62 protein-coding genes, 2 tRNA genes and 7 pseudogenes (2 of these 71 running past the window's edge) are annotated in these 54,047 nt (G+C 61.8%); 43 read left to right on the forward strand and 28 right to left on the reverse strand.

Annotated elements, in window-relative coordinates; translation table 11 throughout:
- The 3 genes from HK436_RS12805 to HK436_RS12815 all read right to left on the reverse strand — a co-directional run.
- Window positions 1-625: the 5' portion of a ZIP family metal transporter gene (locus tag HK436_RS12805; protein ID WP_029660571.1), read on the reverse strand. It extends 137 nt beyond the left edge of the window; the window shows 625 of its 762 coding nt (coding positions 1-625); it begins with the start codon at window positions 623-625; the stop codon falls past the left edge of the window.
- A gap of 76 nt (window positions 626-701) precedes the next feature.
- Window positions 702-1,238 (reverse strand): peptide-methionine (S)-S-oxide reductase MsrA, encoded by a 537-nt coding sequence (gene msrA, locus HK436_RS12810; RefSeq protein WP_029660570.1) that lies wholly within the window; start codon window positions 1,236-1,238, stop codon window positions 702-704.
- Between the two features lie 28 nt (window positions 1,239-1,266).
- Window positions 1,267-2,493, reverse strand: coding sequence for a bifunctional alpha/beta hydrolase/OsmC family protein (locus tag HK436_RS12815; RefSeq protein ID WP_024350806.1), 1,227 nt, complete (start codon window positions 2,491-2,493; stop codon window positions 1,267-1,269).
- A 225-nt stretch (window positions 2,494-2,718) separates the two neighbouring features.
- Here HK436_RS12815 and HK436_RS12820 point away from each other — a divergent pair, with 225 nt between their 5' ends.
- The 7 genes from HK436_RS12820 to HK436_RS12850 all read left to right on the forward strand — a co-directional run bounded on the left by HK436_RS12820 (window position 2,719) and on the right by HK436_RS12850 (window position 7,725).
- Window positions 2,719-3,594, forward strand: a complete 876-nt coding sequence (locus tag HK436_RS12820; protein WP_024588018.1) for a LysR family transcriptional regulator — start codon at window positions 2,719-2,721, stop codon at window positions 3,592-3,594.
- Between the two features lie 148 nt (window positions 3,595-3,742).
- The gene (msrB, locus tag HK436_RS12825; protein WP_024350804.1) at window positions 3,743-4,186 is read left to right on the forward strand and encodes a peptide-methionine (R)-S-oxide reductase MsrB; all 444 of its coding nucleotides are present in this window, start codon (window positions 3,743-3,745) and stop codon (window positions 4,184-4,186) included.
- 1 nt (window position 4,187) lies between these two features.
- Window positions 4,188-4,727, forward strand: a complete 540-nt coding sequence (gene msrA / locus HK436_RS12830) for a peptide-methionine (S)-S-oxide reductase MsrA (RefSeq protein ID WP_024350803.1) — start codon at window positions 4,188-4,190, stop codon at window positions 4,725-4,727.
- Window positions 4,728-4,861: 134 nt separating this feature from the next.
- Window positions 4,862-5,566, forward strand: coding sequence for a glutathione S-transferase N-terminal domain-containing protein (locus HK436_RS12835; RefSeq protein WP_024350802.1), 705 nt, complete (start codon window positions 4,862-4,864; stop codon window positions 5,564-5,566).
- The gene (locus HK436_RS12840) at window positions 5,563-6,531 is read left to right on the forward strand and encodes a magnesium and cobalt transport protein CorA (protein WP_024350801.1); all 969 of its coding nucleotides are present in this window, start codon (window positions 5,563-5,565) and stop codon (window positions 6,529-6,531) included. Before HK436_RS12835 ends, HK436_RS12840 begins: the two co-directional genes overlap by 4 nt.
- Window positions 6,532-6,700: 169 nt before the next feature.
- Window positions 6,701-7,198, forward strand: a complete 498-nt coding sequence (locus HK436_RS12845) for a hypothetical protein (RefSeq protein WP_231729029.1) — start codon at window positions 6,701-6,703, stop codon at window positions 7,196-7,198.
- On the forward strand, window positions 7,195-7,725 hold the full coding sequence (locus tag HK436_RS12850; protein ID WP_244648934.1) for a hypothetical protein: 531 nt from the start codon (window positions 7,195-7,197) through the stop codon (window positions 7,723-7,725). The genes HK436_RS12845 and HK436_RS12850 overlap by 4 nt, the downstream gene beginning before the upstream one ends.
- Before the next feature lie 105 nt (window positions 7,726-7,830).
- Here the strand turns inward: HK436_RS12850 and HK436_RS12855 are convergent, their stop codons facing one another.
- The 7 genes from HK436_RS12855 to nadE form a co-directional block, all read right to left on the reverse strand.
- Complete coding sequence (locus HK436_RS12855) at window positions 7,831-8,127, reverse strand: AzlD domain-containing protein (protein ID WP_024350798.1); 297 nt, start codon at window positions 8,125-8,127, stop codon at window positions 7,831-7,833.
- A gap of 34 nt (window positions 8,128-8,161) precedes the next feature.
- Complete coding sequence (locus tag HK436_RS12860; protein WP_312860592.1) at window positions 8,162-8,773, reverse strand: AzlC family ABC transporter permease; 612 nt, start codon at window positions 8,771-8,773, stop codon at window positions 8,162-8,164.
- A gap of 150 nt (window positions 8,774-8,923) precedes the next feature.
- Window positions 8,924-9,562, reverse strand: a complete 639-nt coding sequence (locus HK436_RS31385) for an MFS transporter (RefSeq protein ID WP_312860673.1) — start codon at window positions 9,560-9,562, stop codon at window positions 8,924-8,926.
- Complete coding sequence (locus tag HK436_RS31390; RefSeq protein ID WP_244649338.1) at window positions 9,529-10,182, reverse strand: MFS transporter; 654 nt, start codon at window positions 10,180-10,182, stop codon at window positions 9,529-9,531. The genes HK436_RS31385 and HK436_RS31390 overlap by 34 nt, the downstream gene beginning before the upstream one ends.
- Window positions 10,183-10,190: 8 nt before the next feature.
- Window positions 10,191-10,682 (reverse strand): DM13 domain-containing protein, encoded by a 492-nt coding sequence (locus HK436_RS12870; protein WP_024350795.1) that lies wholly within the window; start codon window positions 10,680-10,682, stop codon window positions 10,191-10,193.
- 3 nt (window positions 10,683-10,685) lie between these two features.
- Entirely contained in the window at window positions 10,686-11,159 is a 474-nt protein-coding gene (locus tag HK436_RS31395; protein ID WP_024350794.1) for a peroxiredoxin family protein, read from the reverse strand.
- 234 nt (window positions 11,160-11,393) lie between these two features.
- Window positions 11,394-12,275 (reverse strand): NAD(+) synthase, encoded by an 882-nt coding sequence (nadE, locus tag HK436_RS12880; RefSeq protein ID WP_051141593.1) that lies wholly within the window; start codon window positions 12,273-12,275, stop codon window positions 11,394-11,396.
- Between the two features lie 302 nt (window positions 12,276-12,577).
- On the opposite strand from nadE, the gene HK436_RS12885 reads away from it, so the two are divergent.
- The 18 genes and pseudogenes from HK436_RS12885 (at window position 12,578) to HK436_RS12965 (ending at window position 24,500) form a co-directional block, all read left to right on the forward strand.
- Window positions 12,578-13,183, forward strand: a complete 606-nt coding sequence (locus tag HK436_RS12885; protein ID WP_024350792.1) for a sulfite oxidase-like oxidoreductase — start codon at window positions 12,578-12,580, stop codon at window positions 13,181-13,183.
- Entirely contained in the window at window positions 13,176-13,922 is a 747-nt protein-coding gene (locus HK436_RS12890) for a ferredoxin reductase (protein WP_024350791.1), read from the forward strand. The genes HK436_RS12885 and HK436_RS12890 overlap by 8 nt, the downstream gene beginning before the upstream one ends.
- A 72-nt stretch (window positions 13,923-13,994) precedes the next feature.
- On the forward strand, window positions 13,995-15,008 hold the full coding sequence (locus HK436_RS12895) for an NADP-dependent oxidoreductase (RefSeq protein ID WP_024350790.1): 1,014 nt from the start codon (window positions 13,995-13,997) through the stop codon (window positions 15,006-15,008).
- Window positions 15,009-15,083: 75 nt separating this feature from the next.
- Complete coding sequence (locus HK436_RS12900; RefSeq protein WP_024350789.1) at window positions 15,084-16,349, forward strand: thiolase family protein; 1,266 nt, start codon at window positions 15,084-15,086, stop codon at window positions 16,347-16,349.
- Window positions 16,350-16,364: 15 nt separating this feature from the next.
- Window positions 16,365-17,435, forward strand: coding sequence for an NADP-dependent oxidoreductase (locus tag HK436_RS12905; RefSeq protein WP_024350788.1), 1,071 nt, complete (start codon window positions 16,365-16,367; stop codon window positions 17,433-17,435).
- A gap of 132 nt (window positions 17,436-17,567) precedes the next feature.
- A pseudogene (locus tag HK436_RS33565) lies at window positions 17,568-17,918 on the forward strand (GAF domain-containing protein); the annotation flags it as partial.
- Between the two features lie 30 nt (window positions 17,919-17,948).
- A complete protein-coding gene (locus HK436_RS12910) occupies window positions 17,949-19,106 on the forward strand; it encodes a sensor histidine kinase (protein ID WP_244648937.1) in 1,158 nt (385 codons plus the stop codon).
- 16 nt (window positions 19,107-19,122) lie between these two features.
- A complete protein-coding gene (locus HK436_RS12915; protein WP_035449975.1) occupies window positions 19,123-19,482 on the forward strand; it encodes a response regulator in 360 nt (119 codons plus the stop codon).
- On the forward strand, window positions 19,415-19,594 hold the full coding sequence (locus tag HK436_RS33570) for a hypothetical protein (protein WP_081651911.1): 180 nt from the start codon (window positions 19,415-19,417) through the stop codon (window positions 19,592-19,594). Before HK436_RS12915 ends, HK436_RS33570 begins: the two co-directional genes overlap by 68 nt.
- A gap of 50 nt (window positions 19,595-19,644) precedes the next feature.
- Window positions 19,645-19,917 (forward strand): glutaredoxin 3, encoded by a 273-nt coding sequence (grxC, locus tag HK436_RS12925; RefSeq protein ID WP_024350786.1) that lies wholly within the window; start codon window positions 19,645-19,647, stop codon window positions 19,915-19,917.
- A 64-nt stretch (window positions 19,918-19,981) separates the two neighbouring features.
- Complete coding sequence (locus HK436_RS12930; RefSeq protein WP_024350785.1) at window positions 19,982-20,263, forward strand: DUF427 domain-containing protein; 282 nt, start codon at window positions 19,982-19,984, stop codon at window positions 20,261-20,263.
- Window positions 20,264-20,301: 38 nt separating this feature from the next.
- Complete coding sequence (locus tag HK436_RS12935) at window positions 20,302-21,057, forward strand: SDR family NAD(P)-dependent oxidoreductase (protein ID WP_024350784.1); 756 nt, start codon at window positions 20,302-20,304, stop codon at window positions 21,055-21,057.
- A gap of 158 nt (window positions 21,058-21,215) precedes the next feature.
- A complete protein-coding gene (locus HK436_RS12940) occupies window positions 21,216-21,662 on the forward strand; it encodes a nuclear transport factor 2 family protein (RefSeq protein ID WP_201767728.1) in 447 nt (148 codons plus the stop codon).
- A gap of 62 nt (window positions 21,663-21,724) precedes the next feature.
- Complete coding sequence (locus HK436_RS12945) at window positions 21,725-21,991, forward strand: hypothetical protein (RefSeq protein ID WP_024588016.1); 267 nt, start codon at window positions 21,725-21,727, stop codon at window positions 21,989-21,991.
- Between the two features lie 192 nt (window positions 21,992-22,183).
- The gene (locus HK436_RS12950; protein ID WP_024350782.1) at window positions 22,184-22,678 is read left to right on the forward strand and encodes a Dps family protein; all 495 of its coding nucleotides are present in this window, start codon (window positions 22,184-22,186) and stop codon (window positions 22,676-22,678) included.
- A gap of 29 nt (window positions 22,679-22,707) precedes the next feature.
- A complete protein-coding gene (locus HK436_RS12955) occupies window positions 22,708-23,562 on the forward strand; it encodes an alpha/beta fold hydrolase (RefSeq protein WP_024350781.1) in 855 nt (284 codons plus the stop codon).
- A 2-nt stretch (window positions 23,563-23,564) separates the two neighbouring features.
- A complete protein-coding gene (locus tag HK436_RS12960; protein WP_024350780.1) occupies window positions 23,565-24,050 on the forward strand; it encodes a peptide-methionine (S)-S-oxide reductase in 486 nt (161 codons plus the stop codon).
- Window positions 24,051-24,362: 312 nt separating this feature from the next.
- On the forward strand, window positions 24,363-24,500 hold the full coding sequence (locus tag HK436_RS12965) for a hypothetical protein (protein ID WP_173190380.1): 138 nt from the start codon (window positions 24,363-24,365) through the stop codon (window positions 24,498-24,500).
- Window positions 24,501-24,553: 53 nt separating this feature from the next.
- Here HK436_RS12965 and HK436_RS12970 read toward each other — a convergent pair whose 3' ends face one another.
- The 3 genes from HK436_RS12970 to HK436_RS12980 all read right to left on the reverse strand — a co-directional run bounded on the left by HK436_RS12970 (window position 24,554) and on the right by HK436_RS12980 (window position 25,705).
- Entirely contained in the window at window positions 24,554-24,823 is a 270-nt protein-coding gene (locus HK436_RS12970) for a DUF3601 domain-containing protein (protein ID WP_173190381.1), read from the reverse strand.
- A gap of 169 nt (window positions 24,824-24,992) precedes the next feature.
- Window positions 24,993-25,069: transfer RNA gene (locus tag HK436_RS12975), tRNA-Arg, on the reverse strand.
- A 545-nt stretch (window positions 25,070-25,614) separates the two neighbouring features.
- Window positions 25,615-25,705 (reverse strand) — tRNA-Ser (locus HK436_RS12980).
- A 571-nt stretch (window positions 25,706-26,276) separates the two neighbouring features.
- Here HK436_RS12980 and HK436_RS12985 point away from each other — a divergent pair.
- Window positions 26,277-27,227, forward strand: coding sequence for a porin (locus HK436_RS12985; RefSeq protein WP_173190383.1), 951 nt, complete (start codon window positions 26,277-26,279; stop codon window positions 27,225-27,227).
- Between the two features lie 229 nt (window positions 27,228-27,456).
- Here HK436_RS12985 and HK436_RS12990 read toward each other — a convergent pair whose 3' ends face one another.
- Window positions 27,457-28,293, reverse strand: coding sequence for an alpha/beta fold hydrolase (locus HK436_RS12990; protein ID WP_173190385.1), 837 nt, complete (start codon window positions 28,291-28,293; stop codon window positions 27,457-27,459).
- Window positions 28,294-28,340: 47 nt separating this feature from the next.
- Window positions 28,341-30,432: pseudogene (locus HK436_RS12995) on the reverse strand (lytic transglycosylase domain-containing protein).
- Between the two features lie 239 nt (window positions 30,433-30,671).
- Between HK436_RS12995 and dapA the strand changes: the two are divergent.
- Window positions 30,672-31,553, forward strand: coding sequence for a 4-hydroxy-tetrahydrodipicolinate synthase (gene dapA, locus HK436_RS13000; protein WP_173190387.1), 882 nt, complete (start codon window positions 30,672-30,674; stop codon window positions 31,551-31,553).
- A gap of 25 nt (window positions 31,554-31,578) precedes the next feature.
- Window positions 31,579-32,055 carry an SsrA-binding protein SmpB gene (smpB, locus tag HK436_RS13005; protein WP_173190389.1) on the forward strand — a complete coding sequence of 159 codons (477 nt, stop codon included), beginning with the start codon at window positions 31,579-31,581 and terminating at the stop codon, window positions 32,053-32,055.
- Window positions 32,056-32,070: 15 nt separating this feature from the next.
- On the opposite strand, the gene HK436_RS13010 is transcribed toward smpB, so the two are convergent.
- A complete protein-coding gene (locus HK436_RS13010) occupies window positions 32,071-32,736 on the reverse strand; it encodes a uracil-DNA glycosylase (RefSeq protein ID WP_173193427.1) in 666 nt (221 codons plus the stop codon).
- The gene (locus tag HK436_RS13015; RefSeq protein WP_173190391.1) at window positions 32,736-33,320 is read right to left on the reverse strand and encodes a LabA-like NYN domain-containing protein; all 585 of its coding nucleotides are present in this window, start codon (window positions 33,318-33,320) and stop codon (window positions 32,736-32,738) included. The genes HK436_RS13010 and HK436_RS13015 overlap by 1 nt, the downstream gene beginning before the upstream one ends.
- A gap of 263 nt (window positions 33,321-33,583) precedes the next feature.
- Between HK436_RS13015 and HK436_RS13020 the strand changes: the two genes are divergently transcribed.
- The 7 genes and pseudogenes from HK436_RS13020 to era all read left to right on the forward strand — a co-directional run bounded on the left by HK436_RS13020 (window position 33,584) and on the right by era (window position 39,718).
- Window positions 33,584-33,952: a DUF305 domain-containing protein gene (locus HK436_RS13020; protein WP_173190393.1), complete on the forward strand. Its 369-nt coding sequence runs from the start codon at window positions 33,584-33,586 to the stop codon at window positions 33,950-33,952.
- A gap of 125 nt (window positions 33,953-34,077) precedes the next feature.
- Window positions 34,078-34,476 carry a DNA-directed RNA polymerase subunit omega gene (rpoZ, locus tag HK436_RS13025; protein WP_173190395.1) on the forward strand — a complete coding sequence of 133 codons (399 nt, stop codon included), beginning with the start codon at window positions 34,078-34,080 and terminating at the stop codon, window positions 34,474-34,476.
- A gap of 112 nt (window positions 34,477-34,588) precedes the next feature.
- Window positions 34,589-36,825: pseudogene (locus HK436_RS13030) on the forward strand (RelA/SpoT family protein).
- An 11-nt stretch (window positions 36,826-36,836) separates the two neighbouring features.
- Window positions 36,837-37,238: a holo-ACP synthase gene (gene acpS / locus HK436_RS13035; protein ID WP_173190397.1), complete on the forward strand. Its 402-nt coding sequence runs from the start codon at window positions 36,837-36,839 to the stop codon at window positions 37,236-37,238.
- Window positions 37,239-37,305: 67 nt separating this feature from the next.
- Window positions 37,306-38,054 (forward strand): annotated as a pseudogene (lepB, locus tag HK436_RS13040) (signal peptidase I).
- 15 nt (window positions 38,055-38,069) lie between these two features.
- On the forward strand, window positions 38,070-38,798 hold the full coding sequence (gene rnc, locus HK436_RS13045; protein ID WP_173190399.1) for a ribonuclease III: 729 nt from the start codon (window positions 38,070-38,072) through the stop codon (window positions 38,796-38,798).
- Complete coding sequence (gene era, locus HK436_RS13050; RefSeq protein ID WP_173190401.1) at window positions 38,798-39,718, forward strand: GTPase Era; 921 nt, start codon at window positions 38,798-38,800, stop codon at window positions 39,716-39,718. The genes rnc and era overlap by 1 nt, the downstream gene beginning before the upstream one ends.
- Here era and HK436_RS13055 read toward each other — a convergent pair whose 3' ends face one another.
- On the reverse strand, window positions 39,719-40,630 hold the full coding sequence (locus HK436_RS13055; RefSeq protein WP_173190403.1) for a bifunctional helix-turn-helix transcriptional regulator/GNAT family N-acetyltransferase: 912 nt from the start codon (window positions 40,628-40,630) through the stop codon (window positions 39,719-39,721). It lies immediately after the preceding gene.
- 88 nt (window positions 40,631-40,718) lie between these two features.
- Between HK436_RS13055 and recO the strand changes: the two genes are divergently transcribed.
- Together recO and HK436_RS13065 are read left to right on the forward strand one after the other, a co-directional pair.
- A complete protein-coding gene (gene recO / locus HK436_RS13060) occupies window positions 40,719-41,474 on the forward strand; it encodes a DNA repair protein RecO (protein WP_173190405.1) in 756 nt (251 codons plus the stop codon).
- Window positions 41,471-41,989: a PaaI family thioesterase gene (locus HK436_RS13065; protein ID WP_173190407.1), complete on the forward strand. Its 519-nt coding sequence runs from the start codon at window positions 41,471-41,473 to the stop codon at window positions 41,987-41,989. Before recO ends, HK436_RS13065 begins: the two co-directional genes overlap by 4 nt.
- Before the next feature lie 12 nt (window positions 41,990-42,001).
- Here the strand turns inward: HK436_RS13065 and HK436_RS13070 are convergent, their stop codons facing one another.
- The 9 genes and pseudogenes from HK436_RS13070 to HK436_RS13110 form a co-directional block, all read right to left on the reverse strand.
- Window positions 42,002-43,240, reverse strand: coding sequence for an MFS transporter (locus HK436_RS13070; RefSeq protein WP_173190409.1), 1,239 nt, complete (start codon window positions 43,238-43,240; stop codon window positions 42,002-42,004).
- 118 nt (window positions 43,241-43,358) lie between these two features.
- Window positions 43,359-43,793 carry a LysM peptidoglycan-binding domain-containing protein gene (locus HK436_RS13075; protein ID WP_173190410.1) on the reverse strand — a complete coding sequence of 145 codons (435 nt, stop codon included), beginning with the start codon at window positions 43,791-43,793 and terminating at the stop codon, window positions 43,359-43,361.
- Window positions 43,794-43,860: 67 nt separating this feature from the next.
- Window positions 43,861-44,705, reverse strand: a pseudogene (locus tag HK436_RS13080) (mechanosensitive ion channel family protein).
- A gap of 160 nt (window positions 44,706-44,865) precedes the next feature.
- A pseudogene (locus tag HK436_RS13085) lies at window positions 44,866-45,476 on the reverse strand (HD domain-containing protein).
- Window positions 45,476-46,357, reverse strand: a complete 882-nt coding sequence (gene ygfZ / locus HK436_RS13090; protein WP_173190412.1) for a CAF17-like 4Fe-4S cluster assembly/insertion protein YgfZ — start codon at window positions 46,355-46,357, stop codon at window positions 45,476-45,478. The pseudogene HK436_RS13085 and the gene ygfZ overlap by 1 nt, the downstream one beginning before the upstream one ends.
- A gap of 74 nt (window positions 46,358-46,431) precedes the next feature.
- Window positions 46,432-47,173, reverse strand: a pseudogene (locus tag HK436_RS33575) (hypothetical protein).
- Window positions 47,174-47,354: 181 nt separating this feature from the next.
- Entirely contained in the window at window positions 47,355-47,612 is a 258-nt protein-coding gene (locus HK436_RS13100; RefSeq protein ID WP_173190414.1) for a hypothetical protein, read from the reverse strand.
- 141 nt (window positions 47,613-47,753) lie between these two features.
- Window positions 47,754-48,134, reverse strand: coding sequence for a TIGR02301 family protein (locus tag HK436_RS13105; RefSeq protein WP_173190416.1), 381 nt, complete (start codon window positions 48,132-48,134; stop codon window positions 47,754-47,756).
- Between the two features lie 23 nt (window positions 48,135-48,157).
- Complete coding sequence (locus tag HK436_RS13110; protein ID WP_173190418.1) at window positions 48,158-48,655, reverse strand: NUDIX hydrolase; 498 nt, start codon at window positions 48,653-48,655, stop codon at window positions 48,158-48,160.
- A 54-nt stretch (window positions 48,656-48,709) separates the two neighbouring features.
- On the opposite strand from HK436_RS13110, the gene HK436_RS13115 reads away from it, so the two are divergent.
- The 3 genes from HK436_RS13115 (at window position 48,710) to HK436_RS13125 (ending at window position 50,943) form a co-directional block, all read left to right on the forward strand.
- Window positions 48,710-49,252 carry a DUF2799 domain-containing protein gene (locus HK436_RS13115; RefSeq protein WP_244648939.1) on the forward strand — a complete coding sequence of 181 codons (543 nt, stop codon included), beginning with the start codon at window positions 48,710-48,712 and terminating at the stop codon, window positions 49,250-49,252.
- Between the two features lie 57 nt (window positions 49,253-49,309).
- The gene (locus tag HK436_RS13120; protein ID WP_173190420.1) at window positions 49,310-50,065 is read left to right on the forward strand and encodes an SOS response-associated peptidase; all 756 of its coding nucleotides are present in this window, start codon (window positions 49,310-49,312) and stop codon (window positions 50,063-50,065) included.
- A 260-nt stretch (window positions 50,066-50,325) separates the two neighbouring features.
- On the forward strand, window positions 50,326-50,943 hold the full coding sequence (locus HK436_RS13125; RefSeq protein ID WP_173190422.1) for a LysE/ArgO family amino acid transporter: 618 nt from the start codon (window positions 50,326-50,328) through the stop codon (window positions 50,941-50,943).
- Here HK436_RS13125 and HK436_RS13130 read toward each other — a convergent pair.
- Window positions 50,929-51,102 (reverse strand): transcriptional regulator, encoded by a 174-nt coding sequence (locus HK436_RS13130; protein WP_173190424.1) that lies wholly within the window; start codon window positions 51,100-51,102, stop codon window positions 50,929-50,931. The genes HK436_RS13125 and HK436_RS13130 overlap by 15 nt on opposite strands.
- A gap of 360 nt (window positions 51,103-51,462) precedes the next feature.
- Here HK436_RS13130 and cysS point away from each other — a divergent pair, with 360 nt between their 5' ends.
- The 3 genes from cysS to HK436_RS13145 form a co-directional block, all read left to right on the forward strand.
- Window positions 51,463-53,055, forward strand: a complete 1,593-nt coding sequence (cysS, locus tag HK436_RS13135) for a cysteine--tRNA ligase (RefSeq protein ID WP_173190426.1) — start codon at window positions 51,463-51,465, stop codon at window positions 53,053-53,055.
- 312 nt (window positions 53,056-53,367) lie between these two features.
- Window positions 53,368-53,748, forward strand: coding sequence for an endonuclease domain-containing protein (locus HK436_RS13140; protein ID WP_312860595.1), 381 nt, complete (start codon window positions 53,368-53,370; stop codon window positions 53,746-53,748).
- On the forward strand, window positions 53,745-54,047 hold the 5' portion of the coding sequence (locus tag HK436_RS13145) for a GFA family protein (protein ID WP_173190430.1). 189 nt of this gene lie beyond the right edge of the window; only the first 303 of its 492 coding nucleotides appear in the window; it begins with the start codon at window positions 53,745-53,747; its stop codon lies off the right edge, out of view. Before HK436_RS13140 ends, HK436_RS13145 begins: the two co-directional genes overlap by 4 nt.

Raw genomic sequence — 54,047 nt, forward strand, 5'->3', positions numbered from 1 at the left:
GAATGGCAGGGGCTTGAGTGGACGCCGAGCCGAGCAGAAGGTTTCCCGTACCGGCGGCGATGCAGACAAGTAGCGGAATACCGATCCAGACCGCGTAGATATAGCTTCGCGATCGGCCCGCGACCTTCATTCCGGAAGTGCTCGATAGACCCTGTGGCACATTAGCCAAAAAGAAGCCTGCCACTACTGCAAGGCTGATCCTGCCTCCACCAGCCACGGACATCCCAATCACGAGGGCCTCTGGAATGCCGTCGAGGACGCTGCCAAGCGCAATCGCAGCACCGCTACCGCGGTGCTCCTGTTCAGTGGCCTGCTCGGTGCATTCACCGCATCGCTTTCGATGCTTCGCGCCCCTGCGAGAGAGAAACCAGTTTGTGCCGCTGAAGATTGCGGCCCCTGCGAGCAGCGCAAAGATCGCTAAGGGTCCCAGGCCAGCCGACACGCGATCACCGATGAGTTCGGTAGCGACCACGGCAATCAACACACCACCACCGAAGCCCATCACCGCTGAGATCATGCGGTGAGTGAGTCGCCCGTACAGCACGTCCGCAAGAACCGCCCCCACCAGAAGTCCGCTTCCTGACAAAAGCCCCCACAAGCCGGCGATTACGTATTCGGGTATCATCGCAAGAACCCGGCTGACCTAGCGACGCGGGGCGAGCGCCTTAGCGTCCGTATCGTTGATGACCGTCCCTGCGTGCTCATCGTTTCGCTCGGTCCAATCGCCAGGCCGGTCGCTCGAAGTGGCAGCTATAGCCGCCGGGTCGACGCTGGAGGTACTTCTGATGCTCTGGCTCGGCCTCCCAGAACGGCTCTTCCGGGTTGATCTCGGATACGACAGGTCCCGGCCAGCGCCCCGACGCTTCGATCTCGGCGATTGTCTCCAGAGCAACGTCCATCTGCTTCTCAGACGTGTAGAAAATCGCGGACCGATAGCTTGGTCCGACGTCGTTACCTTGTTGCTCGTATGTCGTCGGATCGTGGATTTGGAAGAAGAGTTCCAGGAGAGCACGATATGTCAGTATCGAAGGATCAAACGTGACCTCCACCGCTTCCGCATGACCATGGTGTCTCGTGTAAGTCGGGTCCGGCATTTCGCCGCCGATGTAGCCGACACGCGTCGTCACGACGCCCTTCGCGCGGCGAAGTAAATCTTCGAGGCCCCAGAAACACCCACCCGCAAGTATCGCTCGCTCGGTTCGCGTCGGCGTCTGGTCAGTAGTGGGCAGACTCTGCATTCGATCAACCTCCGCTCTGTGCACCACATCAGTTCGCCGGCGCCGCACCTGCAGGCTGCGCATCGCTCGAAAGTTCGGTCTGCACATCCGAGCCTCGGACGAGTGTCAGGTCGACCGGACACCGATCCGCGATTTCCAGAATGCGCGCCCGCTGTTCATCGCTGAGCGGCCCATCGAGAGAGACGGTGCGCGTGAAGCGGTCGGGAGGCATCATGTCCGCCACTTTCTCGTGTCGCACGGTCGTCGTCGCTCGCTCCAGCGGGAAGCCTTTGCGGTTCGCGTAAAGACGCATTGTCATCACCGTGCAGGCGGCCAGTCCGGCCGACACCAGTTCGTAAGGAGACAGGCCGCTGCCGAGACCTCCGACCGATTCTGGTTCATCGGCGAACAGCGTGTGCTCGCCACTACGGACCGTGAGTTGGAACTTCCCCGCCAACGTTTCCGACGCCACGACTCCATTCGCTAACTCGACTTGCGGAAGGTCCGCCGCGAGCGGCGGCAGGAAGCGGCTTGCCCACGCTGCGACCATAGCTGAGGCGTAGTTCGCATCTTCGACATCGGTGAGAAGGTGATCGGCCGTGTCGAGCGAAACAAAGCTCTTGGGATGGCGCGACGCGACGAAGATGCGCGAGGCGTGCTCGATACCCACGACTTGATCCACCGGTGAATGCATCACAAGCACCGGACGTCGAAGGGCAGCGATAGACCTCTCGATGTCCACTTCGTCGACCGTTTCAAGGAAACTGCGGCGGATCAGGAAGGGCCTGCCAGCAATCTCCACCGATGCCTCGCCCTCGCTCGCTATCGCGTCTAGGTCGGCAGGTTGAAAGACGCGCAATATATGCTGAAGATCAGCCGGGGCGCCGATCGTCACTACCGCTGCGATATCCGGCAAGTCGGCGGCGGCTACGATCGCAGCCGTGCCGCCCAGGCTGTGTCCGACAAGGAGGGAGGGGGCCTTACCGGCGACAGCCATGGCCTCCGCGGCGGCCTTAAGATCATCGACGTCGGAAGCGAAGCTTATCGCTTCATCCGCAGAACTCTCGATCCCGGTGCCGGCGAAGTCGAACCGCAAGACGCCGATGCCAGCCCGCGAGAGGGCGCGTGCGATGTACACGGCGGCGCGGCTGTCTTTCCCGCAAGTGAAGCAATGGGCGAAAATAGCCCAGCCGCGAGGCGTACCTTCGGGCGCCTCCAAATACCCGGCTAGATCAGAGCCTCCACCACCGGGAAACGTGAACGGTCTTCCTGTCATAAGCGTCGAGCCTCCCACGGCGACTTAGTGGGTGCACCGGAACCCTTGGGCCCTGGCGGAAGCGCCATCAGGCCCGGACTAGCCGTCCAAGACATTCTTTTTATATGCGTGGCGCATATAGACAAGCCCCTAAAGCGTGATTATATGCGTCGCGCATACTTCTGGTGGCGGTCGAAAAGACCGGTCCTGAAGCGGCATCATTCACGGCGTGCAGGCCGAAGGGCTATGGAACTCAATCAGGTCAGCTATTTCATCAACTTGGCCGAGACGCTGAATTTTACAGCAGCGGCGCGGTTGAGCGGTGTGTCCCAGCCAAGCCTGACACGCGCGATCCGCCGCTTGGAGGAAGAGCTCGGCGGTCCGCTCATTTATCGCGATGGGAAGAACAGCCGTCTCACCGGCCTTGGCCAGGACGTGGAGGCTGAGTTTCGGCGCATGTTAGTCGCGATGAAAAGTGTTCGGCATCATTCTGAAAACTGGGCCATGGGGAGGCACCGGGTGCTGGACGTCGCCGTCGCCCCGACCGTCGGGCCGAAGCTTTTTACAGCCTTCTTCGAAAGCGCGTTGGCAGAAGTGCCATCGATCGAGATCAAGATGCATTCGCTCGGGGCGAGTGAAGACACATCGGAGGTGCTGTCGGGCAAGTATCACGCATGCATCCTGCCGCGCGAGACGCGGCCGGACCGCAAGCTTGATGTGCGACCTCTGTTCCGTGAGCGCTTCGTACTCGGCTGTTCCGCGAAACACCCGCTCGCGGCGAGCGATATCGTGCGAGGCGAGGACTTGTTGGAGTTCCCGTTCGTTGATCGTCTGAAGTGTGAGTTTCGCGAGCAGATCCTAGACCATTTCGCACGACGGGAGGTACTGATGCGGCCGCGCTTCCGGTCCGATCGTGACGATTGGGTGCAACGGGTCGTCGCAGACGGCGAGGCCATATGCATCCTTCCGGAGCGGTCGGCTACAGCCCAAGGTTTGGTTACGCGTCCGATCGATGGGTTTGTCCTCGAGCGAGAGGTCGTGATCGCGACGGTCTCTGGCTCCACGGCGCCGGTTGAGATCAGGAAGATCGCGCAGATGGCGGCCAGATACGCGTGGAACTGAACGCCGCTGATCACAGCGGAGCTATCGAAACTATACGCACAGCGTATTGGATAAATATAATTGGCACTGCGATAGTCGAGGTGACCGTCAAGCAAGATAAGATGTCCGTAATGTGCCTTGGCCCTGAAACCAAGTATTGGAGACGATCATGAAGTTTGAAAAGTCTCAGGCAGCGATCGACCGCCTGACCCCCGAGCAACGCCGGATCACCCAGGAAGACGGCACGGAGCGAGCCTTCACCGGTGAATACAACGATAACAAAGAACCGGGCATCTACGTCGATGTCGTGTCCGGAGAGCCGCTTTTCGCATCGACGGACAAGTTCGAGTCGAAATCCGGCTGGCCCAGCTTCACCAAGCCCATCGTCCCCGCGCACGTGAACGAGGTGCGGGACAGTTCGCACGGCATGGTCCGGACGGAAGTTCGATCGGTCCATGGCGACAGCCATCTCGGCCACGTGTTCCCCGACGGTCCGGCCGACCGTGGCGGACTACGCTATTGCATTAACTCGGCCGCCCTTCGCTTCATCCCGCGCGATGAGATGGAAGCCGAGGGCTACGGCGAATATCTCGATCAGGTGGAGGAGGCGTAACATGCATCAGCGCGCTGTTCTCGCAGGCGGATGTTTTTGGGGCATGCAGGATCTGATCCGCAAGCAGCCCGGCATCGTGTCGACCCGCGTCGGATACACCGGTGGCGACGTCCCGAACGCCACCTATCGCAATCACGGTACTCACGCTGAAGGGATCGAGATCATTTTCGACCCGGCAGCGACAAGTTACCGTAACATCCTGGAATACTTCTTCCAGATCCACGACCCGACGACGAAAGATCGGCAAGGCAACGATCGCGGCCTCTCCTATCGATCCGGCATCTACTATGTGGACGATGAGCAGAAACGGGTCGCCGAGGAGACGATCGCCGACGTCGACGCCTCCGGACTGTGGGACGGCAAAGTCGTCACCGAAGTCGAGCCTGTCGGCGATTTCTGGGAAGCGGAGCCGGAGCACCAAGACTATCTCGAGAAGCGCCCGGGCGGTTACACGTGCCATTTCCCGCGCGCGAATTGGGTGCTCCCCAAGCGTCAAGACGCTGATGCTACCCAGCCTACCACCGGAGCGGCAGCAGAATAGCTGCAGCGCCTATCGCGACATAGCGCTCTGCATCGCAAGCAATGGGACCGCATCGGCGAACGATGCGGTCCTCGTACGGCCCCTCAAGCGGTCATGCCGCTTGCCGGCCATCGATTTGGTAGGATTGCCCCAGCATGCCAGACCTTTCGTCATATCCGATCACCAAGCGCTGGCCTGCCTCCAATCCCGATCTCCTGCAGTTCTATGCAGCGCCCACGCCCAACGGCGTCAAGGTCTCCATCATGCTCGAGGAGACCGGCCTGCCATACGAGCCCCACTTTATCGACATCAGCACAAACGAGGCCAAAGACCCCGCTTTCGTGTCGCTGAACCCAAACGGGCGGATCCCTGCGATCATCGATCCGTCAGGCCCCGATGGTGAGCCGCTCGGCGTTTGGGAGTCCGGTGCGATCCTCGTTTACCTCGCCGAGAAGACGGGCCGATTGATTCCACCGGGACAAGCCAGGCGTTATGAGGTGCTGAGTTGGGTATTCTTCCAGATGTCGGCGATCGGCCCGATGTTCGGTCAGCTGGGCTTCTTTCTGCGTTGGGGCGGAAAGGACTACGAGGACAAGCGGCCTCAGCAACGGTTCGCCGACGAGTCCAAGCGCCTGCTGGGGATCTTGGATCGCCAGCTGGATGGGCGCGAGTGGATCGTCGACGACTATTCCATCGCCGACATCGCGACGCTCGGCTGGGTCAATGCCCTGGTCAGCACCTATGACGCCGGCGACCTGTTGCGCATCGCCGAACACCGGAACGTCCGGGGTTGGTTGGATCGCGGCCTCGCTCGACCAGCCGTGCAGCGGGGCCTGGTCATCCCTGCGAGGCCCGCATGAGCGTCATCGCCGCTTACTATTACAACGAGGGTCGCCGCATCCGCGAAGTCGCTATCGACGAGCGGGTTGAGCTCGACAAGAACCGATCTGGCTTCTGCTGGATTGGGCTCAGCGAGCCTTCGGAAAGCGAACTCAGGGCGCTTCAGTCGACCTACAATCTGCATCCATTGGCGATTGATAACGCGATGCATCCGATGTGCCCGCCGAAGCTCGAAGTCTATAACGGCGAGCTTTACGTCGTCGCTCAGACGGCCGAGCTGGTTGGGGACCGCATACGCTACGGCAAGACCGCGATCTTCACTGGTCACAACCATCTGATCACCGTGCGTCACGGCAACGCCGGAGCGCTTGGCAATCTTCGCGAGCAGCTTGAGGGTTCGCCTGCTCAGTTTGGTAAGGGTGTCGACTACGTCCTGCATGCCATCCTTCACCGCATCGTCGATCAGTATCTGCCGATCTTCGAAATGATCGAGGACGACGTGCTCGCGATGGAGAGGCGATCGCTCGACGACTTCCTGGGGCGGGCGGAGGTCGCGCGCATCTTCGGCTTGCGATGCGAATTGACGCGTTTCCAGCGAACCCTTGGCGCTATGGCGGAACTGGTGCGCAAGCTCGTTCGCGGACATTTCCCGTGCATCAGCGCTGAGGTGCGGCCGTACTTCAACGATGTCGCCGACCATGTCGATCGGGTCCAGTCCATGGTCGATGGCCTCCTCCAGGTGCTGTCCACGGTCTTCGAATTCAGCAGCCTTCTTGAGGCGCAGAGGACAGGCGTCATCACGCGCCAGCTCGCTGCCTGGGCGGCGATCCTCGCGGTCCCTACGGCCATCGCGGGCATATATGGAATGAACTTCAGGAACATGCCGGAGCTGGACACAGCTTACGGCTATTTCGTCGTGCTCGGCCTAATGCTGACGTTCTGTCTTTTCCTGTTCGTCCGCTTCAAGCGAGCCAAGTGGCTATGATGGTGCTCCGCATCTTCAGTGCTGGTCGGTCGCGGAGCCAAAGCGCGCCTTCGGTCGGCGCGCAACCCCTACAATCCGAACTCGAGGTGCATTGATGACAACTCAAGTGAGAGACGTTCTGGACGCCGTACAGTCCTTCGTGGCTAAGGGCTATGACCGAGAGTACCGTGTGAAGGACGGCGCTCTTGTCGATCTCGAACTCGGATCGACCCTCGACGCGTGCAGCATTCGTGTCGATGCCGCATTACGCCTTGAGAGCGGCGATGGAGCCGAAGACGCTTCGAACATCTACGCCATCACAGATCCGGCGACCGAGCATAAAGGTCTGCTTATCGATGCCTTCGATGTGTTCGACGAGATATGTCACCGTGACCTGTCCGAACGGCTTCTTGAGCATCGTGAAACAGCTCCGGCCGGTGACGCCGACGTGCCGAGCAAGCATGGGCTGCGCAAAGTCTACAAAAGCGAGTTTGATCGCGACCCTGAGCGTTACGTTTTGCGGGAAGGCTTCCCTGACTTTCCGGCATGCCCGTTCGGGGGAGCCTTCAGCATCCTCGGCTTCGATACAGCAGAACAATCATACGTCTGGCTCGTGACGAGCATTATTCGGGATCCCCGGCTGATCAGGATTCCCTACCAGGGCGAAGACGTTATTACCGACGAATGATGTCGGCGGAGCGCGGGAAAACCCAGACCCCAACGATGGATGGGATGCCCCTTAAGGTCAAAAATAACGAGGCAGAGATGGACTGGAACAAGGACCATATTCGCGAGACAATGCTGTCGCTTGAAACCGCGGCGCTGCAAAGCGCTCGCAAGAAGTATCTGGATTACGTCTCCACCGCGCGCCTCGATCGCAGCGAGCCGATCGAGAACGACGAGCAGGCGCAAGCCGAGGTGGCGAGCGACTTTGCTGAGGCGCTCGATGACACTCTCGATGACTATGTTGATAAGCTCGACAAACTCCGGACAATCGATTTTGGACCAAAGTCAGAAGTCTCGGAAGGCGCCGTCGTCAAGCTGTCCGGTAAGCACTTCGTCATTTCGGTCTCGACTGGCAGGTTCATTTGTCATGGGCAGGAACTGATGGGCATCTCGACGATGGCCCCGATCTACGAGGCGATCGAAGGCGCGCGAGCCGGGGAAACGGTGCAGTTCAATGGCCGCGATTTGACCGTGGAGGCTGTTGCGTAGGCGGGACCCGCGGTCCTCGGATCGTGAGTGCGGGCCATCGACGTTCGCAGCCTTACTGGACGACCTCCGGCCTCCCCATTGCCGCTTCTCTCAGATGATCGGCACTTACGAGCTAAGCCACCCCAGACCTGCGTAGGCGAGCATTCCCAATACCATCGCCACGATGACCTGGTTCGTGGCGATCGCTGCACCCAGCGCGACACCGGCCGCGATCCAGGTTGGAGGTGGCTGACCGATCAACGACGACGCGACCAAGCTGACCACGATCAGCCCAGGCAACTCGTCCAGAACCCAAGCCTGCCTGGAAACCCTAATTCGTTCACCGGCAATCAATCCGGCGACCCGGATCGCAAACGCAGCCACAACGAGCAAACTGACAACAACCCAGTGCGAAGCGCTCATCGGGCTGCCGCCTCGATCCTGCGCTTCAAGAAGGTCACCACCAAGCCGAAGAATGCGCCGACGATGATCCCGTAAGCTTTGGGCATGCCGAGCGAGATGACGGCCATGGTCGCTGCCGCGCCATGGTCCATGGCAGAACTTGGGAACGTCCCCGCCACAGACCTCGCGCCATCGCAATGAAGGCCGCCGTGAACGCGAAGCTCAGGCCAAAGCGTCCGAGATCGGGCAGCGCGGCGCCAAGCAAGGCCCCGAGCGTCGTGGAGGCTGTCCACATGGAGATGTTCACCAGCCCTGAGCCTATGAGGAATGGTGCTCCGACATCGGGGGACTTCGCCCGCTCGGACATCGTCAAAGCCCAGTTCTCGTCGCCAGTAATGTGGATGGCGAAGAGCTTCTTCCTCAGCGACAAGCCGGCCAACACCTCGGATAAAGAGGCGATGATGCCGACATAGCGCAGGTTGAGCGACGCACCGGCCAGAACCGCGCCCAACACGACACCTGTGGAAGCGAACTGCTCAACCGCGATGATTTGCGAAGAGCCCGCATGGGTAGAGGCGCTCATGATCGCGACGCCCCACCACGGGAAACCTACCTGTACGGCCAGGAAACCAAAGGCCAAGCCGTACACGCTGGCCCCCAAGGCCAACGGGAGGATGGCGATCGCCCCCGTTTAGCCTCGTATGCGTTTCTCGCGGCTAGAGCGTTCACGCTCTCATCCATGACACGTTCCGCCTTGTTCTCAGCCAGGCTCCTCTAACAGCCGACTGGCAATCCTTCGGTCGTCGGCATAGGCGTCTCAGCGGCGCTGATCCGCCGTGGTTCGTATCATCGCGTCGAGCGACCCGGTGATCATCGCCGTGCTCGGGCAGCGTGTTGCTCTCGTCTTGACCGAGCGGTCTGAGTGCCTGCGGACACCGGCCAAGACCGCCAGGGCAGTCAGCAGTGCCGCTGCGTAGAGGAACAGGCCGCCAGGGCCGAGGAGGTCCATCACCAGGCCTCCGATGAGCGGCCCGGCGGCGGTTCCGATCCCGTTGAGTAGGAGAAGTCCGCGAGCGGTCCCCAGCAGCCGACCCGCAGGAAGGTCGTCATTCGCAACGGCAAGGCATAGCGAATAGATGGGAATACCGAAGCCGCCGAACAGCGCGCCCGCCGCAAGTAGCACAGGCAGAGGCGCCTCCGCAGCCAGCGCTACGCCGATCGCAGCCGCCGCGGAAGCCAGGGCGGCGCCGGCAATGACGAGTGTCCGCGACACGCGGTCCGATAGCCATCCCAATGGCCACTGCAGCACGAGCGTTCCACCAAGGACCGCAGCCATGAACGCAGAAATGCCGCCCACATCGAGGCCAATCCTCTGCGCAAAATTGGGGCCTAGTCCCCAGAAGCCGCCGATGGCCAGGCCGGCTAGGAAAACGCCGACCGACGGAAGGGGCGAAATTGCAACGAGATCGCGAAAGGCGACGGGCTCCTGTTGAACCTCGGCCGGGGATGACTGGGCAGTAGCGTGACGGGGACGACGGCCGCAGATATCAGCAGCGAGACGAACAGGAATAGCGTCACGTCTGTAGGCGGCGCGATGTTGAGCAGCGCTTGACCAAGGGCCCATGAACCCATCGAAACAACGCCGAAGATCGACAAAAGCTGACCGCGCGTGGATTGAATCGCGTGCGCGTTGAGCCAACTCTCAGTCGCTAGGATCATGCCTGCATAGGCGAAGCCGGTCACAAGGCGAAGCGGCATCCATACGTTTGCCTCCACGAATGCGACATGAAGAAGAGCCGTCATTGAAGCCATCGCGGCGAAGCCAGCGAAAGTCCTCACATGGCCCACGGACACGATCATCTTGGGCAGCGTGAGAGCGCCAATGGTGAAGCCCGCAAAGTATAGGGACATCATCGCGCTGATCGTTTGAGCTGAAAAGCCTTCCTCCCCAGCCCTCACGATCAGGAGCGTACCCAGTAGACCATTGCCCAAGAGCAACGTGGCGACGCTCAACAATAGCGCTGCGACCGGCGCCAAAACGAGCCCCCGCGCGCAGGCCGCCTTCACGCTGTTCATCGCCTGACTCATTTCCGAGCCTGGCGCGGAGGCTGATACGCCGCAGAACTGATGAACTGATCAAAGGCTTCGCACCAGATGACAACGGCGCTGTAGTCGCGAACGTCGATGTCGGCGGGCACCTCCATAATGAAGCCGTTGAACGTCCTCACATCGCCGACCCGGGCCGACGCGTCCTTGATCGCGAGGAACGCTTCCTCGGTCTCGACGAAGTGCGGGGCGAGATAAAGCTTGTAGTCCGGCCCGGGAGAGAGACGGCCGATGTGTGCGATCCGGTGAGGCAGGATCTGCACTTCGCCTTCACCCCAGTGCAGCAGGTCGCTGCCGGCTAGATCACGAGAAAGCTTTCCCGAATAGAGCGCCTCAGGCGTCGAACTCCTCAACGCAGCTTCAGTGGGCGACGCCGGCGCGGTGAGGATAGGCAGCGTGTAGATGCCGGCAGCAAAGCCTGTGATGCCAACGACGAAGTGGGTGCAGGCTAGAATAAGCCACCGTGGCATGTTTCACGAGCTCTCCAAATTTGCCACCAAACGATCCGCGTCCAGGTGGAAATCCGAAAAGACGATGCGACCGTCGGCATTGATGACCGTGAACCACGGCGTTCCCCGTGTCCGGTAATCCTCCATGAACGTTGGAAACGCAGCACCAGGCGGCGGTTCGTCGTGCCCGAAGGCGACGGGGAGACGGTACTCCACCTGATTGATGCGCAACTTGTCGAATGTATTTTCGTGCGCTCCTTCGAAGACCGTCTGGATCACTGCGAATCCGACGCCTCTGGACTCCAGCGCACCATGCAATTTCTGCAGTGTGGGAAACCCATGCAGATGGCAGCCCCTGCACCAGTGCTGAAACGCGAAAAGGATCTTCGGCCCTACGCCAAGATCCGATAGCTTGATCGGCGTCTGGAGGTCGCTTCCATCCACGGCGATCCACCGATGAATGCGAAGCTCTGGCGCTTGACGATCGGCCGCGCTCATCCCTCTCTCCGAACACGAAGCATGTGCCCGACGTGCAGCGAAAACTCGCGAGCGCAGGGGAACTGCTATACTTCACCGCCCCACGGCCCGAGCGTCAAATAGTCGATAAGACCAAAATCTTGTCTCGACTATACCCGACGAGGCCACGAGTTTACGTGGATGACTATGAATTCCAACGCCGGTCTTTTCCAATAGCGGCGTGACATAGTTTCTATGTCCTAGGCGGGAGCAAATTTAGCGTCCGTTCGACCCTTGCGGCGCCAGAAGCTGCACGTTGGAGGCCACAGGCAGCGCGCGCTTATGCGCGGTGGCTCGGTACGCTCTTTGGATCGTCTCGACCGCCGCCTGGGCCACACCCCTTCCTTCGAGGTAATCGTCTATCTCATCATAGGTCACGCCGTAGGCGTCTTCGTCGGGGTGTAACGGCATCGCGTCATCCAAATCTGCCGTGGGAACCTTACTGATCAGTTCCGCCGGGGCGCCCAGATGAGACGCGATCGCGCGAACGCGCCGCTTATTGAGACCGGCGAGAGGGAGAACATCGGCCGCGCCATCGCCGAACTTTGTGAAGAAACCCATCACCGCTTCGGCTGCATGGTCCGTGCCAATCACAAGGCCGCCCAGGGTCCCCGCGAGAGCAAACTGGGCGACCATCCGTTGGCGTGCCTTGATGTTCCCGAGCACCGTACTGCGCAGGCCGGGGTCGGCGGACTCGTAATTGGAGCCTGTCATCTCGCTCCACAGCGCGTCGGTCGCGGGCTTTATATTGATCACCGCAACGCGGTCGGGCCTGATGGCTGACAAGGCAAGCTGAGCATCGCGCTCGTCCATCTGTTCGCCATAGGGCAGCCGCACCGCTACAAACTCGCATTCGTACCCGATCTGACGCAGATCCTTCACGGCCGATTGCGCGATTAGGCCCGCCGTCAGGGAATCGACGCCGCCGCTGATTCCAAGCACATACGCTCGCTGCCCCGACGACCTCAGATAGTCGCGGAGGAAGGCGGCGCGTTCTGCCGCCTCGCGTCGGGCATCGAACGACGCCGAAACGCCGAGCGCTGCGATAATCTCGTCTTGGATGGGAATGACGACCTCCTGGGCACGCCGCAGTCGCATGCTGGCGACCTCACCTCGCGAAGCTTCTCTGTCCCACGAGCCATAACGCTCACGCAACACCGATTCAAAGCTATCGAAACTATAGCGACAGGGCATTGGGAAAGCAGTCTGATATAAAGCTATAGTCGAGGCGGGATTATCGCGAGTCATAGTGATGAATTGCGTGTCTCTACTGATTTAACACCCGGTTGTCTGAACATCAGCTTTGCGATCCGCTCGATATCTTTCCTTTGCGAGGGTCATCTACGCATTAGCCTGAGATGAAGTCGGTCGGTCTGTCGTGACGAGCAAGGGGGTTCGGCATGGTCACCAGAGGTTTCACCGGCCGCGGTTCAGGCGGCGACCACGAGGGCCGTATTCCGCCAGGTCAACATCTCGTGGAGAACTTTCCCGTTCTTACCGCTGGGCCAACGCCTCGTATCGAGACGTCCGACTGGAAGTTCACGGTCAAGATCGGTCCGAGACCCGTGAAGGTCTGGAGTTGGAGTGAATTCAACGCCCTTCCAAAGACCAAAGTGACCAAAGACATTCACTGCGTCACGTCCTGGTCCAAGCTCGACACGAAGTGGGAAGGCGTGCTGATCGAGGACATCCTCGCTGACGCTGAAGTTAAACAGCCAACAGACTTCGTTCTCGCGCACTGCTACGATGGCTATTCGACGAATGTTCCGCTCGCGGACATGTTGTCCGGCAAAGCTATGGTCGCGCTGAGCTACGCGGGCCAGCCGCTTCCCCGCGACCATGGCGGACCGGCGCGCCTTCTTGTTCCGCATCTCTACTTCTGGAAGTCCGCCAAGTGGGTGAATGCGCTGCAGTTCACCACTCGCGACGAGGCCGGGTTCTGGGAGTTGCGCGGTTATCACATCTACGGTGATCCGTGGCGCGAGCAACGGTACACCCATGACTGAGTTCGATGCGCAACCCGCGTCGTGGCAGTCAGGCGTGATCGACGAAATCGTCCAACAGACACCGAGTATCAAGAGCTTTTTCCTGCGATTGCAGGAACCATTCGTCCATACAGCAGGCCAGCACGTCGACGTCCGGCTGACCGCCCCAGACGGCTATCAGGCGATGCGCAGTTATTCGATCGCATCGTCGGCGGGCTCTTCACCGATCCTGGAACTCGCCATCGAGCGCCTGCCGAATGGCGAAGTTTCGCCATTCTTCCACGACGTCGCCGCAGCCGGCGACGAGATCGAACTCAGGGGACCGCTTGGAGGCCACTTTCTTTGGCCCGAGCCTACCGACAAGCCGGTGCTGCTGATCGGCGCAGGTTCAGGCGTGGTGCCGCTGATGGCGATGATCCGGCAGCGTCGGGCATCGGCACAGGCCGTTCCAGTCGCTCTGCTCTTGTCGGCGCGAACCGCTGAGGACGTGCTCTTCTCCAGCGAACTCCACTCAATCGAGATGAGCGATCCCACGTTCATCTTGACGCTCGCGATTACGCGAGAAGCGCCAAAGCGCGCCTCGGACTATGGCCGACGGATCGACGATGGGATGGTCCAGGCGACAATCGCACGTCTCGGTCGCGACCCGGGCCACGTGTTCGTTTGCGGGTCGAACGGTTTCGTCAACATCGCGACGGACGGCGCATTGTCGGCAGGGCTGGGCGTCTCGATCATCAAGACCGAGCGCTACGGTGGGTAGGGGCGGCCAGATGATCGCATCCCATCACGCGGGAGCGCCCAGCTCAAGCTCTGTCCGGGAAAGGCTTCGCCCATGACCATCATGGCCCGTCAATTTCACCTTAAAAGTCGTCCCGAAGGGCTACCGCAGGCCAACAACTTCGAACTCGTCGAGCAGGATCTCCCCGCGCCAGAGCGAGGACAACTGCTCGTCGCCAACCGGTGGCTCTCCGTTGACCCTTACATGCGCGGCCGCATGACCGGTCGAGAAAGCTATATGCCGCCCTTCCAAGTTGGCGAGCCTCTGGATGGCGCCGCGATCGGCGTCATAGTCGAAAGCAAGGATGAACGGTTCAGCCCTGGCGAGGTCGTGAGCCACTTTGCCGGCTGGCGCGACCGCGCGATCATCGACGCCGCATCCGCTACTAGGATCGATACGACGATTCCAGAGCAGGCGTATCTGGGCCCGCTCGGTTTCCCAGGCTTCGCCGCCTACATCGGCATGCTCCAGATCGGAAAGCCGCGAGCTGGCGAAACTGTGTTCGTGTCAGCAGCAGCGGGTTCTGTCGGATCGCTCGCTGTCCAAATCGCAAAGATCAAGGAATGCCGAGTCGTTGCGTCCGCGGGCGGCGAGGACAAATTGCGTTGGCTGCGCGAGGAAGCAGGCGCTGATGCCACGATAAACTACAAGAATACGGACGACATGGTCGCAGCACTTCGCGAAGCTGCGCCTAAGGGTGTCGACATCTATTTCGACAACGTCGGTGGCACGCACCTGGAAGCGGCGCTTGAGGCGGCCAATGACTTCGCACGCTTCGCTCTGTGCGGAATGATCGAGCAATACAACAGCGAGCCGGTCGGTCCCCGCAATATCTATGCGGTTATTGAGAAGAGCCTCCTGCTGCAAGGCTTCGTCACCATCCACAACATGTCGGTTTGGGAGGATTTCCAGCGCGACGTCACCCGGTGGATCGCCGATGGGAAGGTCAAATGGCAGGAGACGGTTGTTCACGGCCTCGAGAGAACCCCGTCGGCGTTCCTCGATCTCTTCGCCGGAAAAAACATCGGAAAGATGGTTATCGACCTCAGGGATGGGGAGACGCCCTGACGGGCGGCGCCTGCCGTCAGCGGACCGCACCACGCCACCTCGTCTAATTAGAATCTTTTGCTTTGGGAGATCACCGTGAGCCGCTTCGCTGAACCAGTTTTCATAGCCGCAGGCTTGCGGACACCATTCGGCCGTGGCGGAGGAGCGCTGGCAAATTATGACGCGGCCTCATTGTCAGTGCCAGTCGTCCAAGAAATGGCGAAGCTTGCGGAGCCCGATCTGACGATCTGGGGAACCGTCATCCCGAACCTGGGCTGGAGCAATATCGCTCGCGAAATCTGGCTGGACGCGAAGCTCAACCCCAACGTTCCAGCATTCTCCGTAGTCCTAGCGTGCTCGACCAGCATGACCGCGAGCTTCGCCGCAGCCGGGATGCTCGGCGGCGGGCTCAACCTGATACTGGTCGGCGGGTCTGAGGTCATGAGCCGACCATCGCTCGCTCTCACCGCTGAGGCATCTAAACGACTCACCGATCTCTTCGCGCAGGATCCGGCCGCAGCACTTGCCGCCCTGGGGGCGTTGACCCCTCAAGACTATGTGCTCCCCACGAAGGGCTGGGCCAACCGCCTTACGGGCAGGACGATGGGCGATCACATGGAGGAGACCGCCAAGGCGTGGCGCATCTCGCGTGAGGCTCAGGATGACTGGGCTCTAAAAAGCCACCAGCGCGCCGTCGCCGGCTGGAACGGCGGCTTCTTCGATGACCTCGTGATCTCGTTGCCGGAGCTTTCCCGCGATGCGAACCCGCGCGCGGACACATCCGCCGAACGTCTATCCGGTTTGAAGCCCGCCTTCGATCGTGAGAGCGGAATGGGTAGCCTGACAGCCGGCAACAGCTCCCCCATCACGGATGGGGCGGCCGGCTGTTGGGTGTCCAACGAGGAGGGTCTGAAGAGGCTGCCCGATGGCACGCCCTATGCGCGGATAATCGACTACGAAGTCTCGGCGGTCGACCTGCGCACGGAGGGGCTGCTGATGGCGCCGTCATATGCCGTTCCACGACTTCTCGCGCGCCATCACCTTGGCTTCGCCGACATCGCACTTTGGGAAATCCACGAGGCCTTCGCGGCACAGGTGCTGGCCAACGTCGCGGCCATCACCGATCCGAACTGGGTCCGAGAGAAGGCCCGTGTTTCGGCTGAGATGGGCAACTTCGATTGGGATCGCGTCAATCCGAACGGCGGCTCGGTAGCCATCGGACATCCCTTCGGCGCGACCGGCGCGCGTGATCTCAGCCAAGCTGTGAAAGAGCTGTGGGCCATGCCGGTCGGATCTCGAGGGATCGTCAGCATCTGCGCCGATGGTGGTCAAGGCACTGTCGCCCTCCTCGAACGCATCTGATCGGAGGACAAAAAAATGAAGGCGATCCGCTTCCATGAGTTCGGCGCTCCCGATGTTCTTCGCTATGAGGACGCGCTGACACCTGTGATAAAGCCGGGAGAGGTGCTCGTCCGTGTACAAGCGGCAGGCCTCAACCCGCCCGACTGGTATCTCCGCGAGGGATACAAGGCTCTGCCGCCCGAGTGGCGGCCGTCGGTGACATTCCCCGCCATACCGGGCTCGGATGTGTCCGGGATCGTCGAGAAGGTCGCCGACGATGTGACCGCGTTCTCGCCGGGCGATGAAGTTTTCGGAATGATCCGCTTTCCCAGCTTCGGCGAGAGCCTGGGATACGCCGAGTATGTTTCCGCGCCTGCTTCCGACCTTGCGGCCAAGCCCCGACACCTGGACCACATTCATGCAGCCGCCGTTCCCATGTCGGGGCTGACCGCTTGGCAGTTCCTGATCGAGCTAGGCCATAACGAGCAGAACCCGCTGCAGTCCGAGCGCCACAGCCCGGTCCCGTTGGCTGGGAAGAGCGTTATGATCAACGGCGCTGCAGGGGGTGTCGGTCATCTGGCATTGCAGTTGGCAAAGCACGAAGGCGCGCGTGTCATCGCTGTCGCTTCAACCCGGCACGAAGCGTTCCTCCGCGAACTGGGTGCCGACGAGTTCATCGACTACACGAAGACCAAACCCGAAGACGATGTGCGAGACATCGATCTTGTCGTCGATGCCGTCGGCGGTCCGACCTCCGGCCGCTTCCTTCGGACCATACGTCGGGGCGGAGCGCTGTTCCCGATTTTTCCCCTTGGCTTTGCCGGACATGATGAAGCTGCCGACCGGGGAGTGACCGTTTCGGCGACGCAGGTGCGTTCCAGTGGCGACCAGTTGGCCCAGCTAGCTCGCTTGCTCGACAGCGGCGCGGTTCGCGTCGCCGTCGACAGCACATACCCCCTTTCCGAAGCGGCCGCCGCTCACGAACGCGCAGAGGCAGGCCATATCCAGGGCAAGATCGTCCTCGCCGTCGGTAACCCCATCGCCGATCAGAGCGGCCAAGCGGGCGTGCCGTCATCGCAGTGGCCGCCCCGCATGAGGGGGCACTGACATGACGCGGGAAACGCCGATGATCGGCCACGCTCGACCTTCGAGGCATCATCCAGGAGAACTGCGGTGAGCCTGAGCGCTGACAGAACCGATTTCGGGGCGGCACAGCGGGTGCGGGCGCTTGCAGACCTCATGGTGCTCGACACACCGGATGAGCAAGCCTTCGACGATCTCGTTTTTGTCGCCGCAAAGGCCTGTGACGTTCCCATCGCGCTCATCACCCTGCTGGATACTGACCGGCAATGGTTCAAAGCCAAGTACGGGCTTGAGGTATGCGAGACGGAGATCGAACACTCGGTCTGTCGGATCGAGATCGATCAGGGCGATCTTCTCGAGATCGTCGATCTCACAAATGATGCGCGGACCAAGCGCAATCCGCTCGTCACAGGCGCCCGGCACTTTCGCGCCTACGCTGGCGCACCGCTCGTCCTGCGATCCGGAGCGATCGTAGGTCGCCTGTGCGTCATCGATACCGTTCCGCGGCCTGAAGGGCTCAGCGAGATGGAAAAGGCGATGCTGCAGGCGCTCGCCCGTCTCGCCAGCGAAAATCTCGAACTCCGCCGGATCGCAACGGCGAGCGAGCGCCTCACAGCCTTGCAGACCGCCCTGGTCGAAATCGGCGAAACCATTCGGAGCAGCCACGATACCGCAGGGATGGCTTCGGCGACCGCCGCCATCGTCGGCCGAGCGCTCTCCGCAGACCGAGCCGGGTTCGGATCCGTCAACGAGGACGTCGATACGATTGACGTCGAAACCGATTGGACGGCGCCGGGGGCCGTGAGCATTGCCGGGCGCCACCGTCTCGACGAGTATGGGAGCTTGCGCGAGCCGCTCGTCGTTGGCGACCCGCTCGTCGTTTGGGACGCCCTGACCGACGATCGCACTCTGCACAATCTCGAGAGCGCAATGCGGGTCGGCGTTCGGTCGTTGGTCGATATGCCGGTTCGAGATCGTGGCAAAACCATCGCCGTCTTCTTCGTTCATTCGGCGCATCCCCGACCTTGGCCCGCAGAGGAAATCTCGTTCCTGCGAAGTGCGGCGGACCGGCTTGAGGCAGGCGTCGCGAGGCATCGTACCGAGCAGCAGCAACTCATAGTGAACGGCGAAATTGCTCACCGCCTGAAGAACATGCTCACCATGGTTCAGGCCATCGCCAGCCAAACGCTGCGAAGCGTCACCGATCGCGAAGCGGTCTACGCCTTCGAGCGTCGGCTGATGGCTCTGAGCGCGGCGCACGACGCCTTGCTTCAAAAGAGTTGGACACAAGCTGATCTACAAGCTGTCGCAGCGACAGTGATCGACGCGATCGGGTTCTCAGATCGGGTCGACATGAGTGGGCCGGCGGTGGCGCTGGGGCCACGAGCGGCGCTCTCGTTCTCCCTCATCGTCCACGAGTTACTGACCAACGCCTGCAAATACGGCGCGCTGACCAGTGACGATGGCCACGTCTCGCTGTCGTGGGAAGTCGAGGTCGGCCTGGACGACGACCTTCTCCGCGTGAAATGGCGAGAACGGGGTGGGCCTCCGGTTGTGCCGCCAACTCGCCGAGGCTTTGGATCGAAGCTGATCAACATCGGCCTGGTCGGCACCGGGGGCGTCGATGTTCGCTACGAGCCCGCCGGGTTAACGGCCGATCTGCACGCCTCCATGCGTCACCTGGTTCAAGGTTGATGGGAGTATGGGTGGAATGGTGAAACCCGTGGTGCTCGTCGTCGAAGACGAACCACTTCTCCGTCTGTTTGCGACGGACATGATCGAGGAGGCAGGTTTCGAAGTCTTGCAGGCGCCGAATGCATCCGCCGCGCTTATGACCTTGGAGGAACGACTGGATGTGCGCGTCGTGTTCACGGACGTGAACATGCCCGGCGGGATCGATGGCATCATGCTCGCCATTTGCATCCGCCGGCGGTGGCCGACCATCCAGATCATCATCACGTCCGGGAGGCCTTGGCCGGTCGAGGCCGTCGTTCCAGCGGACGTTGTGTTCTTCGCCAAGCCATACCGGCAAGACCGGGTTTTGGACACGGTCCGGAAGATGGCGGCGTGATGGCCAGCGCCTCAAACAACTCGGACGCCAGAGCGGTGAGGTCCACGAGTGCACCTTCGAAATCGAGCTTCTCTACCCGGGGGCGCAAGCCTTTGCCTTCACCTTCGGATGACCCCCGCGAATCCGGCCGGCCCGTCATCCCTCAACGATTGGAGACACAACATGAAGCCTGAGGTTCTCATCTACACCACGAGTTGGTGCCCGTTCTGCCGCCGCGCGAAGGCGCTCCTTCAAGAGAAGGGCGTGGCATTCACCGAGCTTGATATCGAAGCCGATCCTGCACACCGGAAGGCGATGATCGAGTCGTCGGGGCGAAGCACCGTGCCGCAGATCTTCATCAACGAGACGCATGTCGGCGGCTCCGACGATCTCGCTGCGCTCGATGCAGATGGCTCGCTCGACAAGCTGCTTGCCGGACAAACTCCGGCAAACTGATTTGTCCCGCCAGATAGGGCCACTGGTCGATGCAAGTGGCTGAAAATTAAAAGAGGAGTCCGGTTTGGTCTCAGCAGTTTGGAACGATGCCACCCTCGCGGTCAGCGACGAGACTATGGTCGTGGATGGAAACCATTATTTCCCGCCTCAATCGGTTGACCGGCAGTATCTGGCACCGAGCGAGCACACGTCTGTCTGTCCCGTGAAGGGGACGGCGCAATACTTTCATCTCCAGGTCGGCGACCGGCGCAATGCAAACGCCGCCTGGACCTACGCCGACCCTTCTCCGGCGGCGCACTCCATCAAGGATCACATCGCCTTCTGGAAAGGCGTCAACGTCGCTTAGCCGTCAGCCCGCCATTAGACTTCAGAAAGGAACCGCCGATGTCGAAAGTTTTGGACGGCAAAGTCGCTATCATCACGGGTGGCTCTCGGGGCCTTGGCGCCGTGCTGGCGGCGACGCTCGCCGATCAGGGAGCCGATATTGCTATCACCTACGCTGCTTCGGCCGATAAAGCCGAGTCCGTCGCCGAGGTGGTGAGGGCCAAAGGCGTTCGCGCTCTCGCGATCCGATGCGATCAAGCGGATACGTCCGCCGCCCAGCCCATGGTCGAGCAGGTCGTAGCTGAACTCGGCAAGCTCGACATCTTGATCAACAACGCCGCAATCGCCGTCCAAGGAAAATTGGTCGACGATCCGACGCTCGATTCCGCTGCGTTCGACAGGCAGTGGATGGTAAATGTGCTTGGGACCGTGGCGATCACGCGTGCGGCGGCGCAGAAAATCTCTGACGGTGGCCGCATTGTCTTCATCGGTTCCGGCCTGGGCACCCGAGCGATCGTGCCGGGAATTGCCGACTACGCAGGAACCAAGGCAGCAATCGCAGGATATGCCCGCGGGGTGCAACGTGATCTTGGCCCACGCAACATTACCGTCAACGTCGTCCAACCTGGCATCATGCCGACCGACATGACCGGGGAAGTCGCTGAGAATTTTCCGCAGGCCGTCATCGATATGCATCCCATCCGTCGGATCGCCACGATTGAAGAAGTGGCGGGCGCCGTCAGTTACCTCGTTAGTCCCGCTGCAAGCTACACAGCTGGCGCGGTGATAGATGTGTCAGGGGGCGTCCTGGTCTGAATCGATGCGCGACGGGCGTGTCACGCGGATAACTGAAGGACGATCGCTTCCGCGCCTCAGCGCTCCGTTGAATTCCGGGCAGCAGATCGGCTGATCCTGCAGGGCCCATTATTCTCGAAGCCACAGCGGATAATGCTTCCGCATTTCAGGAGTTCAGAGTGCCGAATGCAGAGCTGACCCAAGAGCGCATCGCCGTCGCCACCGACTATTTCCGGAAAATCGACAGTGGCGATCCCACCATTCTCGACATTCTGACTGACGATGTCGTGACGTACTTCCCGAAGTTCGGAGTTGGATATGGCAAAGCCGAATTCATGGAAGTCGCCAAGGGTCTGTTGGGGTCGCTTCAGCGGATCGAGCACGATTTCGATCGCATGACCTTCCACGTAGCCCGCGACCACGTGATCGTGGAAGGCTTTGAAGGTGGCGTTATGGCTGACGGCACGGCGTGGCCGGTTGAAGGCCGATCCGAAGGCCGTTTCGCCAACGTATTCGAGTTCGACGGCGCGCTTATCAAGCGTGTTTTCATCTACGTAGACCCGGACTTCGCTAGCGCTAATGACGCGGGGTTTCTTTGGGGCCGCAACGTCAGACTGACGCGATGACTCCAATCGCATGGCGCGGCACTCACGTTCGCAGGGCGAAGGCCGATTGGCGGTGATGCAGAATGGACCATCCAGAATTCGATACGGCTTTCGAGCGTCTGCCTGAGGGGTATAGCGAAGGCGCTTACGAAGGCAGGCGTTTCGGCGTGACGGTTCGTCGGTCGGAGGATGGACGGAGGAACAGCCTTTTTGCTCGAGAACTAGCCGGGAACGACATCGTCAGCTTCAATCTGTATCGCGTTGCTTCGGGCAGTGCGTCGCTGAAGCCGTGCGAGATGTCCTCGGAGAAGGTTATCGCTTTCGTATTGGGCTATCAGCCGAATGCCTGATGAGCATGTGGGGTTCGCTGCCTTCCCATGTTCCCGTGCCGCTCCAAGCGCCCTTCTGGTCGCCAGAACTATCGAAACTATAGACACAAGCCATTGGACTTCGATCTGAGGTAAATTCATCCTCTATACCTCAGCGTGCCAGAGAATCGGCGCTGATCTTTTGCGCAAGCCATCATCGAGGAAGTTCACGCGATGACAAACTCCAGTGCTGCAACCGTGCCTTCACCATCTGACCTCGACGAGAACGCGACCATGACGGTTGCCGACGCGCTGAAGATAATATTGGCGAACAGCTATGCGGTCTACCTCAAGACAAAGAACTTTCACTGGCATGTCTCGGGCCCGTACTTCAGGGACTACCATCTCCTTCTCGATGAGCAAGCTGCGGAAATCCTCGCAGCGACCGATGCGATGGCGGAGCGCGCCCGGAAGACCGGAAATACGACCATACGATCGATCGGCGATATCGCCCGCCACCAGACGATCAAGGACAACGACGCTGAGTTCGTCACGCCGCAGGACATGCTGGCGGAGCTGCGCGCCGATAATCTTCACATGGTCGAGTCGCTGCGCCGCGCAAAGGAAGTCGCCGACGAGGCGAAGGACAACGCGACCTCCGGCCTGATCGATACCTGGACCGACGAAGCGGAACGCCGAGCGTGGTTCCTTTTCGAAGTCAGCCGATAGGTCTGCTGCTCAACGGATCGGATCGTTTCATGGCGCCTAACGATGTGCAGACCCAGTTCCTTCAGACAGAGGGCGGTAGGATAGCCTTCGACGATACGGGTGGAACCGGACCTCTCGTCGTAGGCATCCCAGGAATGGGAGACCTGCGCTCCGAGTATCGGCTCATCAAGCCCATGCTGCAGCATGCGGGATGCCGAGTGGTGACGATGGACGTCCGCGGATTCGGCCAATCGTCGCCGGAGTGGTCGGATTACTCCGCGCGAGCGGTCGGCCGTGACGCCGTCGCCATCCTCCGACAGTTGGCTGACGGGCCAGCCGTGATCATGGGCAACTCGTTCGCAGCCGGCTCCGCGCTTTGGGCTGCCAAGGAAGCTCCTAGTCACGTCAACGGGGTGGTGCTGCTCGGTCCGATCGTTCGCGATCTTCCCCTCACGACGATCCAGAAACTTGTCCTTGGGCTCGGATTCGCGGGGCCATGGCGAACCTGGTTCTGGACCACTTACTGGAGCAGCCTATTCCCGACGAAACCGGCGCCGGATCATGCTGAGGTAAAAGCGGCGATTGCTGCAAACCTCAGGGAGCCAAAGCGCATGCAGGCTCTCTTGACGATGCTCTCATTGTCGAAGTCCGACACCGCAGCGATCTTGGACGAGATCTCTGTGCCGAGCCTCATCGTCATGGGCACAAAGGATCCCGACTTCACGGACCCTGTCGAAGAAGCCCGGAGCTTGGCTTCGAGGCTCCATGCCGAAACCATGATTGTCGAGGGCGCTGGACACTACCCTCATGTCGAAATGGCGAACGATGTCGGACAGCGGATCATCGCGTTCGTCCGCCAGCTCGATAAGTCTGGCCCGGCCGTTGTGCCTTTGCGCAGGAGTTAAGTATGGCAAAGGTTGGCTTTGGAGGAGGTTGCCACTGGTGCACCGAGGGCGTTTTCCAAGCGTTGCGTGGCGTCACGCAGGTCGAGCAGGGTTTCCTACAATCGGCCGCCCCGGCGAACACCTGGGCTGAGGGGGTGGTCGTGACGTTCGAACCCTCCGTTATCGGGCTGGGGACACTGTCCGAGGTGCACCTGCGCACACACTCCGCTACACGTGCCCGCTCGGTTGAAAACAAATACCGAAGCGCGATCTATATCTTCGACGAGAGTCAGCGGGTCGAAGCCGAAGAGGCGATACGCGGACTCGCTGAGGAGGCCGGCAAGCCGGTCCACACCCTCATCCTGCCGTTCGTGGGCTTCAAGGCTTCGGACGAGAGATACCAGAACTATTATCGCACCGACCCAAACAGACCCTTTTGTCGTCGATACATCGATCCCAAGCTCGACTTCATCCGCAAGCATTTTTCGGAGAACGCGCTTCCCGAGTAGCCACGGCTGTATCGGCATCTGTCAGAACGACCGAACTGCCAACAACTTCGAGCGAAAGATCGATGGTACCTTTTCTGAGAAGCCGCCGTCCGCGCTGCTTCCTATTTTTTTTAAAACGATGGCCAGCAGGATTCACGGACGCATCTAAAGACGTGAACGCTTGAACACTGGGATGGATCGGGATCGATCCTCGTCCAAGGTTTTCAGCCATCTCTGGCGAGGCACGACCCGCTCTAACCTCGTTTCCAAGCCGTCGAGGAAGGGGTGCCACACGCTATGAGTCTCTGCCAGGAAGATTGCGGTTCCACGGCGATGGCTGATCGTGAGGCAACGCGTCTCGTCGTAGTGCTGCTGCCCATAGAAAGCGGCGACCGTAGTAACGTCCTGCCAACCGAAGGCCACTCGATCGACGCCGTCGAAGGAAACCAGCTTGTCGCCATCGACGGCTAGCAGGCCAGCAAACACGCTTCGATAAAACGGCTCGCATTGCGGGAGGACATCACTCAGGGCTGCAATAATCGCTGCTTCGGCACCGGTTCGATCCTGAAGGCGATCTCCAGATCGTCGCCGTCCTTGGTGAGAAAGAAAAGCGACAGGCCATCTTCATAGGGAAGAAATGTGTATGTGCGGTAGCGCCATTGTTGCCCCTGGCGATGGAGGCGTCCGTCATGATCACGGAAGTCGCGTTCGACGCGATAATGACGTCCGGGATGCAAATGCCCATACGCCTTCCCGAGAGTGTTCCTACTGAACCATCTTACGATCACCGCCACTCCGATGGGCCTAACGCCGAGGCGATCTCGTTACGGTCGGTTTAAGAGGGCACGGTCAGTGCCGCGCAACTCGACTGGGCGCCAATCGCCGGCACGCTCACATACCGCAACAGTGTCATCTTATTGAGTGCTCGGCGAGCGCTTGTAGCGCCATCCCCAAAGAGAGGGGTGGCGCACCCATCAGGATTCGAACCTGAGACCTCTACCTTCGGAGGGTAGCGCTCTATCCAGCTGAGCTATGGGTGCCTGTTGCTTACGCAGTGCTTACGCGGAAAACCTGTAGGGTGGAAGCCTCAACGGTAACTCCCGCAAACCTTTGTAAACAAACTCCTTTTCTACGTCTCTCACAAACCAGCAGCCCTTGACTTCAGCCTTCGGAGGGCAGCGCTCTATCCAGCTGAGCTACGGGTGCTTATCCCAGAAGTGCTCCGGGTGTGGCCACTGGGTCGCCTAGTGCGGGTTCTTACAGGATGGCATCGGCGGCTTCAACAGGTGAAATCGAGGCGAAGACCGGCAACAGGCTCTCAAGATCGGACGCGGGCCGATCACATTCAACATAAGCTATCGGCGTCGTAGGTCCATTGCAGGCCAGTTTGGCTGGCGAAGATAGATCGCAGAGCTGCGTATGAATGTCGGAAGCCCTGCAGCGACATTGCTGGAACTCCAGCTTATCGCACGCGCGGAAATGGACTCGAGTGCCGGAGTTCTGCGCCTCGGTGCGGAGGTGGCGACTGCGTTTAGCCTTTCACAGGCTGTATCCGACAGAGATTGAAAAGCCTTGGCGCAGCAACTGGCGGAGAGGATGGGATTCGAACCCACGAGGCCCTTTTGGAGCCTACTCCCTTAGCAGGGGAGCGCCTTCGACCACTCGGCCACCTCTCCGTCGCCCGCTGGATAAAGAAAACGCGCCGCACAATCAACAAGCGCGTCGCCCGCATATGAAAAAGCTGAGAGCCTCGGCTCCTTCTAAAGCGGCGCTTTCCAGACATCAGGGGATCAGCATCCGCGACCCCATGTTAGGAATCGCTGATTGCCCGCGATTCTCCGCTCGGTACCGACCGATTCTGCGCTCGACCAGCCCCATAAAGGCCCTCGGGGCGGCCTGGCGGTTAAGAGTTCCTTACCAGGGGCATCGAAATCGTGTCATTTGTGCAACAGCGATTTTGGATAGCACTCACACAAGCCCCTCCTGACCGGGAACGCAGTTGAACGCGACGGCGCGATGCGTATTGTCATGCTCGAAGAAGGGGCGTGAAGTCGCGTCTTTTTCGAGAATTGGGGATGGGGCAGGGAACGCTGTCCTTCAGCAAAAAATACCCAGACCCGCTTTTTAACTTTTGACTGGAGGTCAGAAAATGAACATCAAGAGCCTTCTTCTCGGCTCCGCAGTGCTGCTGTCGCTGCAACCGGCGCTCGCGCAGCTGATGCGATCGTCATCGCCGAGCCGGAGCCGATGGAATACGTTCGCATCTGCGACGTGTACGGCGCTGGTTTCTTCTACATCCCGGGCACCGAGACCTGCCTGCGCATCGGTGGCTACATGCGCTACGAGATGCACTACGACGATGCCGACTGGGTTGACGGCAACGGCGACCTGCATGACTACCGCTTCGGCAAGTTCGCTCGCTTCCAGCTCAATGTTGATGCGCGCAACGAGACCGAGTGGGGCACGCTCCGTTCGTATGTTGAGGCTCGCTTCAACTGGAACTCGACCGGCGGTCTGGTTGGCGGTTCCGGCGGCACCGTCCTGAACCAGGGCTTCATCGAGCTGCAGCAGGCCAACGGCACCATCCGTCTCGGTAAGAGCGATACGCCGTATGCTCGCTTCCTCGGCTACGGTTCGCCGTTCGGCCCGTTCGATGGCTCCTACGGCTTCAACAACTCGGGCGAGCTGTCCTACCAGTACAATGGCGCCAACGGCTTCTCGGCAATCATCGCTGCTGTTGAGCGTGGTTCTGGTGAGTTCGAGCCGGCTGTCGAAGGCGGCGTGAAGCTGACCCAGGGCTGGGGCGACATCGGCGCCATGGTCGGCTACGACACCGTTGTGGAAGAGTGGGGCGCGAAGCTCGTTGGCAATGCCAAGTTCGGCATGTTCGACGTCGGTGCACACCTCTTCTACGCAAGCGGCCCGGGCTCCATCTACACCATCGGTGGTTCGGAATTCTCGGTCCTGGCATACGCCAAGGCTAACGTGAGCCAGACCCTGGCGATCGCTGCTGCTGTCCAGTACTTCGACGACGAGTACCTGGCCTCCAACGACACCTGGCAGGTCACCGGTGGTCTCGACTGGCGTCCGGTTTCGGGTCTCCGCATCCGTCCGGAAGTCCAGTACACCACGACCGACACCATTGTGGGTGACGTCGACAACTGGCGTGCGGCTATCCGCTTCGACCGTACCTTCTAATCAGCTTACGAGTTGATTTGAGAAAGACCCGGCAGGCAACTGCCGGGTCTTTTCGTATTTCGGGATGGCTTGAACGGTTTTAGGCGCTCATGGCCATGGCCAGATGGACTTGTGTGCTGTCGTGCAGATGCAGGCTAGGAAAGTCGGGTCGGGCGCAGCGGAGCAGCTTTCGTCAGACGGCGGCGGCCTTCAGCCCAAGACCAACGGACCGTCGGTGGCGTCCGATTGCCTATCGATTGGCTTCGGAGCGTTCCAGAAAAGCTTCTATGCGCGCAGGCAGATCGCCGGTCTCGAGCATCGGCGCATGGCCTTGGCCATCCACCGTCAGAGCTTCGAGCCGCGGATGATGGTCTTTCATCGCCTTCAGTGTTTCGGCAGATAGCAGCATCGAATTCGCGCCGCGTATCGCCAGAACCGGTGCTGCCTTCAATCCCAGAAACTGTGGCCAGAAGACGGGCAGCGGCTTGCTGAAATCGATCCCTTTCAACGTCTTGACGAGCGCGGGGTCGAAATCGGGCACGGGCCGCCCCTTTTCGTCGCGATAGAGGGCACGAGCCATCCGCTGCCAATCGTCTTCGGTCAGCGCGGGAAAGGCCGCTCCCTGGGCTGCCTTCAATATGCCGGCAGCTTCCTCGAAACTCTGCGGCTTCGGTGCTCTTTTGACATAAGCGCGTATCTGCGCCAGACCTGCGCCTTCAAGCACCGGGCCGATGTCGTTCAGAACGACCGCCTTGATCGCGCGCGGCACCATCGCCGCCAGTGCGAAGATGATCAGGCCACCCCGAGACGTGCCGATGAACGCGCAATTCTCTAGCCCCAGCGCCACGAGGCCGGCGGCCACGTCGCGTGCCTCAACGGCGACATTGTAGTTGTGCCAGTCCTGGTCATAGTCCGAGCGGCCGCGCCCGCGATAGTCGAACACCACCACTTTCCGGGGTGTCTGCGCGTCCCTGGAAAGATAAAGCGCCAGCTCGTGAAAATCGCGGGCGTTGCGGGTGAGGCCGGGCAGGCATATTGCCGGCATCAAGCCATCGTGGCCCGCGCCATAGATCCGCGCCGACAGCATCAGGCCGTCGGGTGCGGAGAAGCGCTGTTCGATGAAGTCCGGCGCGTTCAGGGCGCGCGCCCGCTCACCAGATCGGTGGCGATTTCCATCTGCCCCGAAAGCCGCATCTTGTAGACCTGATAGTTTTCCATCACGCGCTGAACATAGCTGCGCGTTTCATGGAATGGAATGCGCTCGATCCAGTCGACGACCGTATCGATGTCCTTGCCACGCGGGTCGCCATAGCGCTCCACCCATTCCTGCGCGCGCCGCGGCCCGCATTGTACCCGGCGAAGGTCAGCACATAGGAGCCCGCGAAGCGCCCGAGCTGTTCGTCCAGGTAGCGTGCGCCCAACGTGGCATTGTAACCGGCGTCACTCGTCAGCCGCGCCGGCGCGTAGCTCAACCCCGCCTTGCGGGCCATATCCCGTGCGGTACCCGGCAGCAGTTGCAGGAGCCCGAGAGCGCCCGCACCGGAGCGAGCGCCGGCGTTGAACTCGCTTTCCTGCCGCGCAATGGCATAGGCCAGCGCCTTGCCGGGGCTGGCGATGTCGGCACTGGCGGGAATGGCGCCGACTGGATGGGTGAGCCCGCCGACATCGAGCCCGCGGGCTGCCGCCCATTTGCCTATCCTCAGGGCGAGGAAGTAGTTGCCCTGGCTCTCGGCCATGCCAGCCAGCAGCGCGAGCTCGCCGACGCTCGTCAGTTCCTGCGACAGCGCCCGGTAAAGGTCGGTGCTGCGGTAGCCATGACCGGCGGCGTCGAGCCGGCGGATGGCTTTGACGGCGTCGCGTGCCTCGAAGGTGCTGCGGTCGGCCTCGGTCGGGGAGGGCGGCTCGGCCAGCACCGTTTCGCGGCCGAGTTTGGCGGCTGCGAGCTGGCCGTAGAATGCGGTGCCGTAGGCTGCCGCACGTTCGTAATGTGCGCCCGCATCGCCGGGTCCGCCCGCTTCGGCGGTCCGGCCAAGCCAATAATACGCGCGCGATAGCGAGATCGGGCCTTCCGCAATCTCGGCAATGCGGGCGAAATGCCTGGCGCCGGCCTCAGCGTCTTTCAGGCCCCGAAGGGCATACCAGCCTGCATGAAATTCGGCGTCCGCTGCCTGTGCGGGGCTCTCGGCGGCATGGGCTGCAGCGAGCTTGTAGGCCGTCTTTGGATCTCCCAGGTCCAGCATCTCGCGCGAAAGAACGCGTCTTTCGATCCACCAGGCATCCGGGTCCACCAGCAAGGATGCGTCGGTGGGCGCCGAAAGCATCACCGTAGCTGCCTCGTTATACTTTCCGGTCCTTCTCAGGTGCCGCGCACGCGCGAAGATATATGCTGCGGATCGCTGGTCTTCCGGCACCAGATCGAGCAGTTCGCCGGCATTGCGCTCGTTGCGTGCGACTGCGGTGAAGGCGCGTGCCAGCTCTCGACCGTCGGCAAGAACTGCGACGCGTTCCGCCGAGGCGATCCGCTCGTCATAAAGCATGCGCTCCATGCGGAAGCGATGGTCGAAAACGGGAATCAGGCCGCCGAACTCGCGAAGGATCGCCTGCTCGTCCTGGGCACTCAGCTTTTGTGTCCGCCAGAAGGGTGACAGGACCATGCGTGCTGCATCGACCTGCCCCATCGCGAGCCGGGCCCGGGCAAGGATCATCACTCCCTCGGCCGTTTGCGGTGGCCGATCGGCCATCGCGGCCAGAACCGCACGCGGTCCGGCATCTTCCTGTTGAGCGCGCGTTCCATGTTGGCGCGCAGCGCGTCGAGGCCGGGCCAGCTGGCAAGTTCCTGGATGGCGGCTTCGATCTCGGCACTCGATAGATTGGCTCCGCCGGATGAGGCGATGGCCCATGTCAGCAGCCGATGCTCTAATGTATCTTTCTTGATGGCATCACGAATGCCGCGAGCCGTGCCGATCTCTCCGGAAGCGATGGCGTCGAGCCCGCTCCGCAGCAGCGTTGACGGGTCTGCTGCAAGCAGGTCGGCAGCCATACCGGCCGCCGAGAACGCCGCGACCGAGCCGGTGGCCATCGCACCGTCAATGGCCGAAAGCCCCGAACTCGCTTGCGGCCGGCTGAACGGGAGCGGCGCAAGTTCTGGCAGCGCGCTCTGCGCCAAGGCAGAGCTGCTCAGGAAAATCAGGAGGCTGGCGGATGCAGCGAGTAAGCTGCACTTCATCGATGATAACCTCTGTTTCAGACGACGACAGGACCGGATAAAACGCATTCTGTCGCCAATCGCTGAAAATGGCGTTAACGAAAGGTTAGCGCAGGGCTGGCCATTCAACGAGCCACATTCGCCGGCATCTTGCCGGCCGCAAGTGTCAAGACTATGGTGCGCAGCCGCGCTTTCGGCTAGAAGCCGGCGCAAAACCTTCACCCAAAGCCGCCCGACGGGGCATCCCAGGAGTCCGCATCATGTTCAGAGGGTCACTGACCGCGCTTGTCACGCCGTTCACGCGGGATGGCGCGCTGGACAAAGATGCCTTCCGCAGCCTTGTCGAGTGGCAGATCGCGGAGGGGACGAACGGGCTCGTCCCGGTGGGAACCACGGGCGAGTCGCCCACGCTGTCGCATGCCGAGCATCGCGGTGTGGTCGAACTGTGCGTCGAGGTTGCGGCTGGCCGCGTTCCGGTCATAGCCGGCGCCGGCTCGAACAACACAGCCGAGGCGGTGGAACTCGTTCGCCATGCCGAGAAGGTCGGCGCCGATGGCGTGCTCGTCGTCACACCCTATTACAACAAGCCGACGCAGCGCGGGCTCTACGCGCACTTCTCGGCGGTCGCGCGGGCGACCAAGCTGCCGATCATCATCTACAATATCCCGCCGCGCTCGGTAATCGACATGACGCCGGAAACGATGGGCCGCCTCGCTGGCGAGTTCGCCAATATCGCCGGCGTCAAGGATGCCACCGGCAAGGTCGAGCGCGTCTCCGAGCAGCGCATCACCTGCGGCAACGACTTCATCCAGCTTTCGGGCGAAGACGCCTCCGCTCTGGGATTCAACGCGCATGGCGGGGTAGGGGCGATTTCGGTCACTGCCAACGTTGCCCCACGGCTCTGCGCCGAATTTCAGGAAGCGTCGCTTGCTGGCGAGCGCGACCGCGCAATCGAACTTCAGGATCGCTTGATGCCGCTTCACAAGGCGATCTTCATCGAGCCGGGCGTCTCCGGCGCGAAGTATGCGCTTTCGCGTCTTGGGAAAGTCGAAAACAGCGTGCGTTCGCCGTTGATGACGGTCGAGGCCGGCACCGCGGAACGAATCGACGCCGCGCTTATCCATGCGGGGCTTCTGAACTGACGCGCCTCGCGCGCGTTCACTGATCATGGCCAAGAACAGCAAGACCATAAACGGCAAGACCGTCGCCGAAAACCGCAAGGCCCGCTTCGCCTATGAGGTGGTCGACACCTATGAGGCCGGCCTCGTGCTGACCGGAACCGAGGTGAAGTCGCTGCGCGAGGGGCAGGCCAACATCCAGGAGTCATACGCCTCGGTCGAGGGAGGTGAGATCTGGCTGATCAATTCCTATCTGCCTGAATATCTCCAGGGCAATCGCTTCAATCACGAGCCCCGGCGAAGGCGCAAACTCCTGCTCAACAAGAAGGAAATGGCGCGGCTGTCCCAGGCGGTTGATCGCGAAGGTATGACCATGGTGCCGTTGAAGATTTACTTCAACGATCGCGGCCGCGCGAAGATGTTGCTTGCCGTCGCACGCGGCAAGAAGCTTCACGACAAACGCGAAACCGAGAAGAAGCGGGACTGGGCGCGCGAAAAGGGGCGCCTTCTCAAGCAGCACGGCTAGCCCATGTGAGCCAGCCTAGTCGCTATCAAGAAAATCCCTTACATCCTTGAAGACGCTGACGAACATCTCTTCGGTCAGCCGGCCGGTATTGGTGTTGTACCGCGAGCAGTGATAGCTCGAGAACAACCGGATCGTGCCGACATCCTGCGCCGCGCCGTGGGCGAACGGGTAGGCTGCAACGCGCTGGCCCAGCGCGCGCACGGTCGACTGGTGAGCGATCGTGCCGAGAGTGAGAATGGCGCGAAGATTGGGAAAGCGTTGGATCGTCGGCGTCAGGAAATTCCGGCAGGTGTTGATCTCAACGCCGACCGGCTTGTTTTCCGGCGGCACGCAGCGCACCGCATTGGTCAGCGCGGTCTCGATGAGTTGCACCCCGTCATCCGGTCGGGCCTTGAACTCGCCGCGCGAGAAGCCAAAGCGCGAAAGCGTCGAATAGAGCAGGTCGCCGGCATAGTCCCCCGTAAAGGGACGCCCGGTCCGGTTGGCGCCCCGCAAACCCGGGGCCAGCCCGACAATAAGAAACCGCACAGTCTCGTCGCCGCCGGCCGCCTCGAAAGTGGGCACCGGTGCGTTGAACCAGTCCGGCTCGCGGGCGCGCCACAGCGCGATGAAGGAATGAAGGCGTGGGCAGAGCGGACAATCGCGGCCCGGTTCCGCGCACGCGGCAGATGTCGGCGCCATCATAGATCGTCTTCGCCGTCGTCCTGCTCGGGATCGGGCCGGCGCGCGGGGCGTTCGCCAGGTTCACGTCCGATCTCGTTCTTCAGCGATGCAAGGTCGATGAAGTGATCCGCCTGGCGCCGAAGGTCATCCGAGATCATCGGCGGCTGCGATGCCATGGTGGACACGATGGAGACCTTGCGACCCTTGCGCTGCAATGCCTCGACGAGCGTGCGGAAATCGCCGTCGCCGGAAAAGATGACGTAATGGTCGACGACGTCCGCAAGCTCCAGCGCTTCGACGGTCAGTTCGATGTCCATGTTGCCTTTGATCTTCCGGCGGCCCGTGGCGTCAGTGAACTCCTTGGCCGGCTTCGTCACCACCATGTAGCCATTGTAGTCGAGCCAGTCGATCAGCGGTCGGATCGATGAATATTCCTGATCCTCCACCAGCGCGGTGTAATAGTAGGCGCGCAGCAGGTAACCGCGTTTCTGGAAGTTTGCGAGCAACTTGCGGTAGTCGATGTCGAAGCCCAGCGACCTGGAAGTTGCGTAGAGATTGGCGCCGTCTATGAAGAGTGCGATCTTCTCGCGGGGGTCGAACATGCTGAAATATCCTTGGTCATCAATACAAGCCGTCTGAAACGTCGAGCCTGTGGCAACGTCGTTTGGTAATCTGAACGTTGTTTGAGACCCGCTACCAAATGAGATAACGCCGCAATCTGTTCATTCCAAGGGGATCAACCGCGCCCCGAGGCGATTTGCATCACGATTACGCGAAGTGGCGAGGCTGGGGGACTTTCGGCTTGACCTTCCAGCAGGTGGAAGCCGCATGCCGTCGATCGTCCCTAGAAAAAATGGAGTTTTCGATGTCCCGCATCCTCACCTCGCTCGGCGCGATCGTCTTTGCCTGCGGTCTGGCTGTTTTCGGCGCTCAGGCGCAGACTGTACATGGCAGTCACGGCTCTGCTCCCATGGAAGGCGCCTCAGGGGCCTATATGGACGCAATGGCCAGGATGAACGACGACATGATGGCCATGCAGATGACCGGCAAGCCAGGCGTCGACTTCGCTCTGATGATGATTCCGCATCACCAGAGCGCCATCGGCATGGCAAAGGCATATCTGGAAAGCGGCGAGGGCGATGCCGAACTCGTCAAGCTCAGCGAGGAGATCATCTCCGCGCAGGAGGGCGAGATCGCGTTTCTGAAATCCTGGTTGGAAAAGAACGGCCAATAGCAGCCGGTCTGAGCGGCCGTGCTCGGAAGGTTTGCCGGTTCGGTGCATGAAGCTTGTTTTTCGGCGCCGTTCGCGATATGGACCGGCAAACTCTCCGACAATTCCACCAATGAAAGGGGCGATACATGGCCCGCGTTACCGTTGAGGATTGCATCGACAAGGTCGAGAACCGCTTCGAGCTGGTTCTTCTGGCCGGACATCGTGCGCGCCAGATCTCCCAGGGCGCGGCGATCACGATCGATCGCGACAACGACAAGAACCCCGTGGTCGCGCTTCGCGAGATCGCCGACGAGACGCTCTCCCCGGGCGATCTCAAGGAAGACCTGATCCATTCGCTGCAGAAGCACGTCGAGGTTGACGAGCCCGAAGCCGTCGACGCGCCGGAGCTTGCGGATGCGACTGCCGTCGCTTCCGTCGAGACGGAGTCCGAAGACGACGCCGTCACCTTCGACCGCATGTCGGAAGAAGACCTGCTGGCAGGCATCGAGGGGCTCGTTGCGCCGGAGAAGAGCGACGATTTCTGATAGCTGGCACAGCAGCCGCCACTTTATCGGCGGCGCAATCGTGTCTATCTAGAACATGCGCCCGCAGGCCTGCGCGGCGCATGTCTTCGTTTGAGCGACAGGATTTCCGCCCATGATGCGACAGTACGAGCTTGTCGAGCGCGTTCAGCGCTACAAGCCCGACGTCAACGAGGCGCTGCTCAACAAGGCCTATGTCTATGCCATGCAGAAGCATGGGCATCAGCGGCGGGCTTCGGGCGACCCCTATTTCTCGCATCCGCTTGAAGTCGCTGCGATTCTCACCGACATGCGCATGGACGAGGCCACGATAGCCGTCGCGCTGCTCCACGACACGATCGAGGATACCTCAGCCACCCGCGCCGAGATCGACACCCTGTTCGGGCCGGACATGGGCAAGCTTGTCGAAGGCCTGACCAAGCTCAAGAAGCTTGACCTCGTCTCCAAGAAGGCCGAGCAGGCCGAAAACCTCCGCAAGCTGCTTCTGGCGATTTCCGATGACGTCCGCGTTCTGCTCGTCAAGCTGGCCGACCGCCTTCACAATATGCGGACGCTCGACCATATGCGGCCCGAAAAGCGGCTCCGCATTGCCGAGGAGACGATGGAAATCTATGCGCCGCTCGCCGGTCGCATGGGCATGCAGGACATGCGCGAAGAGCTGGAGGAACTGGCCTTCCGCTACATCAATCCGGAAGCGCATAAGGCCGTGACCGAGCGTCTTGCCGAGTTCTTCGACCGCAACAAGGGCGTCGTTGGCGAGATCGAGCACGCGCTGTCAGAACTGTTTGTTGAGCACGCGCTCTACGCCGAGGTGAAGAGCCGCCGCAAGAAGCCGTGGTCGGTGTTCCGCAAGATGGAAACCAAGGCGATTTCCTTCGAGCAGCTCTCCGACCTGATCGGCTTCCGCGTCATCCTCGCCAATATCGAGGATTGTTATCGGGCGCTGGGCGCCATCCACACACGGTGGTCGATGGTTCCGGGCCGTTTCAAGGACTACATTTCGACGCCGAAGCAGAACGATTACCGGTCGATCCACACCACCATCGTCGGCCCGTCGCGCCAGCGTGTCGAGCTGCAGATCAGGACCCAGGCCATGGATGCCGTGGCTGAATACGGCGTCGCCGCGCATTCGATCTACAAGGACCATGGCAGCAAGACCGAAGCTGCAGGCCACACCATCTCGAAGGATACCAACGCCTACGCCTGGCTACGCCAGACCATCGAGGCTCTGTCTGAGGGCGACAATCCCGAGGAGTTCCTCGAAAACACCAAGCTGGAGCTTTTCCAGGATCAGGTCTTCGCGTTCACGCCTAAGGGCAGGTTGATCGCCCTGCCGCGGGGGCGACGCCAATCGACTTCGCCTATGCAGTCCACACCGATGTCGGTGACACCTGCGTCGGCGCCAAGGTCAACGGTCGCATCATGCCGCTGATGACCGAGCTGAAAAACGGCGACGAGGTCGAGATCATCCGTTCCAAGGCGCAGGTGCCGCCGGCCGCATGGGAATCGATCGTCGTCACCGGAAAGGCGCGCTCGGCCATCCGCCGTGCGACCAAGAACGCCATCCGCAAGCAGTATTCGGGCCTCGGCGCGCGTATTCTCGAGCGCGCCTTCGAGCGTGCCGGCAAGACCTTCTCCAAGGACCAGCTCAAGCCGGTGCTGCACAGGCTTGCCCGCAAGGAAGTCGAGGACGTGCTGGCGGCCGTCGGGCGCGGCGAACTCTCTTCGCCGGACGTCATGAAGGCGGTGTTCCCCGAGCACAAGGAAGAGCGCGTCACCCAATCGGCGAAGGAGCGCGAGGAGGGCTGGTTCAACCTGCGCAACGCAGCCGGCATGCTGTTCCAGATCCCGGGTCGCGCATCTGCGCGCAAGAGCCGCAAGGCGGAAGTGTCCGGTGCCGGCGGGGCCGTGCCGATCCGCGGCGTACGCGGCGACCTGCCGGTTTCATTCGCGCCGGAAGGAGCCGTGCCCGGGGATCGAATCGTCGGCATCATGCAGCCGGGATCGGGTATCACCATCTACCCGATCCAGTCGCCATCGCTGACCGCGTTTGACGACCAGCCGGAACGCTGGATCGACGTGCGCTGGGACATCGACGAGGACATGAAGGAGCGTTTCCCGGCGCGTGTTTCGGTCACCGCCATAAACGAGCCCGGATCGCTTGCTTCGATTGCCCAGACGATCGCAAACAACGACGCCAACATTCATACGCTCTCGATGGTGCAGACGGCGCCCGACTTCACCGAAATGGTCTTCGACCTGGAAGTTTGGGACCTCAAGCACCTCAACCGGCTGCTCTCCCAGCTCAAGGACAATTCGAGCGTCAGCGAAGCACGTCGCGTCAACGGCTGACAGGACCTCTCATGATCATCGGCATCGGCAGCGACCTGATCGACATAAGGCGGATCGAAAAGACGCTGGAGCGTCATCCTGAGCGCTTCATCGCCCGCGTCTTTACCGACGTCGAGCGCGAGAAGTCGGAGCGCCGCAAGGAGCGTGCTGCATCCTATGCCAAGCGGTTCGCCGCCAAGGAAGCCTGCTCCAAGGCGCTGGGCACCGGCTTTGCGCGCGGCGTCTTCTGGCGCGACATGGGTGTCGTCAACCTGCCCGGCGGCAAGCCGACCATGGCGCTGACCGGCGGTGCTGCGCGACGGCTGGCAGAAATGCTCCCGGCCGGCCATGAGGCGTTCGTGCACGTCACCATCACCGACGATTTCCCCCTGGCTCAGGCCTTCGTCATCATCGAGGCGCGGCCGTTGGGCTGAGCGCCAGCTATGCGTTGCCCGCCGCCGCGCGAGCGGCTAAGAGGGGCGCGACCGAACAGAGGACAAAATGAGCGTGGCCGATAAATCGCAGAAGAAATCGGGCGGGTTTGGCGAGACCGTCAGCGTCATCGTGCAGGCGCTGCTGCTTGCGCTCGTCATCCGCACATTCCTGTTCCAGCCTTTCTCGATCCCGTCCGGCTCGATGCGCCCCACGCTGCTGGAAGGCGACTACCTGTTCGTGACCAAGTGGGCCTACGGCTATTCCAAGCATTCGCTTCCGTTTTCGCCCGACCTGTTCTCCGGCCGGATCTTCGGCTCGGACCCGGAGCGCGGCGACGTGGTTGTCTTCAAGTTCCCGCCCAACCCGTCGCTGGACTACATCAAGCGGGTGATCGGCCTGCCCGGCGATACCGTGCAGATGCGTGACGGCCAGCTCTTCATCAATGGCGACGCTGTTCCGCGCGAGAAGGTCGGCGAATCAACAACCCGGACATCACCGAGGTTAATCGCCCGGTCGAAGTATGGCGCGAGACGCTGCCGAATGGCGTCTCCTACGACACCCTCGATCTGACGCCAGAGGGCATCGGCGACAATACCCGCGAATTCGTCGTTCCTGCCGGCCACTATTTCATGATGGGCGACAACCGCGACAACTCCACCGACAGCCGCTTCAACGTCGGCTTCGTTCCGGAAGATCATCTCGTCGGCCGTGCCAACATCATCTTCTTCTCCATCGCCGGCGGCTCTAGCCCGCTGGAACTGTGGAAGTGGCCGACCGATCTGAGACCGTCGCGCTTCTTCTCGATGGTCCGGTAAAGCGGTCATGGTTTGATGGCCGCAAGAAACCAGAAGCGTATTGAGGCCAACGACGCCGAACTGGTAAGCGCGATCGAGGCTGTCAGCGGCTTTTCCTTCGCCGATGTCGCGCTTCTGCGTCGCGCACTGACCCACGCCAGCGCGAAGGGTACCGAGGGCAGCGATTACCAGCGGCTCGAATTCCTCGGCGACCGGGTGCTTGGCCTTGTGGTCGCACAGATGGTTTTCGAGGCAAATCCGGGTGCGCCGGAAGGCGAACTCTCGCTGCGTCTCAACGCGCTGGTCAACGCGGAAACGCTTGCGGAGATCGCTGACGAGGTAGGCCTTTCGGGGCTTATACAGATCGGCAGCGAACTCCGCGGCCTGGCTGGCCGAAAGCAGGTCAACCTGCGCGCCGACGTCATGGAGGCGCTGATCGCGGCAATCTATCTCGATGGCGGGTTGGAGGCAGCGCGTGCCTTCATTCGTCGGCATTGGGAGAAGCGTTCGAAAGCGCCGACGGCGGCGCGGCGCGATGCCAAGACCGAGTTGCAGGAATGGGCGCATCAGGTGGCCAAGGCGTCGCCGCTTTATGTGATCGACAGGCGCGATGGACCGGATCATGATCCGGTCTTCGACGTGTCGGTAAAGATAGCCGGCGTTGCGCCGGCCACGGGTTCGGGCAGGTCGAAGCGCGAAGCCGAGCAGGCGGCGGCTGCCGCGATGCTGCTGCGCGAGGGCGTGTGGGCCCAGGAGACGGATTGATGAGCGACGAAAATCTGGCAGCACCGGCGGAGACCCGCTCCGGCTTCGTTGCGTTGATCGGCGCGCCGAACGCAGGCAAGTCGACGCTCGTCAACCAGCTCGTCGGCGCCAAGGTGTCGATCGTCACGCACAAAGTGCAGACCACGCGCGCCGTCGTGCGAGGCATCGCGACACACGACAACGCGCAGATCGTGTTCGTCGATACGCCGGGCATCTTCAAGCCCCGCCGCCGGCTCGATCAGGCCATGGTCACCACCGCCTGGGGCGGCGCCAAGGATGCCGACGTCGTGGTGGTGCTGATCGATGCGGAGCGCGGCATCAGGGGTGACGCCGAGGCGATGCTTGAAAACCTCGCCAATGTGCGCCAGCCGAAAATCCTCATCCTCAACAAGGTCGACCGGGTCAAGCCCGAGAAGTTGCTCAAACTCACCGCAGAGGCAAATGAACGCGCCGAGTTCGAGCGGACCTTCATGATTTCGGCGCTGACGGGTTCGGGTTGCCGCGACCTTCTCGATTATCTCGCCAAGCGCCTGCCCGAGGGGCCCTGGTATTACCCAGAAGACCAGATTTCGGACCTGCCGATGCGCCAGCTTGCGGCCGAGATCACCCGCGAGAAACTGTACCTGCGGCTGCATCAGGAGCTGCCATATTCCTCCCACGTCGAGACGGAAAAGTGGGAGGAGAAGAAGGACGGCTCGGTGCGCATCGAGCAGGTCATCTACGTCGAGCGCGACAGCCAGAAGAAGATCGTGCTCGGCCATAAGGGCGAGACGATCCGCGCCATCGGCCAGGCCTCCCGCAAGGAGATCGGCGAAATCCTCGAGCAGCCCGTGCACCTGTTCCTGTTCGTGAAGGTTCGCGAAAACTGGGGTAATGACCCGGAGCGCTATCGTGAAATGGGGCTGGAGTTCCCGCACTGATCAGGCAGCGGACGTCTCCCGTCCTTCGGTGACGAGGTCCTTCTCAAACCACAGTTCGGCATAGGGATTGTCGTTGTAGCGGCCGATTTCGCGGTAGCCGGCCTTGCGGTAGAGCGCCTGCGCTTCCTTCAGCGTCCCGTTGGTGTCGAGCCGCACGCGCGTCATCCCGGCCTTGCGCGCCAGCGCCTCCAATTCGTTCAGTAGCCGCCGGGACAGGCCGAGTCCGCGCGCATCTGGCGCGATCCACATGCGCTTGATCTCGCCCGTCGTGGCATCCAGCCCCTTCAGCGCGCCGCAACCCACAGGCTGCCCGTCGCGGCGCGCGATGAGAAACCAGCTTCGGCTTTCCCGATCCTTTGTGGCACCCGCATAGCCGCCGTTTCCCGGATCGAACCCGTTTTTGAACCGCTGGTCGAGTTCCTGGAAGTAGGCGTCGACGCATCGCTTCGCATCCTCGCTGTCTTCTGGCTCCAGCGCCATGGTGATCGATGCCGCGTTCAGCAGCAGCTCGATCTCCGCCATGGCTGCGGTCAGCCGTTCACGCTGCCTTTCGCCGAGCGGTTGCAGCATCGACCGGGCGAAGTCGTCGGAAAGCGCGTCATAGGCATCCCATTCGGCCCTGCCGAGCTTGGTAAGTTTCACGCGCCTGCGCCGCCGGTCGGCAGGGTCGGTTTCGACGACGAGGAGCCTGTCGTCGGTCAGCGTCTTCAGCAGCCGGCTGATATAGCCCGAATCCAGGCCCAGCCTTTCGCGCAAGTTCTGCAGGTCTGAACCGTCCGGCCCGACCTCGAACAGCAGTCGGGCAAGCCCGAGCGGCCGCCCAAGCCCGAGATAGCTGTCGTTGAGAGCGCCGACACGCAGCGTGACGTGCCGGTTGAAACTCCGAACGCGGGAGATAGCTGAACGATCCATTATTTGACTTTAGTCAGATATATGGCAATGGCAAGAGGCTGGCGCGTCCGCCTTGAATTTCGCACCGTGTTGGTGGAAGGCTCCTCCGATGGAATGGCGCGACGAAGGAATCGTTCTGGGAACCAGGCGGCACGGCGAAACGAGTGTCATCCTGGAAGTGATGACCCGCGCCCACGGCCGGCATCTCGGCATGGTGCGCGGCGGCCGGTCGCGGCGAATGCAACCGCTGCTTCAGCCTGGAAACCGCATCGACGTCATCTGGCGCGCCCGGCTGGACGAGCACCTTGGCCTTTACCAGGTGGAGCCGCTGGAGCTGCATGCCGCACGCCTGTTCGACAGCGCCTGTGCGGTTTATGGCCTCCAGACGATTGCCGGCCATCTGCGGCTTCTGCCGGAGCGCGATCCTCATGCCAATCTATACGAGACGCTGAACCTGCTGATTGAGCATCTCGAGGATCCGGCATCCGCCGCCGAACTGGTGGTGCGCTTCGAACTCCTCATCCTCGACGAACTGGGCTTCGGCCTCGACCTTGCCCGCTGCGCCGCTACCGGCGGCAGCGACGACCTGGTCTATGTTTCGCCCAAGACGGGCCGGGCGGTCAGCCGCACCGCCGGCGCGCCGTGGGCCGACCGCCTCTTGGCACTGCCTGCCTTCCTGCGCCGTGGATCGGGCCTGCGGGCCGATCTGGCAGCGATGGAGGATGCGTTTCGGCTGACCGGCTTCTTCTTTGCCCGCAATGTCTATGAGCCGCGCGGGCTGGAAGAGCCGGAGGCGCGCCTTGGCTTTCTGGCCGCACTTCGCAAGCAACTATCGTCGCCCGGCAATGGAGAAAACGCTGCATGAACGCAATCGAACTGTTCCCCGGTCACGTGGCTCGCCTCGGCCTCGGCACGATCCCGCACGCCGACATGGCCACGCTCAGCGGTATCGAAGCGTTGAGCCGCGTGGTTGCCGGTGAATATCCGGCGCCGCCCATCGCCGAGCGCATGAACTTCGCGCTGATCGAAGTTGGCGAGGGTAGGGCGGTGTTCAAGGGCGTGCCCGGTATGCAGCACCTCAATCCGCTTGGCGGCGTTCATGGCGGCTGGGCAGCGACGGTGATGGATTCCGCGCTCGGGTGCTGCATCCACACCCTGCTCAAGGCCGGCGAGGCCTATTCGACGGCGGAAATGAAGATCAACTACACAAGGCCGATCACGCCCGACACCGGCGAAGTCACCTGCGAGGGCAAGGTCGTGCATAAGGGCCGCACGCTGGCCGTTTCCGAAGCGCGGTTGACCGACGCCAACGGCCGGCTACTCGCTTTTGGTACCGAGACCTGCTCGATCTTCCCGCTTGCGAACCTGGCTCCGCGCTAGGCTCGGCCGCGCCTACTCGGCCGGCTGAAGGGTGGGACGGTCGACCGGACGTTCCTTGATCGGCCAATGGACGACCGCAGCAAACAGACCGAGCAGCACGCCCAGCCACCACACCGGATCGTAAGTGCCGAAGGCGTCGTAGAGATAGCCGCCCAGCCACACACCCAGGAAAGAGCCGATCTGGTGTGAGAAGAAGACCACGCCGCCCAGCATGCCCAGATGCGCGGTGCCGAACATGATCGCCACGAGCGAGTTGGTCGGTGGCACGGTCGAAAGCCACAGCAGGCCCATCAGGATCGAGAACGTCACCACGGTCGCCGGCGTCTGCGGCAGCAGCAGGAATGCTGTCACGAGCACCGAGCGGCCGAGATAGATCCAGACGAGAAACATCGGCTTGGAATAGCGCTGGCCGATATAGCCGGCCGATAGTGAGCCGATGATGTTGAAAAAGCCGATCAGCGCTAACGCGATCACAGCATAGCGCGCGTCGATGCCGATATCGGAGATATAGGCGGGAAAGTGCGCTGTAATGAACGCGACCTGGAAGCCGCAGACGAAGAACCCTGAGACCAGAAGCAGATAGCTGCGATGGCCGAGCGCCTCCCGCAGCGCCTCGCCCGCCGTCTGACGGTAGACCGCCTGTTGTGCTGAGCCGCTTGACGAGTTGCCGCGCAGGGGAATTGCAAGCACCGGGATGATGAGCATCATTACGCTCATGACGACCAGCGTATCGTACCATCCATAGGCGGAGATCAGCCCCTGGCTGAGCGGTGCGAACAGGAACATGCCGGCGGACCCGGCGGCCGTTCCGAGCCCGAAGGCGAAACTGCGCTGCTCCGGCGCGACATTGCGGGCGAAGGCGGCAAGCACGATCCCGAACGAGCCGGAGGCAACGCCCAGGCCCACAAGTACGCCGCCGCCCAGATGCAGCATCGCAACCGAATCCGAATTGGCCATCATCACCAGCCCGGCAGCGTACATCACGCCCGAAAGCGCCAGCACGCGCCAGGTGCCGAACTTGTCGGCCAGCGCGCCGAAGATCGGCGTTCCAAGCCCCCATGCAAGGTTCTGGATCGCCATCGCCAGCCCGAATGTTGTGCGGTCCCAGCCCTTTTCCGCCAGCATCGGCAACTGGAAGAAGCCCATGGCCGAACGCGGCCCGAAGGTTATCGCGGCGATCAGGCACCCGCATATGATGATAAGCCAGGGCAGGCTCGGCGCACCGGATTGAGCGGAAGCGGTCTTGGACATGCTGGGATTCCCGAACGAAAGAGAACGCAAGCTAGGCCACAACCGGCTTTTGTGGAAATGAATAGAAGCGATGAACACTTCAATTCTGTTGAAGCTTGAACAGTTCGCGCGTCGGTGCTCAGTTGAACGGGCTGGAATGGCCGGGCGGCAGCGGAAGCTGGCCCGGTTTGTCGCCGAAACCGCGCAGGATATGCTGCTGCGGCACGGGCAGCGGCTCCGGTGGAAGGATCACCGTTGACGAGCCACCGCCGCCGATGGCCGGCGGAACCAGCGGCGGGGCGATACGCACCAGCGGCCGGTTCGTTTCGGCCATAGGGGAAGGGAGCGCCGGCCGTGGAACGGTGATCGACATTCCCGCGCGCAGGTTCGCCGCGCTCAGGCCGGGGTTGGCGCTTCGCAGCGCAGCGACGCTGATGCCGCAGGCATTGGCGATGGAGCTCAGCGTGTCGCCATAGGATATGAGCACCCGCCCGGGGCAAAGGGTGGCCGCGCCAGCGGGTGCACCGCCAAGCAGCAGGGCGGCGATCATCGCCATATGTATCTGCACCTTCATCTCGCGATCATAGCGGAATTTCGGCAACGGAAATATGGCGCAGGTGCCGCCCTTTGATTGCGCCGGCTCAGTCGGCCGGCAGCGCATCGCCTTGCGGCTGCCCGACGTAATGGACACTGCGCTGCGGGAACGGGATCGAGATGCCCTTCTCGTCGAAGAGGTGCTTGATCCGCTTGGTGAATTCGAGCTTGGCCGGCCACCAGTTAGGGGTGCTGGTCCAGTAGCGGATCGTTACGTCGACGGCGCTGTCGCCGAGCTGCGAAACGAAGACAGCCGGTTCTGGATCGGAAAGCACGCGCTCGTCGCCACCGATCACCCCGGTCATGATGTCAAATGCCAGGTCGATGTCGTCGTCATAGCCGATGCCGATGGTCAGGTCGTTCCTGCGCAGCGGGTTGCGGGAGTAGTTGGTGACGGGCGTGTTCCAGAGTTCGCTGTTGGGAGACAGGACGAAGAGCCCGTCGAGCGTTTTCAACTCCGTGGCGAAAAGCCCGATTTCCTGGATCGTACCGGAAACACTGCCTGCATCGATGTACTCGCCCACGCGGAACGGGCGCAGCGCGAGCAGCATGATGCCCGCGGCGATGTTCTGGAGCGTTCCTGCAGCGCCAGGCCGATGGCCAGGCCGATTGCGCCAAGGGCTGCGATGATGCTGGCCGTCTGAACGCCGAACTGGGCCAGCACGGTGATGCCGACCAGGATAAGGATCGCGTAGCGTACGATCTGCGAGAAGAACTTCCTCAGTGTCTCGTCGAACCCACGGAAGCGGCCCAGAGCCCCATAGACCGACCGCTGCGCGACATTGGCAACGATATAGCCGCCGATGATGAGGAGGATCGCACCGAGGATCGAGAAGGAATAGGTCACTCCCAGCTCGCTGAGCCGGAGCAGTGCAACCTGGCCGGCATCCATCATATCCGCGGTTCTGGTCTGAAGTTCTTCCATGTGTTCGGCCTCGTCCTTTCATCTGGTTTCGCTTGGGCTAATTAGCACAGACTTGGTGCAGTTGCGCCCGAAGCCCAGAAAATTTCAGCGAAACGCCGGGTTGATCGACCCAGACGGGGAGGCTGCCTTATCGACCGCGCAGCTTCTCGATCTCGCTGAAGCGCCTGACGAATGCTTTCTGCGCGACCTTCGCCGGCACCGGCTCGAGCGCCAGTCCGTCGCTGCTGAGTCCGCGCGGCCGCCCGAAAAACTTTGCAGCTTCCTGCTCCGAGAAACCCGCGAGCTGCGTTGCTTCGAACCATGCCGCCACGTGGTCTGCACGCTTGATCGACTTCTTCAGTCGTTCGCTCAGCAGCGGCGGCAGCGAAAAGCGCAAATGGATCGCGCGCTGCAGCCGGGCTTCGACCTCCTTGTAGCCGCCGCCAACGACCGACTTGAAGGGCGAGATCATGTCGCCGATCACGTATTCGGGGCGTCATGCAGCAGCGCGGCAAGCCTTTCTTCGGCAGAGCAGGTAGGCGCGGCGCGGGCGAAGATCTCTTCTACCAGCAGCGAATGCTGAGCCACCGAGAAAGCGTGGTCGCCGCGGGTCTGGCCGTTCCACCGCGCCACGCGCGCCAGCCCATGCGCAATGTCAGCGATTTCCACGTCCAGCGGCGAGGGGTCGAGCAGGTCGAGCCTGCGTCCCGAAAGCATGCGCTGCCAGGCGCGCGGCGGGGCCGACGGCTTGTCGGCCATTACGACTGCTCCGCGTCTGTCTTGTCCTGTGGCAGCGTGTAGCTTGCCCATGCCGGAATCGAGAGTGTTACGGCGACGTCGCCGGCCATGATTGGTTGGCCGGCGTCGAGCGCATCCTTCACCCGGTCGATGCGCACGATGGCGAGACCAGCGGTTCCCTTTGAGCTGCCAAGTGTGCCGATCGCACGATCGTTGACGCGAAGCTCCGTTCCACTGTCGGGAAGCTCGTCCGCCGCCTCGACCAGCATCACCCGGCGTCGCGCGGTGCCGCGATGCTGCATGCGCGAGACCACTTCCTGGCCGATATAGCATCCCTTGCCGAAACCGACGCCGCCGGCAAGGTCCAGCAGCACGTCGTGCGGAAAAGCGTCACCGGCGGCAAAATCCTCTCCGCTTTCGGCAACGCCGTTGGCGATGCGCATGCCCGTCCATTCCCGCTCGCTCGCATCGGCGCTGGCCGGAGTCCCGTAGCGCCGCAGCACCTTTGCGGATGTGGGGAAACGTCGGTCGACCAGCCAGTCGGCGCCGGCTGCCGTTGAATCGGTTTGTGAGCCGCCCGATTCATCGCCCCAGTAAACTGCGATATCCGCTTGATCCTGTTTGCTGATTTCGGCCTTTGCACGCAGCTTGTAGAGCGTCAGTCGTTTCACGAAGTCGTCGGCAAGGTCGGAGCGACAATCCAGGCGAAAACCGGTTTCGCCGTCGCGCGAGATCAGGAAGTCGAACATAATCTTGCCCTGCGGCGACAGAAGCGCGCCGGGTTTCACCTCGCCCTGACCGAGCCGGACGAGATCGGTCGTCAGGATGTTCTGGAGGAAATGTTCCGCGTCCGGTCCGTCGACGAGAATCACGGAACGGCTGGAGAGGAGTGCTGTCGGCATAAGACGGCCTGATTTGCGGTGATGACGCCGTCTTACCTAAGCGCCTCGGGAGGCTCGGGCAAGTGTGCTGCGGGTCAGTCTCCTGCCACGAAGAAGATCCAGCGGCCTTCCGGCGAGATGCCGATACGGTAGAATATATAGGCCCCGAAATTCTTCATGTCCTCGTAGTCGCCCGCCGTCACCAGCTTGAAGAGCTCCACCCGCTGCGGGTCGGTGAGGTTTTCCAGCGGCACCGCGAAGAAATACGGCCAGACATACATCTCGCCCGGCTCTCCTTCGTCCAGCCGCACGTAGCCCGCCGCCAGCACCTCATAGAGGATGGCAAGGATTTCGTGCCCCTTGTCGTCGCCGGAAAGCCCCACGCAGGTGCTCGATGGGATCGCCGGAAACCTGCCCGAAAGAGAGCTGCGTTCCGTTCTCGCCACCGCTCAGCAGTGGGCGCAGCCGTTCGATGTCGCCGGAAGCGCACGCCTCCATGATCAGCGCACGCATGCGCTGCACCGGTTCGGGCAGCAGTTCCACATCGTAGAGAATTTCAGGAACCGGTTCGTCCTGCCCGGCTCCGCTTTCGACGTCGGTGGGCTGCGGGTCGCGGGGAATGACGATTGGGTCGGGCAGGGGCACCGACATATCGGCCGGCGGCGGGGGAGGCTGGCTTTCCTCGCTCGGCACCGGTTCGCTCTCCTCTACGGGAGCGGGCGGCGGAAGCTCCTCGCGCTGGATTTCGCCGGAACCGTTTTCCTCTTCCTCCGAAAGCGGCACGTCCTCACGTTGAATCTCGCTCAGCGCGAGCGCTGGAGGCGTGGCAAGGGCCATCGCCAGCACAATAAAACTGGCCGCTGCGCCGAAACGCGCTGCCTGATAGCCAAAAAGTGGGTCACGGCTGATCGCCATGGGTCGCGGTCGCTCCCTGCAAGAGTGCCTACTTGACCCGACTATAGTGCAAATCACCGCACCGCGGGATGCGGCGCTGCAACACTTCAGATGAATGCGGGTGTCAGTGGATACGCAGTTCGGGCTCGAACTCGCCTGCTACGAGGCGTTCGCGCATCCGCTCCAGCAACGCGAGCGCGCCCGTTTCTCCGGCCGTGCGCATCAGTTCGCCCAGTGCCGTGGCAATTGCGGCATCGGCCATGATTTCCGGCTCGATCCCGGCTGCACGGCCTTCCGCCCATGCGTCTTCGTAGCTCTCGACCGCAGTGAGGCGCTTTTCCTCGCGAATCAGCACGTCGATGTCGCTGAGCCCTCGATCCATTCAATCCACCCGTAGCTGTCGCCGAATCTGACCGGCGCAGTCCCTTTAATGTCCCATTAAGGCTTCTAGCACAGGAAATGCGGCGCGCGCCGCCCCAATTACTTAAAAGTTAACTTATTCCTAAATCCCGTCCAGATACGGTTAATTTCCGAACCGTGTTGCAGTATCGCGCGTCAGCGCCTCGCCCTCTTTCATGTAGCGGTCGATTGCCTCGATCGCAGAGTCCGTGCAGGTCGCGTAGGTGCCTTCGAAAGTGCGATAGCCGTGGTTGAAGCTGGCGACGAAGCGCGCCCGGCGGGTGTCGTCCGGGTCTTCAGCTTCGAGCAGCGCCTGCATCCGGTCGCGCCACTCATAGCCGCTCTCCCCACACAGGTTGCGCAGGTAGTGCAGCGAGCCCAGAATCTCGGCGAGGCGGATCAACTGACCCTCGAACGGCGATTCGGCCGCGCGCGCAGCGGGCACGCCGGTGAAAAGCAGCGCGCCGAGAAACAGCGGTATCAGGCGTGTGGCGAGTACGTTCATGGCTGAATGTCTCGCTGAATATGCTAGCTGCCGCAAGACGCTTGTTCTTCCGCGATCTGCCGCGCGATCTCCAGCACGGAGCCGGCGAGCGGCAGACGCGCCATCTCGTCGATAGTGAGCCAGGCAACCGCATCGGCGTCGTCTCCGGGCGCGATGTCGCCGCCGGCAAAGCCCGCGATATGGACGCTGAGCACGAACTCGACACGATCGGTGTCGTCTTCGGCGACAATGTCGAGGTCGACCAGATGGTCGACGCCAGTAAGCGTCGCGCCGGTTTCTTCCATCACCTCGCGTCGAACCGCATCCGCAAGGCTCTCGCCTTGTTCGACCCTGCCTCCGGGAAAGGCGTAGAGCCCCTTGGCCGGTGCTCTGCCGCGCCGCACCAGCAAAAACCGGCCGTCATGAAAGATTGCGGCTGAAACGGCGCTCAGCGGTCTATGTTTCATGTCCGGTCCGGTCTCCGTCTCTTGGTCGGGGAAAACCGCATCCATTTCCAGAACCGCTTCCGGTTCGGGTTGCACGCGGTTTCCCGCGCGTTCAGATTGCGCGGCGAGCAGGTAAGCAGGGGGCTTTCAATGTTGTCAAACCATCTTTCCTTGGCGTGGCGCGTTTCAACCGTAGCGGTTGCATTCGCTGGCCTCGCATCGTGCGCGACGCTGAACGAGGACCAGTGCCGGACCGCCAACTGGCAGCAACTCGGACAGGAGAACGGCGCGGCCGGTCATCCCGCCAGTTACATCGAAGAGCATCGGCGTGCCTGCGCGGAGCACAAGCTGCCCGTCGACCAGCAACAGTGGAGCATCGGCTGGGAGCAGGGCATCCGGGTGTTCTGCACGCCGGAAAACGGCCTGACCATGGGACGGGAAGGGCGCTCTTACGCAAACTCCTGCCCGTTGGAACTGAAGACCGATTTCGAGGCCGCATATTCCGTGTCCAAGGCGCTGTACGATGCCAGAGCGTCCCGCGACAGAATCCAGCGCGAGCTCGATTCCCTTCTGGATGCGCGGCAGAAAGCCGAAAAGCCGGAGGATCGCCAGCGGATTTCGGGAGACATCGAGATCAAGCGTTCGTCCCTGCGCTGCGGAGCGTCGCGTGTGGGAGGCCGAGGGCGACTATGATCTCTACGTGAATTCGCGCGGCTTCACGCGTCGATAGCAAATGAGGATGGCCGGCCGATGTGCGGTCGCTTTGCACTGGTTCAGGAGTTCAAGGAGATCGAGGAGGCGCTCGGCGCGCCTGTCGAAGCATTTCCGCCGCGCTACAATATCGCGCCGACCCAGCCTGTCCTCGTCGTCATGGGCGGCCCGCCGCGCGCGCCCGGCTCTAACCAGCCGGATCGCACCAGCATGCTCGTACGCTGGGGGTTCATTCCCGGCTGGGTCAAGGATGTCGGCAAATTCCCGCTGCTCATCAACGCGCGCTCGGAAACCGCGGCTACCAAGCCGGCGTTCCGCGCCGCGATGCGGCATCGCCGGGTGCTGATCCCGACATCCGGTTTCTACGAATGGAAGCGTGCCGGTCGTAAGGTGCCGCAGCCCTATTGGGTGAAACCGGTAAATGGCGGTTTCGTGGCGTTCGGCGGGTTGATGGAAACCTATGCCGAGCCCGGCGGATCGGAAATCGACACGGTCGCGATCCTCACTTGTGCGGCCAACGAACAGATATCGCACATCCACGACCGCATGCCGGTCGTAGTGAAACCGCAGGATTTCACGCGCTGGCTCGATTGCATCAACAACGAACCGCGCGACGTCGCTGATATCACGCAGCCGGTCGAGCCCGGCTTCTTCGACGCCATTCCGGTTTCCGACAAGGTCAACAAGGTCGCCAACACGGGTCCCGACATTCAGGAGCGTGCCGAGGTGGCCGAAGAACCGCCGCAGAAGCCGAAACCGAAATCCGCCGGCGATGATCAGCTAAAGCTGTTCTGAAAGCTCTCGTTCGTGCGTCCTTCGAGGCTCGCTGCGCTCGCACCTCAGGATGAGGGGCGTTGTGCATTGCGCCAGCATCTTCATGGCACCGAAGCGCGCTTGGTTGTCGTGGCTCCGCCCAAAAAAGTGTGGGCGCGGTCAACCCACCTTCCTCATCCTGAGGTGCGAGCGCAGCGAGCCTCGAAGGACGCACCTTTGTAGCACCGGCGCGTTAATGCTGGCTCATTGCGAAATCGATCGCACTGTTTCACACGACTGAAATGTCGCCTTCGCTTGCTCCCGCGTTCTTTTCTGGATTTTTGCTCGGTCTGTCGCTGATCATCGCGATCGGCGCGCAGAACGCGTTCATCCTGCGCGAGGGCCTGCTGCGCCAGCATGTCTTTGTGCTGTGCCTGATATGTGCGCTCTCCGATGCCGTGCTCATCGCCGCGGGCGTTGCCGGCCTCGGAACGCTCGTTGCGGCATCGCCGCGTCTCATACTGGTGGTGACGATCGGCGGCGCGGCGTTCCTCTTCGCCTATGCGGCGATCGCCTTCCGGCGAGCGTGGAACCCCCAGGCGATGCAGGCAGCAAGGAGCGGCGAGGGCAGTCTGCGTGCAGCGATAGCCGCGTGCCTCGCCTTCACCTTCCTCAACCCGCATGTCTATCTGGATACGGTATTGCTTCTGGGCTCGCTTTCGGCCCAGTTCGAGGGGCGTGCACGGCTTGCCTACGGCGTTGGCGCATGCATCGCGTCGTTTGTCTGGTTCTTCGGCCTGGGCTACGGGGCCAGGCTGCTGCAGCCAGTATTCGCAAAACCGGCTGCGTGGCGCGTGCTCGACATCCTGATCGGGCTCGTCATGGCCGCGATCGGCATCAGCCTGTTACGCGGCCTTTGAGTCCTGCTCTGTATCGCGCTTCTGCTGGGCACACACCAGCGCAGCCAGCAGTGCCGCAGAGCCGATCTCGCCATAGTGAGCGGTCAGCGTCGCGTATTGTGCGCGTCGTGCGCGGTCCTGTTCGGCTTCCAGGGCTGGGTGTGTGGCGGTCGGTTGCATCGTCTTCCCCTTTTGCGCCCCGCTGGCGCTGTTGGACATGCCCCTGAGATGGGTACCGAATTGGTCGAAACGGTGTCCCGGTGAGGGCATTTCGATGAGTTTGGGCGCTGTCTTTGAAGACATGTTTAATAAAATCCTATTGTCCGCCGCGTGTTGCATCCGCGCCACGCCCGGACGGGGCGCGTCCGCGTCCACGCTCTCTTGACGGCGGCGGGGCGGGGCGCGATAAAGCGAGCGATGAAAACGTCTTTCGCCATTATCGGCATCTGCATTATCGGCTAGCGCCTTCGCTGGTCCGGCCGTTTTCGTCCTTCCGACAGATACGAGAAAACGCCCCGGCCAGCCGGCCAGGGAGAATTTATGTCTGAATCCGTCGGGCAGCTTCGGCTTTACAACACGCTGACGCGCGAGAAGGAGCATTTCGCTCCGATCGATCCGCAGAACGTGCGCATGTATGTGTGCGGGCCGACGGTGTACGACTACGCCCATATCGGCAATGCGCGCCCGGTGATCGTCTTCGACGTGCTCTATCGCCTGCTGCGCCATGTCTACGGTGCCGACCACGTCACCTATGTCCGTAACATCACCGACGTCGACGACAAGATTAACGCCCGCGCCGCGCGCGATCATCCCGATCTCGCTCTCAACGACGCGATCCGCAGGGTCACCGAGGCGACCAACGCGCAGTTCCAGGCCGACGTGAAAGCGCTCGGCTGCCTCGAGCCCGACAGCCAGCCGCGCGCCACCGAGCATATCGACGGCATGAGGGCGATGATCGACAGGCTCGTGACGCAGGGCGTGGCCTATGTCGCGGAAGGCCACGTGCTGTTCTCGCCGTCGGCCATGAATGCCGGCGAGGGCCCGCGCTACGGCGCGCTGTCGCGCCGGCCCTTCGACGAGATGCTGGCCGGCGCACGGGTCGACGTCGCCTCCTACAAACGCGACGAGATGGATTTCGTCCTCTGGAAGCCGTCGAAGCCGGGCGAGCCTGGCTGGCCGTCCCCTGCCGGCATCGACGGGCTAGGCCGCCCCGGCTGGCATATCGAATGCTCGGCCATGTCGATGGCGAAGCTGCTGGAGCCGTTCGGTGGCGGGCTTTCCTGCGACGACCCGATGAAGAACGTCTTCGACATCCATGGCGGCGGCATCGATCTCGTCTTTCCCCACCACGAAAACGAAATCGCCCAGTCCTGCTGCGCGTTCGGCACCGACCGGATGGCGAACATCTGGATGCACAACGGTTTCCTGCAGGTCGAGGGCCGCAAGATGTCGAAGTCGGAAGGCAACTTCGTCACCATCCACGACCTTCTGCACACGGAAGCCTTCGGCGGCCGCAAATGGCCCGGCGAGGTGCTGCGGCTGGCCATGCTGATGACCCACTACCGCGAGCCGATCGACTTCTCGCTCCGCAAGCTGGAGGAGGCCGAGGCAAAAATATCTAGCTGGAACTCGAGGATTGCGGATTGGAGTATTGGATACTTCCTCTGCCCACCTGACCAGCACGTCGTATCGGCCATCGAAAATGACTTGGATATGTCGCGCGTGCTGTTTCGGCTAAGCGAACTGGAGAAAGCCACCGGTAGTTCAGAAGAAGCCAAAGCGTTTGCCGGAAGTCTTGCTCTGCTTGGGCTCGTCCCTTCGCCCGAAATTCAAAGCTGGATCGACCACCAAGCTCGTCAAGAAGATATAGAGTTTGGAGCGGTTTGGGATGAGAATGCTCCGCTGTTGATTGAGCGACCGACCGTTGCACAATTTCTCTTGTCAGAACGTCTGTCGATTGATCGACACCAAATCGACGTTGCGATCGGGAAGCGTGTTGCAGCAATCCGCGAAAAGAACTGGTCGGAGGCCGACCGCATCCGCGACGAGTTGCTAGGACAGGGCATCCAGTTGAAGGACGGCAAGGACCCAACCACCGGCGAACGCGTCACGACCTGGGAGGTGAAGCGGTGAGATCGCCTGCGGCGAATGCGGAGGGGTTGGCGGGACAGCGCCCCCTCTGTCCTGCCGGACATCTCCCCACGAGGGGGAGATCGGCCGACCGGCCTGCTTTCGCCAATCGGTGGCGTGGCAGAACAAGCGGCGATGGCGAAGCTGCCGATCTCCCCTCGTGGGGGAGATGTCCGGCAGGACAGAGGGGGCAACGTAGGGCACTGAGCCTGCGGCGTTGCGTGCTCTATGATCTGCAGGGTGCGGCAGGCTGACCATGCCTCATACCCCTTTACCCCCAACAATCGTTCTCGCGCCAAGGCGATGCGGCGCGTGATGACTGATGCCGAACTGAAGCTGTGGAATGCCGTTCGTGCCCACAGGTTGATGGGGCTCGGCTTTCGCAGGCAGTTTCCTGTTGCTGGTTTCATTGTCGATTTCGCATGCCCTGAAAAACGGCTGATCGTCGAAGTCGACGGCAGCCAGCATGCTGATGGTGCAGCGTTAAAGTACGACGTCGCCCGCACCGAAACCCTGCGCGTTAACGGCTGGACCGTTCTGCGCTTCTGGAACGACGACGTGCTGCGCGACATGGACAATGTCTGCGCACATATAGTTGCTGCGAGCGGGCTGGCCACGGAAGATGCGGCGCGATGGGCCGGCAACACTGAACGGAATCCATATGCCAACAGTATCGAGCAGGAACTGAAGCCATGAGCCTCGACAACAAGCCGATCTATTCGGGCGGGTGCCAGTGCGGCGCGGTGCGCTTCCGCGTCGAGGGCGCTCTCCGCGACGCTTCCGTCTGCCATTGCCGCATGTGCCAGAAGGCGTTTGGCAGTTTCTACGCGCCGCTGGTCTCCGTGCGCGAGGCGGAGCTGGAATGGACGCGCGGCGAGCCGAAGCGGTTCCGTTCGTCCAACCACGTCTTGCGCGGCTTCTGTGCCGAATGCGGCACGCCGCTGACCTTCGAGGCGCCGGACGGCGTTGCGCTCGCCATCGGGGCGTTCGACCAG

The sequence above is a fragment of the Neoaquamicrobium sediminum genome (genome assembly GCF_013240295.1).
Classification (GTDB): domain Bacteria; phylum Pseudomonadota; class Alphaproteobacteria; order Rhizobiales; family Rhizobiaceae; genus Aerobium; species Aerobium sediminum.

Excerpts from the sequence above, each read along its gene's own strand:
- msrA (WP_029660570.1), bottom strand. The coding sequence starts at position 1,238 with ATGCAGAGTCTGCCCACTACTGACCAGACGCCGACGCGAACCGAGCGA.
- HK436_RS12815 (WP_024350806.1), bottom strand. The coding sequence starts at position 2,493 with ATGACAGGAAGACCGTTCACGTTTCCCGGTGGTGGAGGCTCTGATCTA.
- HK436_RS12820 (WP_024588018.1), top strand. The coding sequence starts at position 2,719 with ATGGAACTCAATCAGGTCAGCTATTTCATCAACTTGGCCGAGACGCTG.
- msrB (WP_024350804.1), top strand. The coding sequence starts at position 3,743 with ATGAAGTTTGAAAAGTCTCAGGCAGCGATCGACCGCCTGACCCCCGAG.
- msrA (WP_024350803.1), top strand. The coding sequence starts at position 4,188 with ATGCATCAGCGCGCTGTTCTCGCAGGCGGATGTTTTTGGGGCATGCAG.
- HK436_RS12835 (WP_024350802.1), top strand. The coding sequence starts at position 4,862 with ATGCCAGACCTTTCGTCATATCCGATCACCAAGCGCTGGCCTGCCTCC.
- HK436_RS12840 (WP_024350801.1), top strand. The coding sequence starts at position 5,563 with ATGAGCGTCATCGCCGCTTACTATTACAACGAGGGTCGCCGCATCCGC.
- HK436_RS12850 (WP_244648934.1), top strand. The coding sequence starts at position 7,195 with ATGATGTCGGCGGAGCGCGGGAAAACCCAGACCCCAACGATGGATGGG.
- HK436_RS12855 (WP_024350798.1), bottom strand. The coding sequence starts at position 8,127 with ATGAGCGCTTCGCACTGGGTTGTTGTCAGTTTGCTCGTTGTGGCTGCG.
- HK436_RS31390 (WP_244649338.1), bottom strand. The coding sequence starts at position 10,182 with ATGAACAGCGTGAAGGCGGCCTGCGCGCGGGGGCTCGTTTTGGCGCCG.
- HK436_RS12870 (WP_024350795.1), bottom strand. The coding sequence starts at position 10,682 with ATGCCACGGTGGCTTATTCTAGCCTGCACCCACTTCGTCGTTGGCATC.
- HK436_RS31395 (WP_024350794.1), bottom strand. The coding sequence starts at position 11,159 with ATGAGCGCGGCCGATCGTCAAGCGCCAGAGCTTCGCATTCATCGGTGG.
- nadE (WP_051141593.1), bottom strand. The coding sequence starts at position 12,275 with ATGCGACTGCGGCGTGCCCAGGAGGTCGTCATTCCCATCCAAGACGAG.
- HK436_RS12885 (WP_024350792.1), top strand. The coding sequence starts at position 12,578 with ATGGTCACCAGAGGTTTCACCGGCCGCGGTTCAGGCGGCGACCACGAG.
- HK436_RS12890 (WP_024350791.1), top strand. The coding sequence starts at position 13,176 with ATGACTGAGTTCGATGCGCAACCCGCGTCGTGGCAGTCAGGCGTGATC.
- HK436_RS12895 (WP_024350790.1), top strand. The coding sequence starts at position 13,995 with ATGACCATCATGGCCCGTCAATTTCACCTTAAAAGTCGTCCCGAAGGG.
- HK436_RS12905 (WP_024350788.1), top strand. The coding sequence starts at position 16,365 with ATGAAGGCGATCCGCTTCCATGAGTTCGGCGCTCCCGATGTTCTTCGC.
- HK436_RS12910 (WP_244648937.1), top strand. The coding sequence starts at position 17,949 with ATGCTGCAGGCGCTCGCCCGTCTCGCCAGCGAAAATCTCGAACTCCGC.
- HK436_RS12915 (WP_035449975.1), top strand. The coding sequence starts at position 19,123 with ATGGTGAAACCCGTGGTGCTCGTCGTCGAAGACGAACCACTTCTCCGT.
- grxC (WP_024350786.1), top strand. The coding sequence starts at position 19,645 with ATGAAGCCTGAGGTTCTCATCTACACCACGAGTTGGTGCCCGTTCTGC.
- HK436_RS12935 (WP_024350784.1), top strand. The coding sequence starts at position 20,302 with ATGTCGAAAGTTTTGGACGGCAAAGTCGCTATCATCACGGGTGGCTCT.
- HK436_RS12945 (WP_024588016.1), top strand. The coding sequence starts at position 21,725 with ATGGACCATCCAGAATTCGATACGGCTTTCGAGCGTCTGCCTGAGGGG.
- HK436_RS12950 (WP_024350782.1), top strand. The coding sequence starts at position 22,184 with ATGACAAACTCCAGTGCTGCAACCGTGCCTTCACCATCTGACCTCGAC.
- HK436_RS12955 (WP_024350781.1), top strand. The coding sequence starts at position 22,708 with ATGGCGCCTAACGATGTGCAGACCCAGTTCCTTCAGACAGAGGGCGGT.
- HK436_RS12960 (WP_024350780.1), top strand. The coding sequence starts at position 23,565 with ATGGCAAAGGTTGGCTTTGGAGGAGGTTGCCACTGGTGCACCGAGGGC.
- HK436_RS12965 (WP_173190380.1), top strand. The coding sequence starts at position 24,363 with ATGGCTGATCGTGAGGCAACGCGTCTCGTCGTAGTGCTGCTGCCCATA.
- HK436_RS12985 (WP_173190383.1), top strand. The coding sequence starts at position 26,277 with ATGGAATACGTTCGCATCTGCGACGTGTACGGCGCTGGTTTCTTCTAC.
- HK436_RS12990 (WP_173190385.1), bottom strand. The coding sequence starts at position 28,293 with ATGCTGTCGGCGCGGATCTATGGCGCGGGCCACGATGGCTTGATGCCG.
- dapA (WP_173190387.1), top strand. The coding sequence starts at position 30,672 with ATGTTCAGAGGGTCACTGACCGCGCTTGTCACGCCGTTCACGCGGGAT.
- smpB (WP_173190389.1), top strand. The coding sequence starts at position 31,579 with ATGGCCAAGAACAGCAAGACCATAAACGGCAAGACCGTCGCCGAAAAC.
- HK436_RS13010 (WP_173193427.1), bottom strand. The coding sequence starts at position 32,736 with ATGGCGCCGACATCTGCCGCGTGCGCGGAACCGGGCCGCGATTGTCCG.
- HK436_RS13015 (WP_173190391.1), bottom strand. The coding sequence starts at position 33,320 with ATGTTCGACCCCCGCGAGAAGATCGCACTCTTCATAGACGGCGCCAAT.
- HK436_RS13020 (WP_173190393.1), top strand. The coding sequence starts at position 33,584 with ATGTCCCGCATCCTCACCTCGCTCGGCGCGATCGTCTTTGCCTGCGGT.
- rpoZ (WP_173190395.1), top strand. The coding sequence starts at position 34,078 with ATGGCCCGCGTTACCGTTGAGGATTGCATCGACAAGGTCGAGAACCGC.
- acpS (WP_173190397.1), top strand. The coding sequence starts at position 36,837 with ATGATCATCGGCATCGGCAGCGACCTGATCGACATAAGGCGGATCGAA.
- rnc (WP_173190399.1), top strand. The coding sequence starts at position 38,070 with ATGGCCGCAAGAAACCAGAAGCGTATTGAGGCCAACGACGCCGAACTG.
- era (WP_173190401.1), top strand. The coding sequence starts at position 38,798 with ATGAGCGACGAAAATCTGGCAGCACCGGCGGAGACCCGCTCCGGCTTC.
- HK436_RS13055 (WP_173190403.1), bottom strand. The coding sequence starts at position 40,630 with ATGGATCGTTCAGCTATCTCCCGCGTTCGGAGTTTCAACCGGCACGTC.
- recO (WP_173190405.1), top strand. The coding sequence starts at position 40,719 with ATGGAATGGCGCGACGAAGGAATCGTTCTGGGAACCAGGCGGCACGGC.
- HK436_RS13065 (WP_173190407.1), top strand. The coding sequence starts at position 41,471 with ATGAACGCAATCGAACTGTTCCCCGGTCACGTGGCTCGCCTCGGCCTC.
- HK436_RS13070 (WP_173190409.1), bottom strand. The coding sequence starts at position 43,240 with ATGTCCAAGACCGCTTCCGCTCAATCCGGTGCGCCGAGCCTGCCCTGG.
- HK436_RS13075 (WP_173190410.1), bottom strand. The coding sequence starts at position 43,793 with ATGAAGGTGCAGATACATATGGCGATGATCGCCGCCCTGCTGCTTGGC.
- ygfZ (WP_173190412.1), bottom strand. The coding sequence starts at position 46,357 with ATGCCGACAGCACTCCTCTCCAGCCGTTCCGTGATTCTCGTCGACGGA.
- HK436_RS13100 (WP_173190414.1), bottom strand. The coding sequence starts at position 47,612 with ATGGATCGAGGGCTCAGCGACATCGACGTGCTGATTCGCGAGGAAAAG.
- HK436_RS13105 (WP_173190416.1), bottom strand. The coding sequence starts at position 48,134 with ATGAACGTACTCGCCACACGCCTGATACCGCTGTTTCTCGGCGCGCTG.
- HK436_RS13115 (WP_244648939.1), top strand. The coding sequence starts at position 48,710 with ATGTTGTCAAACCATCTTTCCTTGGCGTGGCGCGTTTCAACCGTAGCG.
- HK436_RS13120 (WP_173190420.1), top strand. The coding sequence starts at position 49,310 with ATGTGCGGTCGCTTTGCACTGGTTCAGGAGTTCAAGGAGATCGAGGAG.
- HK436_RS13125 (WP_173190422.1), top strand. The coding sequence starts at position 50,326 with ATGTCGCCTTCGCTTGCTCCCGCGTTCTTTTCTGGATTTTTGCTCGGT.
- HK436_RS13130 (WP_173190424.1), bottom strand. The coding sequence starts at position 51,102 with ATGCAACCGACCGCCACACACCCAGCCCTGGAAGCCGAACAGGACCGC.
- cysS (WP_173190426.1), top strand. The coding sequence starts at position 51,463 with ATGTCTGAATCCGTCGGGCAGCTTCGGCTTTACAACACGCTGACGCGC.
- HK436_RS13140 (WP_312860595.1), top strand. The coding sequence starts at position 53,368 with ATGACTGATGCCGAACTGAAGCTGTGGAATGCCGTTCGTGCCCACAGG.